At 42.4% G+C, this 54,934-nt stretch carries 53 protein-coding genes, 1 tRNA gene, 1 pseudogene and 1 riboswitch; of the genes and pseudogenes, 16 read left to right on the top strand and 39 right to left on the bottom strand.

Features of this window, described 5'->3' with window-relative positions:
- On the top strand, window positions 1–201 hold a 201-nt coding region (locus tag EV212_RS13590; protein WP_207669117.1), incomplete at its 5' end, for a hypothetical protein.
- Window positions 202–267: 66 nt separating this feature from the next.
- Entirely contained in the window at window positions 268–1,650 is a 1,383-nt protein-coding gene (locus EV212_RS13585; RefSeq protein WP_132093859.1) for a restriction endonuclease subunit S, read from the top strand.
- Between the two features lie 35 nt (window positions 1,651–1,685).
- Here EV212_RS13585 and EV212_RS12185 read toward each other — a convergent pair whose 3' ends face one another.
- Complete coding sequence (locus EV212_RS12185) at window positions 1,686–2,495, bottom strand: tyrosine-type recombinase/integrase (protein ID WP_132093856.1); 810 nt, start codon at window positions 2,493–2,495, stop codon at window positions 1,686–1,688.
- 206 nt (window positions 2,496–2,701) lie between these two features.
- Here EV212_RS12185 and EV212_RS12180 point away from each other — a divergent pair, with 206 nt between their 5' ends.
- A complete protein-coding gene (locus tag EV212_RS12180) occupies window positions 2,702–3,130 on the top strand; it encodes a restriction endonuclease subunit S (protein WP_207669116.1) in 429 nt (142 codons plus the stop codon).
- 14 nt (window positions 3,131–3,144) lie between these two features.
- On the opposite strand, the gene EV212_RS12175 is transcribed toward EV212_RS12180, so the two are convergent.
- The 4 genes from EV212_RS12175 to EV212_RS12160 form a co-directional block, all read right to left on the bottom strand.
- A complete protein-coding gene (locus EV212_RS12175) occupies window positions 3,145–4,623 on the bottom strand; it encodes a restriction endonuclease subunit S (RefSeq protein WP_207669115.1) in 1,479 nt (492 codons plus the stop codon).
- A complete protein-coding gene (locus EV212_RS12170) occupies window positions 4,620–6,047 on the bottom strand; it encodes a type I restriction-modification system subunit M (RefSeq protein WP_132093850.1) in 1,428 nt (475 codons plus the stop codon). The genes EV212_RS12175 and EV212_RS12170 overlap by 4 nt, the downstream gene beginning before the upstream one ends.
- 4 nt (window positions 6,048–6,051) lie before the next feature.
- Window positions 6,052–8,814, bottom strand: a complete 2,763-nt coding sequence (locus EV212_RS12165; protein ID WP_132093847.1) for a type I restriction endonuclease subunit R — start codon at window positions 8,812–8,814, stop codon at window positions 6,052–6,054.
- A gap of 67 nt (window positions 8,815–8,881) precedes the next feature.
- Complete coding sequence (locus EV212_RS12160) at window positions 8,882–9,082, bottom strand: helix-turn-helix domain-containing protein (RefSeq protein WP_132093844.1); 201 nt, start codon at window positions 9,080–9,082, stop codon at window positions 8,882–8,884.
- 444 nt (window positions 9,083–9,526) lie between these two features.
- Between EV212_RS12160 and EV212_RS12155 the strand changes: the two genes are divergently transcribed.
- The 4 genes and pseudogenes from EV212_RS12155 (at window position 9,527) to EV212_RS12145 (ending at window position 11,351) form a co-directional block, all read left to right on the top strand.
- On the top strand, window positions 9,527–9,859 hold the full coding sequence (locus EV212_RS12155; protein ID WP_132093841.1) for a transposase: 333 nt from the start codon (window positions 9,527–9,529) through the stop codon (window positions 9,857–9,859).
- Window positions 9,856–10,764 carry an IS3 family transposase gene (locus EV212_RS12150; protein ID WP_132093838.1) on the top strand — a complete coding sequence of 303 codons (909 nt, stop codon included), beginning with the start codon at window positions 9,856–9,858 and terminating at the stop codon, window positions 10,762–10,764. The genes EV212_RS12155 and EV212_RS12150 overlap by 4 nt, the downstream gene beginning before the upstream one ends.
- 21 nt (window positions 10,765–10,785) lie before the next feature.
- Window positions 10,786–10,947, top strand: a pseudogene (locus EV212_RS14075) (hypothetical protein); the annotation flags it as partial.
- A 59-nt stretch (window positions 10,948–11,006) separates the two neighbouring features.
- On the top strand, window positions 11,007–11,351 hold the full coding sequence (locus EV212_RS12145; RefSeq protein ID WP_132093835.1) for a DUF4368 domain-containing protein: 345 nt from the start codon (window positions 11,007–11,009) through the stop codon (window positions 11,349–11,351).
- A 106-nt stretch (window positions 11,352–11,457) separates the two neighbouring features.
- Here the strand turns inward: EV212_RS12145 and yajC are convergent, their stop codons facing one another.
- The 3 genes from yajC to EV212_RS12130 form a co-directional block, all read right to left on the bottom strand.
- Window positions 11,458–11,748, bottom strand: coding sequence for a preprotein translocase subunit YajC (gene yajC, locus EV212_RS12140; protein ID WP_132093832.1), 291 nt, complete (start codon window positions 11,746–11,748; stop codon window positions 11,458–11,460).
- 18 nt (window positions 11,749–11,766) lie between these two features.
- Window positions 11,767–12,903, bottom strand: coding sequence for a tRNA guanosine(34) transglycosylase Tgt (gene tgt, locus EV212_RS12135; RefSeq protein WP_132093829.1), 1,137 nt, complete (start codon window positions 12,901–12,903; stop codon window positions 11,767–11,769).
- Between the two features lie 262 nt (window positions 12,904–13,165).
- A complete protein-coding gene (locus EV212_RS12130) occupies window positions 13,166–13,387 on the bottom strand; it encodes an HPr family phosphocarrier protein (protein ID WP_132093826.1) in 222 nt (73 codons plus the stop codon).
- Window positions 13,388–13,676: 289 nt separating this feature from the next.
- Between EV212_RS12130 and aroC the strand changes: the two genes are divergently transcribed.
- Window positions 13,677–14,780, top strand: coding sequence for a chorismate synthase (aroC, locus tag EV212_RS12125; RefSeq protein ID WP_132093823.1), 1,104 nt, complete (start codon window positions 13,677–13,679; stop codon window positions 14,778–14,780).
- A 47-nt stretch (window positions 14,781–14,827) separates the two neighbouring features.
- Here aroC and EV212_RS12120 read toward each other — a convergent pair whose 3' ends face one another.
- From EV212_RS12120 to EV212_RS12080, 9 genes are all read right to left on the bottom strand, one after another.
- The gene (locus tag EV212_RS12120) at window positions 14,828–15,568 is read right to left on the bottom strand and encodes a M15 family metallopeptidase (RefSeq protein ID WP_207669114.1); all 741 of its coding nucleotides are present in this window, start codon (window positions 15,566–15,568) and stop codon (window positions 14,828–14,830) included.
- A gap of 86 nt (window positions 15,569–15,654) precedes the next feature.
- Window positions 15,655–16,314, bottom strand: a complete 660-nt coding sequence (locus tag EV212_RS12115) for a hypothetical protein (RefSeq protein ID WP_132093820.1) — start codon at window positions 16,312–16,314, stop codon at window positions 15,655–15,657.
- Window positions 16,295–17,755 (bottom strand): sensor histidine kinase, encoded by a 1,461-nt coding sequence (locus tag EV212_RS12110; RefSeq protein WP_132093817.1) that lies wholly within the window; start codon window positions 17,753–17,755, stop codon window positions 16,295–16,297. Before EV212_RS12110 ends, EV212_RS12115 begins: the two co-directional genes overlap by 20 nt.
- Window positions 17,752–18,411 carry a response regulator transcription factor gene (locus tag EV212_RS12105; protein WP_132093814.1) on the bottom strand — a complete coding sequence of 220 codons (660 nt, stop codon included), beginning with the start codon at window positions 18,409–18,411 and terminating at the stop codon, window positions 17,752–17,754. The genes EV212_RS12110 and EV212_RS12105 overlap by 4 nt, the downstream gene beginning before the upstream one ends.
- Window positions 18,412–18,561: 150 nt before the next feature.
- The gene (locus tag EV212_RS12100; RefSeq protein ID WP_132093811.1) at window positions 18,562–19,605 is read right to left on the bottom strand and encodes a lactonase family protein; all 1,044 of its coding nucleotides are present in this window, start codon (window positions 19,603–19,605) and stop codon (window positions 18,562–18,564) included.
- Window positions 19,606–19,618: 13 nt separating this feature from the next.
- Entirely contained in the window at window positions 19,619–20,326 is a 708-nt protein-coding gene (locus EV212_RS12095; protein WP_132093808.1) for a hypothetical protein, read from the bottom strand.
- A complete protein-coding gene (locus EV212_RS12090; RefSeq protein ID WP_132093805.1) occupies window positions 20,323–21,441 on the bottom strand; it encodes a MurT ligase domain-containing protein in 1,119 nt (372 codons plus the stop codon). Before EV212_RS12090 ends, EV212_RS12095 begins: the two co-directional genes overlap by 4 nt.
- A 33-nt stretch (window positions 21,442–21,474) precedes the next feature.
- On the bottom strand, window positions 21,475–22,182 hold the full coding sequence (locus EV212_RS12085; protein ID WP_243115556.1) for a hypothetical protein: 708 nt from the start codon (window positions 22,180–22,182) through the stop codon (window positions 21,475–21,477).
- Entirely contained in the window at window positions 22,182–23,570 is a 1,389-nt protein-coding gene (locus tag EV212_RS12080; RefSeq protein WP_132093799.1) for a MurT ligase domain-containing protein, read from the bottom strand. The genes EV212_RS12085 and EV212_RS12080 overlap by 1 nt, the downstream gene beginning before the upstream one ends.
- Window positions 23,571–23,708: 138 nt before the next feature.
- On the opposite strand from EV212_RS12080, the gene EV212_RS12075 reads away from it, so the two are divergent.
- Window positions 23,709–24,188, top strand: coding sequence for an S-ribosylhomocysteine lyase (locus tag EV212_RS12075; RefSeq protein WP_132093796.1), 480 nt, complete (start codon window positions 23,709–23,711; stop codon window positions 24,186–24,188).
- 53 nt (window positions 24,189–24,241) lie between these two features.
- Window positions 24,242–24,424 (top strand): hypothetical protein, encoded by a 183-nt coding sequence (locus EV212_RS12070; protein WP_132093793.1) that lies wholly within the window; start codon window positions 24,242–24,244, stop codon window positions 24,422–24,424.
- A gap of 56 nt (window positions 24,425–24,480) precedes the next feature.
- On the opposite strand, the gene EV212_RS12065 is transcribed toward EV212_RS12070, so the two are convergent.
- The 3 genes from EV212_RS12065 to EV212_RS12055 all read right to left on the bottom strand — a co-directional run bounded on the left by EV212_RS12065 (window position 24,481) and on the right by EV212_RS12055 (window position 29,587).
- Window positions 24,481–26,313, bottom strand: coding sequence for an alpha-amylase family glycosyl hydrolase (locus EV212_RS12065; RefSeq protein WP_165873372.1), 1,833 nt, complete (start codon window positions 26,311–26,313; stop codon window positions 24,481–24,483).
- Between the two features lie 62 nt (window positions 26,314–26,375).
- Window positions 26,376–28,184, bottom strand: coding sequence for an ABC-F family ATP-binding cassette domain-containing protein (locus EV212_RS12060; protein ID WP_132093787.1), 1,809 nt, complete (start codon window positions 28,182–28,184; stop codon window positions 26,376–26,378).
- Window positions 28,185–28,204: 20 nt separating this feature from the next.
- Window positions 28,205–29,587, bottom strand: a complete 1,383-nt coding sequence (locus EV212_RS12055; RefSeq protein WP_132093784.1) for an NCS2 family permease — start codon at window positions 29,585–29,587, stop codon at window positions 28,205–28,207.
- 295 nt (window positions 29,588–29,882) lie between these two features.
- On the opposite strand from EV212_RS12055, the gene EV212_RS12050 reads away from it, so the two are divergent.
- Both EV212_RS12050 and EV212_RS12045 read left to right on the top strand, forming a co-directional pair.
- Window positions 29,883–30,716 (top strand): 4Fe-4S binding protein, encoded by an 834-nt coding sequence (locus EV212_RS12050; RefSeq protein WP_132093868.1) that lies wholly within the window; start codon window positions 29,883–29,885, stop codon window positions 30,714–30,716.
- Between the two features lie 94 nt (window positions 30,717–30,810).
- On the top strand, window positions 30,811–32,451 hold the full coding sequence (locus tag EV212_RS12045; RefSeq protein WP_132093781.1) for an ABC-F family ATP-binding cassette domain-containing protein: 1,641 nt from the start codon (window positions 30,811–30,813) through the stop codon (window positions 32,449–32,451).
- A gap of 75 nt (window positions 32,452–32,526) precedes the next feature.
- On the opposite strand, the gene EV212_RS12040 is transcribed toward EV212_RS12045, so the two are convergent.
- The 3 genes from EV212_RS12040 to EV212_RS12030 are packed head-to-tail and all read right to left on the bottom strand — an operon-like array spanning window position 32,527 to window position 34,401.
- Window positions 32,527–33,165, bottom strand: coding sequence for an ABC-2 transporter permease (locus EV212_RS12040; RefSeq protein ID WP_132093778.1), 639 nt, complete (start codon window positions 33,163–33,165; stop codon window positions 32,527–32,529).
- A 1-nt stretch (window position 33,166) separates the two neighbouring features.
- Complete coding sequence (locus tag EV212_RS12035; protein WP_132093775.1) at window positions 33,167–34,024, bottom strand: ABC transporter ATP-binding protein; 858 nt, start codon at window positions 34,022–34,024, stop codon at window positions 33,167–33,169.
- Window positions 34,025–34,026: 2 nt separating this feature from the next.
- Window positions 34,027–34,401 carry a GntR family transcriptional regulator gene (locus EV212_RS12030; protein WP_132093773.1) on the bottom strand — a complete coding sequence of 125 codons (375 nt, stop codon included), beginning with the start codon at window positions 34,399–34,401 and terminating at the stop codon, window positions 34,027–34,029.
- A 186-nt stretch (window positions 34,402–34,587) separates the two neighbouring features.
- Between EV212_RS12030 and EV212_RS12025 the strand changes: the two genes are divergently transcribed.
- Entirely contained in the window at window positions 34,588–35,412 is an 825-nt protein-coding gene (locus EV212_RS12025; RefSeq protein WP_132093771.1) for a YhfC family intramembrane metalloprotease, read from the top strand.
- A gap of 72 nt (window positions 35,413–35,484) precedes the next feature.
- Here the strand turns inward: EV212_RS12025 and EV212_RS12020 are convergent, their stop codons facing one another.
- From EV212_RS12020 to EV212_RS12005, 4 genes are all read right to left on the bottom strand, one after another.
- Window positions 35,485–36,174, bottom strand: coding sequence for a radical SAM protein (locus tag EV212_RS12020; protein WP_132093769.1), 690 nt, complete (start codon window positions 36,172–36,174; stop codon window positions 35,485–35,487).
- Window positions 36,161–36,742 (bottom strand): ECF transporter S component, encoded by a 582-nt coding sequence (locus EV212_RS12015; RefSeq protein ID WP_132093767.1) that lies wholly within the window; start codon window positions 36,740–36,742, stop codon window positions 36,161–36,163. The genes EV212_RS12020 and EV212_RS12015 overlap by 14 nt, the downstream gene beginning before the upstream one ends.
- Window positions 36,739–37,758: a nucleoside hydrolase gene (locus EV212_RS12010; protein WP_330570510.1), complete on the bottom strand. Its 1,020-nt coding sequence runs from the start codon at window positions 37,756–37,758 to the stop codon at window positions 36,739–36,741. Before EV212_RS12010 ends, EV212_RS12015 begins: the two co-directional genes overlap by 4 nt.
- A 20-nt stretch (window positions 37,759–37,778) precedes the next feature.
- Window positions 37,779–37,823, bottom strand: a riboswitch (PreQ1 riboswitch).
- An 82-nt stretch (window positions 37,824–37,905) separates the two neighbouring features.
- Window positions 37,906–38,676, bottom strand: coding sequence for an EFR1 family ferrodoxin (locus tag EV212_RS12005; RefSeq protein ID WP_132093756.1), 771 nt, complete (start codon window positions 38,674–38,676; stop codon window positions 37,906–37,908).
- 139 nt (window positions 38,677–38,815) lie between these two features.
- Here EV212_RS12005 and EV212_RS12000 point away from each other — a divergent pair, with 139 nt between their 5' ends.
- Window positions 38,816–39,466, top strand: a complete 651-nt coding sequence (locus EV212_RS12000) for a TIGR01906 family membrane protein (RefSeq protein ID WP_243115555.1) — start codon at window positions 38,816–38,818, stop codon at window positions 39,464–39,466.
- Here EV212_RS12000 and EV212_RS11995 read toward each other — a convergent pair.
- The 9 genes from EV212_RS11995 to EV212_RS11955 form a co-directional block, all read right to left on the bottom strand.
- Window positions 39,460–41,352: a hypothetical protein gene (locus EV212_RS11995; RefSeq protein WP_132093753.1), complete on the bottom strand. Its 1,893-nt coding sequence runs from the start codon at window positions 41,350–41,352 to the stop codon at window positions 39,460–39,462. The two genes, EV212_RS12000 and EV212_RS11995, sit on opposite strands and share 7 nt — an antisense overlap.
- 11 nt (window positions 41,353–41,363) lie before the next feature.
- Complete coding sequence (locus EV212_RS11990; RefSeq protein ID WP_132093750.1) at window positions 41,364–42,617, bottom strand: competence/damage-inducible protein A; 1,254 nt, start codon at window positions 42,615–42,617, stop codon at window positions 41,364–41,366.
- On the bottom strand, window positions 42,617–43,159 hold the full coding sequence (gene pgsA / locus EV212_RS11985) for a CDP-diacylglycerol--glycerol-3-phosphate 3-phosphatidyltransferase (protein WP_132093747.1): 543 nt from the start codon (window positions 43,157–43,159) through the stop codon (window positions 42,617–42,619). The genes EV212_RS11990 and pgsA overlap by 1 nt, the downstream gene beginning before the upstream one ends.
- The gene (gene rimO / locus EV212_RS11980) at window positions 43,143–44,480 is read right to left on the bottom strand and encodes a 30S ribosomal protein S12 methylthiotransferase RimO (protein ID WP_132093744.1); all 1,338 of its coding nucleotides are present in this window, start codon (window positions 44,478–44,480) and stop codon (window positions 43,143–43,145) included. Before rimO ends, pgsA begins: the two co-directional genes overlap by 17 nt.
- A gap of 2 nt (window positions 44,481–44,482) precedes the next feature.
- Complete coding sequence (folD, locus tag EV212_RS11975) at window positions 44,483–45,328, bottom strand: bifunctional methylenetetrahydrofolate dehydrogenase/methenyltetrahydrofolate cyclohydrolase FolD (protein WP_132093741.1); 846 nt, start codon at window positions 45,326–45,328, stop codon at window positions 44,483–44,485.
- A gap of 20 nt (window positions 45,329–45,348) precedes the next feature.
- The gene (locus EV212_RS11970) at window positions 45,349–47,019 is read right to left on the bottom strand and encodes a formate--tetrahydrofolate ligase (protein WP_132093738.1); all 1,671 of its coding nucleotides are present in this window, start codon (window positions 47,017–47,019) and stop codon (window positions 45,349–45,351) included.
- A gap of 16 nt (window positions 47,020–47,035) precedes the next feature.
- Window positions 47,036–49,771 carry an FtsK/SpoIIIE family DNA translocase gene (locus EV212_RS11965; RefSeq protein WP_207669113.1) on the bottom strand — a complete coding sequence of 912 codons (2,736 nt, stop codon included), beginning with the start codon at window positions 49,769–49,771 and terminating at the stop codon, window positions 47,036–47,038.
- Window positions 49,772–49,876: 105 nt separating this feature from the next.
- Window positions 49,877–50,758 carry an undecaprenyl-diphosphate phosphatase gene (locus EV212_RS11960; RefSeq protein WP_132093735.1) on the bottom strand — a complete coding sequence of 294 codons (882 nt, stop codon included), beginning with the start codon at window positions 50,756–50,758 and terminating at the stop codon, window positions 49,877–49,879.
- 137 nt (window positions 50,759–50,895) lie between these two features.
- The gene (locus EV212_RS11955; protein ID WP_132093732.1) at window positions 50,896–51,558 is read right to left on the bottom strand and encodes a ClpP family protease; all 663 of its coding nucleotides are present in this window, start codon (window positions 51,556–51,558) and stop codon (window positions 50,896–50,898) included.
- 139 nt (window positions 51,559–51,697) lie between these two features.
- On the opposite strand from EV212_RS11955, the gene EV212_RS11950 reads away from it, so the two are divergent.
- Window positions 51,698–52,678 (top strand): MBL fold metallo-hydrolase, encoded by a 981-nt coding sequence (locus tag EV212_RS11950; protein WP_132093729.1) that lies wholly within the window; start codon window positions 51,698–51,700, stop codon window positions 52,676–52,678.
- A 202-nt stretch (window positions 52,679–52,880) separates the two neighbouring features.
- Here EV212_RS11950 and EV212_RS11945 read toward each other — a convergent pair whose 3' ends face one another.
- Entirely contained in the window at window positions 52,881–53,672 is a 792-nt protein-coding gene (locus EV212_RS11945) for a GNAT family N-acetyltransferase (RefSeq protein ID WP_132093726.1), read from the bottom strand.
- Window positions 53,673–53,994: 322 nt separating this feature from the next.
- Here EV212_RS11945 and EV212_RS13505 point away from each other — a divergent pair, with 322 nt between their 5' ends.
- Window positions 53,995–54,171, top strand: a complete 177-nt coding sequence (locus EV212_RS13505; protein WP_165873371.1) for a hypothetical protein — start codon at window positions 53,995–53,997, stop codon at window positions 54,169–54,171.
- A gap of 81 nt (window positions 54,172–54,252) precedes the next feature.
- On the opposite strand, the gene EV212_RS11940 is transcribed toward EV212_RS13505, so the two are convergent.
- Both EV212_RS11940 and EV212_RS13500 read right to left on the bottom strand, forming a co-directional pair.
- Window positions 54,253–54,546, bottom strand: a complete 294-nt coding sequence (locus EV212_RS11940; protein WP_132093723.1) for a phage holin family protein — start codon at window positions 54,544–54,546, stop codon at window positions 54,253–54,255.
- Between the two features lie 187 nt (window positions 54,547–54,733).
- Window positions 54,734–54,804, bottom strand: a tRNA-Trp gene (locus tag EV212_RS13500).
- Between the last annotated feature and the right edge of the window lie 130 nt (window positions 54,805–54,934).

Genomic DNA, 54,934 nt, shown 5'->3' with positions numbered 1-54,934 from the left:
TCCGCCCGCATAGCAGGCGGTTTATTGTTTCACCGCTTTTCATTTTTCTTCCCAGAAAAACTCAAACCGGTTCAACAGGCTAAAGCCCATAAAAATAAAACGAACCGGAGAAAGTATTGCTACCTTCTCCGGCTTTTCTGTATCATCTTAGCGAGCAGACTGTTTGTACTCCCACAGTCGCAAAACAGTATTTCTCGTTAGGGTGCTGCCCTAAGACCAGTTATTGCTTGTTGTAATTTGCATTATGAGCAGTTTCAGGATGGAACAGTGAAATGCATTGAAGATGAGATACCGTTTGAAGTGCCAGAAGGGTGGGCGTGGTGTAGATTTTCAAGTGGATTCATAATAAATCCTCGTAATTCTATACAAGACAACATTGAGGTTTCATTTATTCCAATGCCGTTAATACAAGAGGGTTACACCAATAATCACAAATCAGAAATTAGGTTATGGAAAAAAGTAAAAACGGGATACACTCATTTTGCTGAGAACGATATTGCTATTGCTAAAATAACACCTTGTTTTGAAAATAAAAAATCTGTAGTTTTTCGCAAACTTTCAAATGGCTATGGGGCAGGAACAACCGAATTGCACATTATCCGAACTTTAGAAAACACTGTGCTACCCGAATATGTTTTGTGGTATATTAAGCGAGACGATTTTATTTCAGATGGGATTAATGCATTTTCAGGCGCAGTAGGACAAAAAAGGATTGGTAGAGAATTTATAGAACAATACTTAATTCCATTGCCTCCTGTTTCAGAGCAAGAAAAAATTCTTGAAGCTATACACACAGCATTTATGAGTATCGATAGCATTGAATGTTCTGATACAAAACTCAACGTTTTAATAACTATTGCAAAATCCAAAATTCTTGATCTGGCCATTCGTGGCAAGCTTGTACCGCAAGACCCGAATGATGAGCCGGCTTCGGTTCTGCTTGAACGCATTCGGGCTGAAAAAGAAGAACTCATCAAGCAAGGCAAAATTAAGCGGGACAAGAAGGAATCCGTCATTTTCAAAGGTGAGGATAACTCTTATTATCGAATTGTTGGAAAATCATCAGAAGAATGTGAAGATTTACCGTTTGATTTACCTCAAGGTTGGCAATGGACAAACTTAGGACAATACAGCGAAAAGGTGACCGACCAAGTAGCAAGTGGAAGTTTTGCTTCCTTAAGAGCCAATGTTGTATCACTCAAAGAACCAGATTACGCTATAATGATTAAAACGGCAGATTTTTCAAACAAATTCACAAAAAATCTTACTTATACCGATAAACACGGCTATGAGTTTCTTGAAAATTCAAATTTGTTTGGCGGTGAACTCATTTTAAGCAATATAGGTTCTATTGGAAAGGTGTTCATAGTTCCCGACTTAAAAACAAAAATGACTTTAGCGCCTAACTCGGTGATGGTGCGATTGACAAATGATGAATATAGAGACTATCTGTATTATTTTTTGCAATCACCAACAGGTTACGAAGAACTCAAGGCAATTTCTACAGGCGTAGCGATGCTGAAATTTAACAAAACTGATTTAAAAACCATTTGTCTCCCAGTACCACCACTTGCCGAACAAAAAAGAATTGTAGAAACGATAGAAACAATCTTCACACAACTGGATGAAATAACCAACTCCATAGCATAAAATCAGCCGTCCTCGAATTGAGGGCGGCTGTGTTTTTACCAAGTTACAATTTTGTCCACTAACGCTTGCTGCTCACTGGCGGTACGACGCAGATATATACGGGTAGTTTCAATACTTTCGTGCCCCATTAAGTCGGCAAGCAAAGCGATATCGTTATATTTTTCAAGAAAATTCTTAGCATATCTGTGCCGGAAAGAATGTGGATAGACTACTTTTTTATCCAGCCCATATTTATCGGCATAATTCTTTAATTGTTGGGATATTCCACGGGTTGTGATTCTTTCGCCATATCTGTTGAGAAACAAATAGCCGGAGGAACGCTGTGTTTCCTCCAGCCATTCAAGAGTTTCTGTTCTTAATTTTTTCGGTATGTATAATCGTCGTAATTTACCGCCTTTAGTATATAGATCAAAATATCCTATTTCAACATGTTCGATCTTAATCTGTATCAGTTCGCTTACTCTGGCACCAGTGGCAGCTAAATACCAAACAACAAAATACCATTCCATGTTTCTGTCTTTTTTTAGCTGCTTTTTCAGAAATTTATAATCAGCATTGCTGATAACATTCTCCAAAAAATTCTTTTGTTGGACTTTGACTGCTTTGAGTTGTAATCGCTCTTTGTGAAGATATTCAAGATATTTGTTAATCCCCTGAATCCGAAGATTAACTGTTTTCGGTTTAAAAAATTCCATTAGATACCCTTTATAAGCCAAAAGGTTTTCTTTGTTTACTTCATCGTAGTGGGCGTTATAGAAATCGACAGTCCACAGATACGAAGTAATGGTGTTTTCTGAAAGATTTCCCTTTCTCAAGTATTCTTCAAATGTGTTTTGCATCTTCATAATAAGACACCTCCGTAAAATTATTCTGCGGTTTTCCGCAGGTATATTATAACGGAGATGGTGTGAAGTTCTCTTATTATGAGAAGATTGGAAATTCGGTATGTTGTATTGATGATAACCTACCATTTAAAATACCCAGTAATTGGTGTTGGGCGAGATTAAGTTCTATTACTATCAACTATGACAACTATAGAAAACCGGTAAACTTGACAGAAAGAAAAAAGCGAATTGCGGACAAGGAGAAGGATAAATTGTATCCGTATTTTGGAGCCACCGGACAAGTAGGTTTTATTGATGATTACCTATTTGATGGAAAATATATATTATTGGGGGAAGATGCGGCTCCATTCTCAGATAAAACAGCTCAAAAAGCTTATATTGTGTCAGGGAAAATATGGGTTAATAATCATGCTCATATTTTAGAATCGTTGATATTATCAGAATATCTATTGCATAGTTTAAATTCAGTTGATTATCTAAATTATGTATATGGAACAACAAGGTTAAAACTCACTCAAGAGAACATGAATAAAATTTTGCTTCCGATTCCTCCAATAAAAGAACAAATCAAATTGTGTCAGGTCATTTTGAATGCAAATTCATTTATTAAAAGCATTGAAGCGAGCCTTAATTAAGCTCGCTTCATTAATCACTGTATTTGATCTAATAAAGTGAAGTAATACTCTAACTTTGCTAATATTCTTTTCTGTTCGTTTAGCGGTGGTAAAGCAACCCTTTCCTGACTGTATGTGGAGATCCAATATCTTTGATGATTCTCGTGATCAATTTCTGTCGTCTGCATCAGATAAAATGCGTATAGAGGAAAAACTAAATCTGTGTTGATATGCAAGATTTTCATTGCAGACGATTTAACCTTAAATGGGAAATTTACAAATTTGCTCTCTGTTGTGAAGTCATCAAAAATAATTACCGGTGAATCGTCGAATACATTGTCTGTTTCATTTGTATAACCGAGTATAAAAGATTTTCCGGCAGTCAAAACGGGTGTTTTGTATGAAGATTTATAATTTGTATCGCTTACAATATATTTTGTCGGCTGTTCATATTCTAAGAAAGTTCCAAAGTTAGTTACAACCCAGCCAGCAGGTAATTTTTCGCCAAACTTCTCATAATAAGAGTTATCCTCACCTTTAAAAATGACGGATTCCTTCTTGTCCCGCTTAATTTTGCCTTGCTTGATGAGTTCTTCTTTTTCAGACCGAATGCGTTCAAGCAGAACCGAAGCCGGCTCATCATTCGGGTCTTGCGGTACAAGCTTGCCTCGGATTGCAAGATCGAGAATTTTTGACTTTACATTAGTAGCCATTGTTTGTAAGTCTAATTTTTCTTGTTCAATTATATTTATGACTTTTATAGACTCTGATATTTTCTCGCCAATCCGTTTTTGCTCTGATTTGCTCGGAATAGCAATTAAGAAATGACCTAATTTTGTTGCATTAATATTTGACTGATTTACGGCATCAGTTCTTACAGATGTACAATACTCTCTGGCATAGCTGCTGTTCATAACCGCATTGAGATATTCATAATTTAACGATGATCGAATCCGAATCAAGTATCCTGCATAAATAGCAGGAATGTCTCCACGGTAGACCGATGTTTTCCCCACTAACTCAATACTATTTGTTCTATTGAATAGAAGATCTCCTCTAATCAAATAATATTTTTTAATATCTTCTTCATCAGACGAATATACTAAGTCACTATAATCTATTTCGCCATTTTGCAGATTTCCCATCCTTAATACGGCTATTTTTCCGTTAGTACTTGACTTTTTAGAGGTTCCATATGGTAAATCATAAGATACAGAGCATAGCCTTGTCCACGCCCACCCTTCTGGCACTTCAAACGGTATCTCATCTTCAATGCATTTCACTGTTCCATCCTGAAACTGCTCATAATGCAAATTATCCTCACCTTTGAAGATAATTGTATCATTTTTAATATCCTTTGCTTTCAGTTTCCCTTCTTTTACCATCTGCTGCTTTTGAGCACGGATGCGCTCTAAAAGAACTGAAGTCGGCTCGTCATTTGAGTCTTGCGGGACAAGTTTGCCACGGATAGCAAGGTCAAGGATTTTCTCTCTTAACGCTTTTGTATCGATCATAAGTCAATTCCTCCAAGCATCTCTTGAAGCTTTGAAACTGCTTCGCTGATAGAAGATGCTTTCTCTTGCATTTCGGAAAGGATTTCAGTAATAGAACGGTCGTCTTTTTCGGTTAAGTCGATCCACTTGAAATCAAGCTTTAATTGGTCACGAGAATAAACTTCGTCAGCAGTGAACTTACGCCATCTGCCGTTTGGATTTTCTTCAGAATAAGTCTGCGCCCTATCTTCCATATGGCCGGAACAATAGCAATTCACAAAGTCATCGAGATGTTCTCTTGTCATTGGCTTAGTGGCCATAGTGTGCTTTATACCTGTTCTGTAATCATAGACCCAAATATCCTTTGTTTCTGAACCTTTTTCAAAGAAAAGAACATTCGTTTTAACGCCGCCTGCGTAAAAAATACCAGTTGGCAGTCTGAGAATCGTATGTAGATTAAAATCTTTTAAGAGCTTTTCACGCACCTTTGCAGTCGCGTTACCATCAGTCAGCACATTATCAGGCAAAACAACCGCCACTCTGCCGCCTGTTTTCACAATGGATATAATGTGCTGCAAAAAATTGACCTGATTATCTGATGTTTTAATAAACTCCGGTCTGTTTGCCGCAACTTCAATGCTTCCCTGTGGTCTTGTCCCAAAAGGAGGATTTGCGAGGATGACATCATACATTTTATCCGAATTATCCAGCAACGAATCCTGACAAACGATAGGGCTTTTTTCGGTGCCGATATCGTGTAAATAAAGATTCATGGAAGCAAGCGTAACAACAAGCGGCGTGTTGTCTGCACCGAATAAAGCATTGTTTTTTAAAAAGTTCTGCTTGGCAATCTCTTTGCTCTGCAATTTCATATGTTCATAAGCGGCAAGAAGGAACCCGCCTGTTCCGCACGCCGGATCAGCAACGGTTTCTCCAATTTTAGGATCGATTACATCTACCATTGCCTTAATCAAAGCACGCGGAGTAAAGTATTGGCCGGCGCCGCTCTTTTTATCCTGCCCGTTCTTTTCAAGGATGGATTCATAAATAGCTCCCTTGAAATCTCCCTCCATCATATACCAGTTTTCACTTGCCACCATTTGGATAACTTTTGCGAGATGAACAGGACTGTCAATTTTGTTGGAAGCTTTAGTAAATATTGTGCCGATCAAACCTGTATCATCTGCAAGCTCTTTGAGGATTTCTTCATATTTTTCAACCAAATCAAAACCATTCAGTTCAACAAGTTCTTTCCATTTACACCCTTCGGGCAAAGAGCTACCTAGACCGAGTTCTTCTTTTTCGTCATCCATTTTAAGAAAGAGAATATAGGTAAGCTGAGTAATATAATCAGTAAATCCTACGCCCGCTGCTGCAAGTACATTCGCAATATCCCATACCTTTTTAAGTAAGGTTGCTTCGCTTTTTGTTTGTATATTTGCCATAATATTAAGCCGCCTTTAAAATGAATTTTGATAGTTCGATCATCTCGGACGTCAAAGCCGGAGCACCGAAACTTGTAATCGCTTTTCGCCAAAGGTCTGTATCAACGGCGTTGAGTTCCACTGCGTCAATATAACCGTCGTTTATGATATAATCTGCAATCTGCCTCATAATTTCCTGTTGATCGGGAGTAAGGCTGCGCTGGTTTTGTCCGCAGTAGAGAGTAAATCTTTGGGAATAGCCTTTGAGCAAACTCCTGAGATTGTTGCTTTTCTTGTAAGCAAAGCGAATAAGCTGAATCAGATGGGTAAGCGCATTCATATTTTGCTTCTTATCCAGTTCTTCCACATTTCCGTTAACATCCAGCAATTTATAATTGCTCCATATAGTATACGGTTTAAACAAGCGATTTTCTGAAAGCAGCTTATCCTGCAATTCTACAAGCATGGAATGTGTAATAACGGTATCTTCTGAATTGTATATGATGCGCAAAGCTTCGATTTTATCAGCGTTTTCGCTCAAATATTTTTCGAAAGATTCTATGAAAGTTCTTGCTGTTTCTTTTGAAAATCCTTTGTATATGATTTTATCTTTATCCGGTGCAACTGCAAAATATCCCCTGTGCATTTCAAGAAGCTTTTTTCTTGCCTCAACATTTGAAATCAGGCAATGAATCAAACTTTTCCTTTCTGCATTGGGTGCAGAAATGCTAATGTATTCGGGGAGACTTCCGCTTGACAGCGCTTTGTTTATAGCGTTCGCCAATGTCTTCGGCGCAAAGCCAAAATTCGAAATGAAGATGTTTAAATGCCTGTCGAACAAAGGATTATCCTCATACCGATTGTTAATTGTTGCACAGTAATCTCTTAGCAATGCAAGATTATCATCATTTACTTCTCCGTGTGCAAGATGCTCGAGCAGCTGATCAAGCTTAAGAATTTTATTTCCACCGTTGCCATTTGATGTACCGGTAGGTTTTGGTATAGTTTTGTCGTGCTCAGTGACTCCGACGGCATCTATGATATAAAAACACTCCTTCGTCGTAGCGTTAGGCGTAACTTCTTTTAATTTATCATCATTGATAACACGGCAGCCTCTGCCTTTCATCTGCGTATACAGCACCTCTGATTGTACGTCATTCATAAAGAACACAACTTCCAAAGGCTTTACATCGGTTCCGGTTGCTACAAGGGTAACCGTTACCGCAATGCGAAAATCCTTTTCGGTTCTTAAACCACGAATAAGAGCGTTCGAGTCACCGGCAGAATAGGTGATTTTCTGCACAAATTTTTCGGGCACTTTGCCGTCTTCGAAATTTTCCTTAAACACTTCTTTAACCACATTTACGATTTGTGTTGCATGGTTATCGTCTTTTGCAAAAATAAGCGTTTTGGGAATATATTTCCAGTTTTCTTCTCTGTCAGGATACAAGTCGGTATATATAGAGTTCATATATGCAGCGACAACTTCTTTAATTTGACTTGGATTGATAACAGAACGGTTTAACTGTTTTGTGCTGTAATCCATTCTTTCTTCAGCCACATAAGACGGCAGTTCAACACCGCCTTTCGATATATCTCTGACAATATCCCCGGCATGAATAGTACCGCCGTGTTCCGTGACATTAGTTTTTATTCTGTAAACCCTTGCAGGAACATTGACGCCGTCAACAACAGAGTCGTCATAAGTATATTCTTCAATTCTATTTTTGTTAAAGAACGCCTCCGCTTCGGGTGTCGGTGTAGCGGTTAATCCTAAAATTTTCGCATCTTTAAAGTAGTTAAGCACAGACTGCCACTTGCCATAAATTGAACGATGGCACTCATCAATAATAATAAATTGAAAATGATCAGGCGGTAGCTTTAAATCATTGCCTAATTCAATTTCAGGTTCCTTTTTATCATCATCGGAAAAACTGAACAGTTTTTCATCTTCTTTATCTTCGTTTTCTTCCGAAATAGATTGCCCTGTTAAAACTGTAAAGAGTTTTTGAATGGTAGAAATAACAATATCCCCATTAATATCATCAACTTTTTTCAAGCGATTGATTTGATACAGTGAACTCATGGGCCGTTGCTTTTCAGTACGGTCAAAAAGACTAAATTCTGTTTCAGTCTGCCTTGCGAGATTGTTTCGGTCAACGAGAAATAATACCCGCTTTGTAGAGGTATAGTTTAGCAGGCGATAAGTCGCAAGGCAAGCCAAATATGTTTTGCCGGAACCAGTCGCAAGAACAGCAAGCGCTTTTTTCTGGCCAGCTTTAAGCATCTTTTCAAGTGCAACCTCTGCATCATACTGGCAATCACGCAATCCTCGTTTTTCAATTCTTGGCAACGCACCATATTCAGACTTTTTACCGATAATTTGCAACATTTTTTTAGGAGAATGCATTTCGGTTAACTCAACATAATCTCCATCAGGATCAGCAAGCATATTTTTAAAATATATTTTGTTTCCATTCGCAAGATAAACCAGAGGAATTTGTCCGTCAAACCATAAAGGATACCAGTTTTGTGGATTTTTAGAATAAGCTTCTGCCTGTGCTGCAACGATATCGCCCAGACTGTTTTCTTCTTTTTTTGCTTCAACAACAGCAATGGCTCTATCATCTACAAAAAGCAGATAGTCGCTTTCTTTGTTTCCCTGCATTAAAGCTTCTTTAACTGCCAATGCGTTTGATGGAATATACTCATCACGAGAAACAATATCCCATCCGGCGTTTCTCAATTGCTTATCTATTTTAACTCTTGCCTTTTCTTCGGGTGTCATAAATTGACCTCCAATACAATTTTGTTTCCGATAATAAAAAATTATCGGAAGTTAAGCGGTAAAAAATTTATTTTGTAAATTCAAGAATATCATCCACTCCGCAATTCAAAGCAACGCAAAGGCGTTCAATGCTTTCCAAAGAGATATACTGATCCCGTTTCAAACGAGTAATAATATTTGCACTGACTCCAGCTTTTTGTGCAAGCTGTGCATTCGTAATTTTCCGATCAATCAATAAGTGAAAGAGCTTATCATATTTAACAGCCACCAACTTCACCTCCGACAATAATCCAAAAATATCATATCACAAAATCGTGAATATTTCAACAAGGATTGCTGATTCTTTATGCTTGTGAATGTCCGCCAAAACCGGCGGGCAATTTTTTTGCCTTTTTTCAAAATTACCGTCCCCAAACACTTTCTCCCAGTGTGAACAGGTAGGGGAATGTTTTTAATACAAACGGTCTTTTCAAAAATTTTTCTGCTTTTTCTGAAAAACAAGTTGCGTTTTAGCACTCCAATTTCAAATAAGTGAAAGGACTTTTCAGGCAAGGAAAATAAGCCGTTCCACAACCGAACAAAAAATATTTTTCAAATTTTTGTGAAAACAGGGTGCATTTTGGCTTTCTAATTCTGGTGTGGTATAAAAAAAGTTGACAGCTTATTCTCAAGGATTTCATAATAAAACCAAGAGAATAAGGAGGTATTCAAAATGGCACGTAAATATGACCATGAATACAAAGTACAGGCAGTAAAACTTGCCAAAGAAATCGGCGGCGCTAAGGTTGCTAAAGAATTAGGAATTCCTGAAGGAACCATCCATACATGGCTGAAAGCCGTAAGAGCCGGTAAGCTAGATATTGGGGAAGGTTCCCATACCCCTGCCAATGCAATGAGCCTGTCAGAAGAGATTACCATGCTGCGTAAGCGGGTTAAGGAGCAGGATAAAGAAATCCGTCGCCTGAAGGAAGAAAACGAATTTCTGGAGGAAGCCAGCGCTTTTTTCGCCGCCAGCCGTCGGAAGTCAGCAAAAACCAGAGAGTGATATTTCTGGCTTTGAAAACAGAGGACGGCAGGATTACCGGAAAAATTTCCTTTTATTGCCGGATGCTTGATATCAGCCGGCGAGGCTTCTATAAATATCTCGCGAACAAAGACTGTCCTGTGAAGTACCAGGATCTGGCAGATGCCATGAAAGAAATCATCAGCGAGGATGAATGTAACGATACTTATGGACGGATCCGGATGTATCAGGCGCTGTTGCTGAAGCAGCCGGAGGGAGTACATATACCCAGTGAGAGGACCGTATACCGGGTTATGGATCAGATCGGCCTGAGCCATCGGCCAAAGAGAAAGCCGAATGAGCTCACAAAGGCGGACCGGGAAGCCATGAAATCGGATGATCTGTTGAAGCGGGATTTCCATTCAGATGCCCCATTAGAAAAATGTATTACAGATATCACAGAGATTCCGGCGTCCAATGAGAAACTGTATGTATCTGCAATTTTTGACTGCTTTGATCTTAACGTCCTCGGTCTGGCAATGGGAACAAATATGAAAGCAGATCTGTGTATCCAAACATTGGAAAACGCCCTGACAGCTTATCCCGCACTGGAAGATGCTGTAATCCACAGTGACCGTAGAACACAGTATACCAGTGAGTCCTACCGACAGACCATCCGGAAGCACCACATCCATCAAAGTATGAACAGTGCCGGAGGACGCTGCCATGATAATGCACGCTGTGAGAGTATGTGGGCCAGAATGAAGACGGAACTTCTCTACGACCGCTATGACACAAAGCAGATGACTGTAGAGGAATTAAAGGTACTCATTTGGAGATACTTCCTCAGCTACTGGAATAACCGAAGGATCTGCTCTGCCAATGGTGGACTTTCCCCTATGCCAAAACGCAGGCAGTATTATGAGGCTTTGGAACTGGCGGCATAGTCAGTGATATCCTTGAGGAAAATGTGTCAACTAATATTGACAATATCAGGAGCTTCGAAAGAACAAGCGCAGGCCGACGAAAACGAATCGGAAAAGTTTTTTTCCGGACCGGTATTTTGTGCTGACTGCAAATCAAAGCTGCATTTCTGCGCAGCCAAGTCGCTGAAGCGTAATCAGGAGTTTTTCCGCTGCGCCAACTACAAGGACGGCAGAGGAAGCTGTCGGATAAACGCTATTCGAGAATGGCGGCGGAGTATGAATTCGAGCAGAAGGAACTGCTGGAAAAGGTCAAAGAGGAAGAAAAGCAGTTATCCGAAATGGAGCAGAAATCGGTGGATATGCGTCTACTTTTACAGGGACTTCGGGCATTTACCGATATGAGGGAACTCACGCCGACGATCATCAACAAGCTGATCCGGCGCATTGATATACACAATCCTGAGAAGAAGCACGCACACAAGTCGGTAAAGGTCGACATCTATTCCACGGCGGTAGGGTTAGTCAGCCTGCCTGATGAGCAGGAAATCCGGAAGATGATGGAACAGATACGAAGCGCCTCGCAGCCACCAAAACAGCTCACCGCATAATAAAGAAAACGGTGTAACCCGCCACATAGCGGGTTACACCATATTCTCTACATTTTACTGCCTTATCAGCACCGGGCATTTCCCGGACAGGGTTTCTGAAAATTCTTTATTCTTCCGTGCTGTTAGCTTTTTCAATACTTACAACAGCCGTCTTTCGCATGGGAATCCGGCAGTGTCTGTCTCCGCCAAATTCTACGATCAGAATATCGCCGCTGACGTCAATGACAACGCCGAACAGGCCGCCGCTTGTCTCAATACTGTCGCCAACCTCCAGTGCATCCAGCATAGCCTGCATTTTCTTTTCCTGTTTTTTCTGTGGCCGAATGGATAAAAAGTATAATACAACTCCATAAATTACTAATAAGCCAACCACCCAAATCCAGTAGCTTCCTTGCATAAAACGTTTCCTCCTAATTTAATTTTCTTCTTTCATTTCGAAGCCTTCCAGCTTCGTTTTTTTATAAGAAGCATATCGATGTTCCTCGATCGCCTCCCGAATCTCTTCCATCATTGTATTATAAAAATACAAATTGTGCAAGACACAAAGACGCATTCCAAGCATTTCTTTCGCCTTTAAAAGATGGCGGATATACGCCCTGCTGTAATTTTTACAGGCCGGACAGCCGCATCCCTCTTCAATCGGACGCTCATCCAGTTCAAATTTTGCATTAAATAAATTCAATTTTCCATGATTCGTATAGACATGTCCATGCCTGCCATTTCTTGACGGGTATACACAGTCAAAGAAATCCACCCCTCTGTCGACAGCCTCCAGAATATTCGCCGGTGTACCAACGCCCATCAGATAGGTCGGTTTATTCTGAGGCAGATAAGGCACCGTCTCTTCAATGATATGATACATCTCCTCATGGGTTTCACCGACAGCCAGACCACCCAGTGCATAGCCATCCAGATCCAGCTCAGAAATTGCTTTCGCATGTTCAATACGAATATCCGCAAAGGTTCCGCCCTGATTGATGCCAAAGAGCATCTGGTTCGGATTGATCGTATCCGGCAGGCTGTTTAGGCGCTGCATCTCGGCTTTGCAGCGATGCAGCCATCGTGTCGTCCGGTCCACAGAATTCTGTATATAGTCTCTGGTAGCCAGGGATGACGGGCACTCGTCAAAGGCCATGGCGATCGTCGATGCCAGATTCGACTGAATCTGCATACTCTCTTCCGGTCCCATAAAAATCTTATGTCCGTCGATATGGGAATTAAAATAGACGCCCTCTTCTTTAATCTTCCTCAGACTTGTCAGAGAAAATACCTGAAAACCACCGGAATCCGTCAGGATCGGTTTGTCCCAGTTCATGAATTTGTGAAGACCGCCCAGTTTTTTTACAATCTTATCCCCCGGACGCAGATGCAGATGATAGGTGTTTGACAGCTCCACCTGGGTCTTGATCTGCTGCAGATCCGTCGTCGCCACCGCCCCTTTGATGGCCGCAGCCGTCCCAACGTTCATAAACACCGGTGTCTGAATCGTACCATGGACTGTCGTAAATTGGCCCCGCTTTGCGCTTCCATCCGTTGTCAATAATTTATACATAAAGTCCCCCTTGTCTGCTGAACACCCAAATTTTAGGATAACACTACTAGTATACCTTTATCCGGATTTTTTCGCAACTGTCAATTTTCGATTTTTTTCAATAACACGGAAAAAGAGCCGCCCTGCCGTTAACTATCCGGCAAAACAGCTCCATTTCCTCATAAATATACTGTTTAGTCTCATATATAAGTCCGCTTCGCAAGTCCGCTCTGTAAGTCTATATTTCAAGTCCGCTTCGCAAGTCAGGTATATCTAAATAATTTTAGATAGCATACTTTTCAAGCACTTCATTTAAGCCAGCATTTTCACCGTCAAAATCAACGGTAATTGGATGTCTCGGATCCAGACTGAGAATTCCTAAAACCGATTTTGCATCCAATGCGATTCGATTATAGTATACATCAATGTCAAAATCACACTTCACAGCGGCACGAACGAATTCTTTTGCTCCGTCGATGTCCTGTAATTTAATCTGGGTCTTCATAAATTACACCTCCAAACGAAATAACTCATATGGCATCGCCGAGTTACGTTTTAACTGTTTTACCACGAAATACAGAATTTGTCAAAGAGAGCTTTTTCTGGACAAATAATCCATTTTTTAGGCATAAAGTTGAAATCCCATCGTTCACACAGGCAATGTTTTTAGATGAATAATCATACACGTTGTTCTTTTTTTTATAACATCCCACAAATATCACAATATTTATTTGCATACTGCCAGTAAATTCGTTATAATGATACATAAAATAAATTCAGAGGTGAAAATCATTATGTTTGGTTCCAGTATTGGAAATATATTTAAAGTAACAACCTGGGGAGAATCTCACGGAAAAGCTGTTGGTGTCGTTGTGGACGGCTGTCCGGCCGGCCTCCCGCTGACAGAAGAAGACATTCAGATTTTTCTGAATCGACGCAAACCAGGACAATCCCCTTATTCCACCCCCCGCAGCGAAGCCGATCAGGTTGAAATATTATCCGGTGTTTTTGAAAAAAAAACGACAGGCACCCCCATCTCCATGCTGGTTTGGAATAAAACGGCCCGTTCTTCCGATTACTCGGAAATCGCCGGTTATTATCGTCCAGGACATGCCGATTACACTTTTGACGAAAAATTTGGTTTCAGAGACTACCGGGGCGGTGGACGTTCTTCAGGTCGTGAAACCATCGGCCGTGTGGCTGCAGGCGCCATTGCTTCTAAATTTTTAGACAGTCTGGGAATAAAACTTCAGGCTTATACCCACAGTATTGGCCCGATCATGATCGATGAAACAAATAAAGATTTATCAGAAATTTATAATAATCCATTAAATATGCCGGATGCGTCTGCCGCCCTCAAGGCAGAAGCTCTTCTCAGGGAAATGATGACAGCCAAAGATTCCATCGGCGGCATTGTAGACTGTGAAGTCACCGGTCTTCCTGTCGGCATCGGCGACCCAGTATTTGAAAAACTGGATGCCAACCTTGCAAAAGCCATGATGTCCATCGGCGCTGTCAAAGGTGTTGAAATCGGTGACGGCTTTCAGGCTGCCTTTGCCTATGGATCAGAAAATAATGATGCCTTTTATATGGAAAACGATTGCGTCTCAAAAAAGACAAACCACGCCGGAGGCACCCTCGGCGGTATGAGCGACGGTTCACCGCTCCGCATCCGAGTCGCCATTAAACCAACCCCTTCCATTTTCCAATCCCAGGAAACCGTTAATAAACAGGGAGAAAACATCCAGATTCAGATTAAAGGCCGCCATGACCCGGTCATTGTTCCACGTGCTGTCGTTGTTGTCGAATCCATGGCCGCTATGACAATTATGGATGGACTGCTGGCAAACATGACGTCCCGAATGGATCGGATTTTAAAATTTTACGAAACCCTCTAACTTAAAAGGCGCGTTCATCAACGGATGAACGCGCAAAACAGAATTCATTATCTGTGTGCCACATATTCTTCAAGGCATACGCCGGATTCATGGATAGCCCGGGCATGGTCCTGCCCCACATAACGGTAGTGCCATGGTTCGTAGCCGATTCCCGTAATATCCTCCTTATCCTTTGGATAACGTAGTATAAAACCATATTCATAACAATGCTCCATCAACCACTGCTGTGTCGGTGTGTTCTCCTGTGACTCTTCCAGCCTTTGATTTTCCACAGATACGATATCCAATGCAAGTCCGAGTTCATGCTCGCTGGTTCCCGGTACTGCGACCCACTGGGCCGCCTGAACTTCCGCTTCCCTTTCAGAATACCCCTGCTTCTTATAACTTTGAATTTCTTCTTCAAAAAGCCGCACCTGAGTTTCATGACTGCGCCAGGATGAGCATATATAAGGATCATACCCTTCTGCTCTGGCGGTATCCATCATTTGCTGTAAATCTTCATAGGCTCTACTGTCAATATTCTGACCGTTATTTAACTGGACCAACTCGCACTGCCATTCCGAAGGCATCGGATGTTCTGCATTGACCAGTGTCAGCAGTTCGTCCGAATCCACCCCAATATTTTCGGATATCCCACTACCCTTTTCGTCTTTCGGCCGTTTGCCTGAAACAAACACAGTTCCGCCGATCACTACCAGTATGGCTGCTCCCGCCAACACCATTCCGCTGACAAAATATCGCAGAGAATTTCTTCTCCGTCTCTTTTTATATATCCTATGTGCTCTCATTTTCTCACCATCTTTCCTTTGATGATGACAGTGTAAAATAAGAAGCCGTAAAAGCTGCCGCGAAACGCCATCAAAGTTGCATCATTCTACATCGGATATAACGCTATATATTCGGGCATTCCCGAACAATCATAAAAATATTCAAACTCTTCCTGTGATAATCCGGTATAGTCCCTAAAATTTTCAATCATCTGATCCAGTCCCGCCATATCCATATCATCTGTCATACTGTAGGAATTCCAGTAAAGATTATATTCGTAAATCTGAGACGTCTCCACATCCATCGTAACATCCATATCCACAGATGAAAAACTCAAATGCACCCACATCAAAGAAACTGACTGACTCATGTCGTTTAAATCCACATAATTCATCGGACTCCCACCTTCAAAAAAAACATCTGATACATCAAAAGGCAAAATGGCATCTTTGCTCAAAAGTTTCTCTACTTCGCGACATGCCCGCTCACCTATAATATGATCATTTTCTATCCCTGAAATTCCACCGCTCACTGTCACAACATCGGAATCGCCATTCCTTCCCCTGACAATCAGTTCCAGTTTTTCACTAACGGTTAAATCTTCAGCTGTATGATCCACCAGAACATTTTCGGGAATTTTTTCGATAACGACCTGATTTAATAAGTTTTTTTCTTTAATCTCTGCAAAGAAGAAGGGCATGACCACCAGCAGACACAAAATAAAGATTGCCATAAAAACCGGACCTTTACCTCTGATCTGTATCATCTCTGTTCACCTCCACCAAATCTACCCGTACACAGGTACCCACATCCTGTACGCTCTCGAAACTTATTTTTCCCCTGTGAACCTCCATTATCGCCGTACAGACCGCAAGCCCAAGTCCTGCACCACCCCGTCCCCGGGAGCGTGCCTTATCTACCATGTAAAATGCCTCTGTAATTTTTGAAAGTTCCCCTTCGGGAATGCCGCATCCATTATCACTTACTGAAATCTCATAACCACCTTTGATACTTTTTCCGGATAAAATAACCTGGCCGTTTTTTCCATCAATAGCTTTTCTGGCGTTGTCCAGCAGATTGATACAAACTGTCTTCATTAAATCCGGCTCAATATTGAGCTTTCCATCTTGAATCTCGCCAATAAATCGTATACCGTCGGCCTGCATCGCCGGAAAGACCGTATCATAAACCGAAGTCAGAAAATATTTCGCCGAAACTCTCCGCAGTTTAAAATCCCGTCTCTTTAACACAGTAAGCTGCATTAATTTTTCAGACATGACCTGCAACCGTTTTCCTTCCTGAACAATCTGGTTCGCCAAAAGAACCGTCTGTTCCTCCGTCATCCGCTTCGAACGAAGCATGTCCGCATAACCGATAATAGAAGTCAACGGCGTTTTCAGCTCATGGTCAAAATTCCCCACAAACATCTCCTGACGTCTTGCATAATCTTTCAGCGCTTCCATGTTTTCTGACAATCGGCCAGCCATTCGGTTAAAATCCTCCGCCAGCTGACCAATCTCGTCCCGACTATTCACCTGAACCGGTTTCATATCATCTCCCTCTGCCAGACGTCTGGTAGCCTGGGACAAAAGGTGAATCGGTCGTACCAACCAATAAGAAATGATAAAAATAACCACGCCGCCCACCAGGAACAGCAGCCCCATAATCATAGAAAAAGTCTGGATATATCCCTCCTGATTATCGAAAACCTCCGTGATATCCCTGTAATTTTCTATAAAATACTCCTGATTTAAAAGCTTCACATAACGGGCACAATGAATCAGGTAATCGTCATCGATTTTTCGAATTTCATATCCCCGCTCCTGGTTTCCTAATTTTTTGACCAGTGCTGCATCAAATCCTTTCTTTCTGCTCCCACAGATTACTTGCCCTTCTGCATCACTGAAAGAAACAGTAATAGCACTATCCGTTGTCTGAATACTCATTGCCTCTGTCAATATTTCCTCATAATTTTCCGTGCCCTCTTCCGGAATGCCCCACATAAGCGTTATATTGGACATTTCAACCGACCAGGTAATTCTCTGATTCAACGAAAAATAAAGCATATCATTTTCCTGATAAGCCGTCTCAATCTCCCGTTCTATGGCATTTTTAAAACTGGAATAAATCAACACATATCCGCTGATTCCCACAAAAAATTCTGTCACGAGAATGATGCTGAAAAATAATTTCCAAAAAAATTTCACTCATCCACCTCCAGGCGGTATCCTATCTTATAAACCGGAACGATTTTTGACTCCAGGCCAAGTTTTTTCCGCATCCGCTGAACATGCAGATCTACCGTCCGGCTTTCTCCCATATACATCTCTCCCCAGACACTTTCGTAAATTCTATCACGAAACAAAGCAATATTTTTATTTCTCAAAAACAACAGCAATATATCATATTCCTTCGCCGTCAGGCTGACCGGCTTTCCGGCCTTTTTGACCACACGTGAGAAAGTATCCACGGTCACATCATAAACCGACAACTCACGAGCCGTTTTATTGTAACGCCGCAGCACCGTTTCAATCCGCGCCAGCAGCTCGATGATCTCAAAAGGTTTTATAATATAATCTTCAGCGCCCAGTTTCAGCCCCCGAACCCGATCCATCACTTCCGATTTGGCCGTAAGAAAAATCACAGGAATATTCATCGGCCGTATGTATTCCATCAGTTCATAACCATTGATCTTTGGCAGCATGATATCCAATAATATTAAGTCAAAGATTTCACTTTCCAGTATATCTGCCGCCTGAGCACCGTCTTCTGCACATACACAGGCATAACCGGCGTCTGTAAGATTCATTCGAATCAGTTCCAAAATAGGTTTTTCATCTTCAACAACCAAAATTCGATTCACAGTTTTCGCCCCCTTCCCGACGATTTTACATCTTTTTTGCATCATACTTGCATATCCCTTGGATAGACAATCAAAAAAAGGACGCCTCAAAATAAGATATCCTCATTCTTCAGCATCCTCTAATATCCGCTCAAACCTGCGGATATACGGTTATTTCAGCTTTTTTACCGCAATACACGTCGGACAAGGCACATGAATCGGTTTGCCTTTCATATAAATATAGCCTTTTTCGTAATTAACACCAAAAATCGTGATAGAATCCGATTCCTGATTGATTGAAACAAAATGCTTGTTATCCGGAAAAAGATAAATATCCCTTGGATAAATCCCGCTAACCGGAAGAACACAGAGTTTTTCCATTTTCTTTTCCTGGTCAATCTCATAAATTGCCACACTATTGTCTCCCGAATTGGTGACAAAAAGATATTTGTCATCATCTGTAATTTTTAATGTTACCGCACAATTATCCTCTGTAAATTTCGGAGGAAGGGTAGACTGTTGATCCAATTTTTCAAATGCAGGACCTTTTCTGCCCATGAAATAAGCATATTCCGTCACCATATTGGCATTTTCATGGGTCAGATAGATATATTTTTTATCATTGGAAAATATAATATGCTTCGGTCCCGAATCAATCTCGCACCGAATAATGTCTTTTAAGGCGATCTTTCCCTGCGTCCGGTCAAATTCATATACTTTAATCTGATCCATTCCCAGGTCCACTGCAAGGATATGTTTTTCATCCGGTGTAAACAGAGCGCAGTTCACATGGCAACGATTATTTCTTGAAATGATACTCCCGGGACTTTTCATAAAGACCTCATCCGTCACCTCGCCTACGGTGCCGTCGGGATTAATCCGGGAAATCGTCAGCTTTCCGTCATAATATCCCGCACTTACCAGATATTCGTTGGCCGAATCCACCTGCAGATAACATGGGCGCAGACCCTGAACCGAGTGTCGGTTCAAATATTCGAGTCGGCCATCTGCCAAAATTTTAAAAGACGCCACGCCTTCGTCACAATTTGAGTATAAATATTCTCCATCAGCGGATAGGGTCAGAAAGGATGGATTTGTAATTTCCTCAACACCCTGCTCTTTGAAGACCGGCTCATCTCCATTAAAATCATACATATAGATGCCTTTGCTCTCCCCACGGGTATATGACCCCACGTAAGCTCTGTATTTGTCCATGCTATTCCTCCTATTACTCCATAACCGTCCTTTTATTTTCAAACTCCGTCAATCTCTGGTGATAAGCCTCTTTTATAGCGACATCATAGGCCAGCTTTGGCTTTTCCACTCCCATATGATACATCAGATACTGGGTAAAATAAGGATTCATGACCAATAATGGGCCCACCAGATAGGTACCGATAAAATTCTGACGCCGGACACCTTCATAGCCTGAGGAACGGTTGATTCCTGTCCCACGAATACCTTTGGCAAAATAACAATGTTCATTTGCTCCATAGGCCATCGATGACTGAATCTTGCACCCAACAACCTTTCTCTGATTAAATTCGCCATAATAATTCCCGGTATAATAATTATCCGATACCCGGACTGCAGAAAAATCAAAAATATTTAACCCCTCGATTCTCCGTTCTCCATCAATGATCTCCCGGAAAAACACCTCCATTGCATTGCCAGTAAAAAGAAAGCACTTCTTTTTGCGGATTAATTCTTCAATCCGGTCTTTATATGGCAAAAGCTTTTGAATCACAGCTTCCTGGTTTTTTCCGGTCATCGGTCCCATATAAATAAGATTGACGTCTTCCGTAACAAAAGCCGGCTCACTGTCTATGGACGTCTCAATAAACTCCTCATCCGGCAGACATGCCTTTAAATACATCATATTTCCGAGATCACCAAAGAGATTCCCATATTCGGGAAATAAAATTTCTATTTTCATTTTATTCCCTCCTCTTTCTTTATACGCTGCAATAAGTGTTCCTTGATCTCCTCTGCCTTTGCCCGTGTTTCCCGGGTAAATATCATATAAATGTTCTCCACTTCATCAATATCTGCCAATTTCACCACGTCCTCCGGCCGAAGTGCACAGGTCACTCGTTCCTCATGAATTCCAGCCAAAAGAAGACGCAGCCAGTAATCATAACATCGATTTCCGGCCGTCAATACCTGCCGGACACCTGTCCGATTTAATGGCGTATAATCCACTTCATAAAGCCACGCTGTATTTTCTGATGCACGCACCTGTTCTTTCTGCTTATAATCCATAAGAACAACCGCACAATCATCACTCTGTCTTCCAATCCATTCAAGTACATGGGCGCAGACAGCCGGACTCTGCTCTTCTCCACGACACATAAATACTTTTTTACTGCCGACGGTATCCACATGACGGCAGATTGTAAAAGGTTCTGCAGAGTCAAGGGCTGCAGCAATCTCCTCGTAAGTCAATCCGAGCTGATACAGCAGTTCGATCGCCAGTACCTCGTTATCTAAATCTGCCTTTGTACATCCGAGAAGCCGATAAATTTCCATTTTTTCTGCCATTTGCAGAACCAGCGTCATCTTCGCCGTATCTACCGACACAATTTTATCCTTGCCTTCATTTGATATCATCTTTATATTTTCAAAAGCAGACATATCCACGCCTTTTTCAACACCCTCCAGACTTCCCTTCTGGTCCCAGTAATTGCTGTAGGCGTTGGTATATACCAGAAGATCCGGCGCTATCTTTGAACAGATGTGTCGAATCTCTCTCTCATCCACTTCCATCAATGCGAGTCCGCATCCCGACTGGCCGGAAATACTTTTTCCAGCACGCAGAACTGACACCGGACTCTCTGTCTCATCCTCTCCGGTTATATTCCACATAAAATCCCGGCCGCTTTCTCTGAGAACATGTCCGACAAGTTTTAAGACCGTCGTTTTACCTTTGGTTCCGGTGATAAATACCAGCTTCTCCGGCCTTTGAATATGTTCAAAGGCTTCCTCTGCGGTTTTCCCGCCTTTTATCCATTTCAATATAGAATCTTTAAATCCTGATGTGTTTTTTTTCATGCCGCAGGCTCCATTCTTATCTTTACGAATTTTCTAAAATTTTACTTTCGGGTCCATAAATTCCTTCATGCGCCGCTCATAAGCTTCCATGATCACAGGCTCAAAAGCCAGCTTCGGATTCTCAACACCCATCACCTTCATGAGATGCTTCGTAAATAACGGATTGAGTACAAGAAACGGACCGACAAGATAGGTGCCGTAAAACTGATGCACATGAATACCTTCCACTTCCACTGACGGATTCATACCAGCTCCTTTGTCTACCTGAATAAAGCTGTACTTAAAATGATCACTGTAAGCCATCGAAAACTGAGTTTTAAACCCGAGAATCGGAATATCGCCAAAATGTCCGCGCACCAGTCCGTTAAAACGGTTCATCATATTCCGTTTCGCATAAAAATCAAAAATGCCCAGAGCTTTCACTTTTGTACCATCTTCATTTTCAATCCATCGTCCAAATATTTCCAATGCATTGCTTGTAATGAGAAATGGCGTATCTTTTTTTATCAATTCCACGATGCGCTCTCTGTAAGGCATTAATTTTTTTATGACCATCGCCTGAACCCGTTCGGTCATTGCCCCCATGTAAATCAAGTCAACGGATTCTCTGGCAAAAGCCGGTTCGGACATATAGTCCGTGTAGATAAACTCAGCCTCCGGCAGACACTGTTTCAAATACTTCATGTTTGAAGAGTCCGCAAACAGATTACAATATTCCGGAAAAAGAACTTCGATCTTCATTATGCTTCCTCTCCCCTTTCTTCTAATCTATTTTTCAGATCCTGATATACTTTTTTTGCATTCTCATACTGTACCGAATAAATATCATGTAAAATATATATTTTATCCACAGCAGCATAATCCACATAGGATGCCGCATCTTCCTCTTTATCACAGAGAACGATCTTTTCCTCCGGTATTCCCGCCATCAGAAGCCGCAGATGATAGTCGGCATTTCGAACGCCGGTAAGCACGATCTGTTTCACAGACGCATCATTTAAAAACTCAAAATCGATGTCAAAAATCCAGGCAATATTCTCACTGGACTCCTTTGCATCGTAACAGTCATCCATCATGCAGACGACGGCCTTCGTACCGGTTTCATGGCGGATAAAATCACAGATTCGCGAGCAGGCAATCGGATTCTGCCCCTTTGCCAGACTGATGACCAGTTCTTTTCCATGAACATTTTCGGAATAATATCTGGATTCCACAACTTTAATTATTTCAAAAGATTTCTGAATCTGTGAAACTTCCAGACCAAGCTCCGACAACAGGGCAATGGCTGCGAGCATGTTATAAATATCCGTAACATTACTGCCAATCAGTTTAAATTCACAGGTGCCGCCCGGCATCTTTATAAGGCATCTCTGGTTTTCGTAATCAATCTTTTCCACCGAATAATCCAGCTCCGGCGACCCAAAATCGCAATTCGGACAATGGGCCCGTCCGATATGATTGTATCGGATATAATCATATTTCAACAAAGCTCCACAATTGGGACAAGCCACAATATCTTTAATAATATTGTCAGAGCTACTGTGTCCGTCGGGACAATTAATTCCGAAATAACGGCGTTCATTCTCCATCGCCAGATGATTACTGATCAGATCCTCACCATTCAAAATGAGTTTGGTATGTTTTGGAATCTGGCTGTTCAGTACACCGGAAATAAACTCCGTATGAGCATTCCGTTTATAAGAATCTCTGAAAAGATTTGTACAGAGCAAATAGTCCGGCGGCATATATGGGTAGATTAACGGAGAATAACGTTCATCCACTTCCAGCACCGCCAGTTTACATCTGGATTTTCCAAAAAAACTGCTCTTTGAAAGCAGAGCGGAAACAACTCCCTCGCTGACATTGCTGCCCGAAGCATTGTTGATATAATCATATCCGTTATCTTTCAATACCTCTGCCGTCAGATTCGACACAGTGGTCTTACCATTCGTTCCAGTAATATATACAAGACGCTCCGGCTTTTCCAGATGACCAAGAAAATCCGGACAAAGCTTGTTCGCCATCCATCCCGGCAGATGGGTTGCATTTCTGCCCAAAAGCTTTAATATCTTTGTTGCAATTTTTACAATTGTAATCGTTACGTAAAAACGTACCGTATTCTTTTTCATATGCAGACTCCACTCCTTATCATTTCATCACGTTCCATTTTACACTTATGCCCTTTAAAATTCAACAATAATTGCGTTTTCTTTCTTTCTCTTATATAATATCCCTATATATTTAAGAAATAATAAAGGAGAACGTTTATGGAAAAAATAACCAGCTTTACAATTGACCATTTAAGATTACTTCCAGGTATCTATGTGTCCCGAAAAGACATGGTCGGCACAGAAACCGTGACGACCTTTGATATCCGCATGACTCGTCCCAATTATGAACCCGTCATGAATACGGCAGAAATGCACACGATCGAACATCTTGCCGCAACTTTTTTAAGAAATCATCCTCAATATGGACCGAAGACTCTTTATTTCGGACCAATGGGCTGCCGGACCGGATTCTATTTGCTTTTAAGCGGTGATTATGAATCCAAAGACATTATTCCCCTTATGAACGAAATGTTTACATTTATAAAAGATTTTAATGATGATGTGCCTGGAGCCTGCGCCAGAGACTGTGGAAACTTCCGGGATATGAATCTCCCTATGGCCAATTATCTGGCCGATAAATTTTTAAAAGAAGTTCTTGATAATATTGGCACAGACCGACTCATATACCCGGAATAAAATTCATGCCTTTGCTTCAAAATATAAATATACCGAAGCAAAGGAGGCAGCTTATGACTTTTTATGACGGCAGGAAAAAAATCCGCCACTGGTTTCCGCGGGTCAATCACATGACTGAAGATTATACCGATTATGACGACACTCCGGACACCATGATTGTCAATGATACCCATGATTTACCTTATATTGGGGATTTTCCGCCGAAGGACGACTATTCGGAACATCATTTCTATTAAAAACAGGGGGGGCAGAGACTTTTTGAAATCTCTGCCCCGATTCATGCATCTGGCCATTATTTTCGCAAATATTCTCCGCAAAGTAAAACAATACTATGACCGTCCAAAATTATCTGGCCGTCTTCTATCATTTCACCTTCCGCATTCAATTCCGACGTATCCGAAAACACCTTCCATATTCCTTTGCCCGGTAGTCGCGGCAATGAAAATATTTCCTTCGTACAATTCATATTATAAGCAAAATACCAGGCCTCACCATCACCGGCATACATACAGCCGATGCAGCGATTCCAGCCGGATTCATATATAAACCACGGAACCTTTCCATGAAAGGAAACATCCGGAAGTCCATTGGCCGATGTGTCGGTCCGGGCGAAGGGCTTTTCAGGATGAAGAATCTTTACGGTTTTACGAAGCTCCATCATTTTTACAGCAAATTCCCACAGCCATCTGTTTTTTTTCTTTAAATTCCAATTCAGCCATGAAACATCATTATCCTGACACCAGGCATTATTATTGCCCTTCTGACTGTTTCCAAACTCATCTCCGGCATAAATTAATGGTGTTCCCTGCTGGAAAATATTCAAAATCCAGGCATTCTTTAGCTGCTGCCGTCTGAGACGAACAACATCCTTTTTCCGACTGACTCCTTCCGCGCCACAATTCCAGCTGAAATTCCATGCCGACCCATCCAGATTGTTCTCACCATTATCCTCATTATGGCGGTTGTCATAGCTGACCAGGTCCATCATCGTAAATCCGTTATTATTGGTGATATACTGGATATTTCCCTGTTCTGTGGAACGATTTAAGACCTGATTCATAAACTCTGACGCCGATCCTTCATCTCCCCGGAGGAAACGCCGCATGCTGTCCTGAAAACCATTGTGATACACGGCCCGCCGCCGGCCGGCTCCATTTCTGTCAGAGGAACCATTAAAATTTTCACTCAAAATTTTTGTTTCTGCGAGTACCGAATCCGATAAAACTTCCCGAAGCTGTGTTGTGGTCTGGTTCAAATGAAAGCCATCGATATGATAATCCACAATCCACCGACGCAGACAGGCCATCTGAAAATCAGCGGTTTCCTTTCCGGTAAAAAACAGTTCCATATAGACTTCCATGCCTTCCCGATGCAAAGCCCTGACCAGCTCTTTCAAACTGTCTCCGGCCTTTTCCGGTTCGGCAGCATACTCCGGCTTCACAGCCATAAAATGTGCCGGACCATATCCCCAGTAATTCTTCCTTCCATTTTTTACAGTATCCTTCGGATTTTCCACCTCAAAATCATATACCGGCATCAGTTCCACCGCATTAATACCCAGCGTTTTCAGGTAAGGGATCTTCTCTCTCACGCCTTCGAAGGTCCCCCGATGCTTCACACCGGAAGATGTATGCTTCGTAAATCCCCGAACATGTAACTTGTATAAAATGACCTCATCAAAATCCAGTCCCGGAGAAATATCCTCTCCCCATTCAAACATCCTTTCCTTAAACAAGTAAATCTTTTCCCCGTCTACCCATCGTACAGCTTTCGCATAGGGCATGGTTACTACCTTATCATTCCATATCAGTTGATAGCCATAATTCTCTATTTCAATATTATCTATCTCTGATTCAGATACAAAAAAAATCAATGCAACGGCATATGCCTGACCAAAATGCCAACTTTTGTCTATCGGCAGTTCCGATGAAGTATGCTTCACCAGATCATACACTCTCAAAACAATATGATCTTGCCCCGGAGGGACTTTTCCCGGATTTCCCCGGTTCTGTCTCCTTTCCGGCAGTTCAAAGGCCAAATTCACCTTTATTTGGCCACTTTCTGATCCTTCCCATACAGTAACACCATATGGCCAGGGCTGTCCCTGACTCATCTGCCACTCCATCCTTCTCGCCTCCTTTGCAACTGTCTCCATTATACCATAAAAACAGACAAAACATTCCATATTTATTTCTGTGCTTCTATCTTCTCTGCCAGATCATTCAGATAGACCCACCGATCCATTTTTTCTTCCAGCTCCGCTTCGGTCCGGGTCTTTTCCTTCATCAGATCGTTGAGCTTCCCCGAGTTTGTCGCATTGGCCAGCATATCCCCATCCAGTTCGGCAATTTTTTCTTCCAGAGCTGCGATATCATCGTCAATCGTCTCATATTCCTTCTGCTCTTTGTAGGTAAATTTTAATTTGACCGGTCGGTGCTGCTTCCAGTCCTTTGCAGACTTTTTGCCTGCTTCCGTCTCTCCGGCATTTTTTCCGCCTTTGGCAGCATCTCTGCCGCTATCCGCCCTGCGCCGCTGTTTTGCTTCCAGATAATCGGTATAACCGCCCTCATACTGCTGAAGATGTCCCTGTCTGTCAAACTCAAAAATCCGGTCCACCACGTTATCAAGAAAATAACGGTCATGGGACACGGTGATCACAATGCCAGAAAAGGAATTTATGTAATCTTCCAATATAGTCAATGTGGGAATATCCACATTGTTGGAAGGTTCATCGAGAATCAGTACATTCGCTCCAAGCATTAGAACTGACAGCAGATAAAGCCGCCGTTTTTCACCACCGGAAAGCTTTGAAATCGGTGTATACTGCATGTCCGGTGTAAAAAGAAACCGTTCCAGCATCTGAGAAGCCGTAATTCGTCCTTCCTTTGTCTGAACATACTCTCCAATATCTTTAATATAATCAATCACCCGCTGATTCGAGTCCATCTCCGTTTCTTCCTGAGCCAGATATCCCATCTTAATAGTTTCACCAATCTCGATACTGCCCGAATCCGGCTTTTCCAGACCGGCGATCATTTTAATCAGGGTCGACTTGCCGCAGCCATTCGGTCCGATGATCCCAAGCCGCTGATTCCGCAGGACAATATATTCAAAATCCTGAATGAGCGGCTGACCGTCATAGCTTTTGCTGATATGATGCAGCTCGATGGTCTTCTTTCCCATCCGGGTCTCCACCGAATCCATCGCCACCGTACCGTCCTGAACCGGCGCCTTTCCATTTTTCAGAGCTTCCAGCCGCTCAAGCCGGGCCCTCTGTTTCGTCGTCCGCGCCCGACAGCCCCGTTTGGCCCACTCCAGTTCCATGCGGAGAATACTCTGACGTTTTCGTTCCGTCGCCAGCTCCATCTCCTCTCTCTCCGCTTTCAATTCCAGAAACCGGGAATAATTTGCCTCATAGCTGTACATCTTTCCATGGCTGATCTCCAAAATCCGATTGGATACCTTATCAAGAAAATACCGGTCATGGGTCACCATGACGACCGTTCCTTTATAATTTTTCAAATAATCCTCAAGCCAGGAAATCATTTCCTCATCCAGATGGTTTGTCGGCTCGTCCAGCAAGAGCACATCAAAATCTCCGGTCAACACCTTTGCCATGGCGACCCGGCGCCGCTGTCCTCCGGACAACTGATCCAGCCGGGCGTCATATTCCATAATTCCAAGCTTTGTCAGATTGCTCTGAACCTGCCAGTCCGTTTCCGAATTTCCATCCAGAGCAAAGGAAGCCACTGTGGCCTCTTCCGGGAATTCCGGATTCTGAGGCATATAGGCAATACGTAAACCGTTCTGCCGGACAATCTGTCCCAAATCCGGTTCCTCCACGTCAGCAAGCATCTTCAAAAGGGTAGATTTGCCCGTACCATTGATGCCGATAATTCCAATCTTGTCCCCTTCCTGAATACCGCAGGACACGTCGTCAAATATCACTTTATCTCCATATATTTTATGAATATGTTCAATATTCAAGATGTTCATCGAAAAAATTCCTCCTTTGATCATAGGAAAATATATTTTAAAATAAACAGTATAGCCAGCGCGTACATCAATGCGCCGATTTTTTTCTCTTTATATTTTCCTGTCAATAGATTGATAACCACATAGGAAATCACGCCCATGGCGATGCCTTCAGAAATGCTGTAGAAAAACGGCATAGCCGCAATACAGATATAACATGGAATGGCTTCGCTGTAATCTGTAAAATCAATATTTACAACATTGGTCAGCATATAGAACCCGACAATGATCAGTGCCGGAGCCGTTGCAAAGGACGGAATAGCCAGAAAAATCGGAGACAGAAAGAGAGACAGGCCGAAAAGAATGGCTGTCGTCAGAGCTGTCAGACCAGTACGGCCACCCTCCGAAACACCGGAAGCACTTTCCACAAAGGTTGTTGTTGTCGATGTCCCGAGGACAGCACCAAAGGTTGTGCCAATCGCATCCGCCATCAAAGCTCCTTTGATTCTCGGAAGCTTACCTTCCTCATCCAGCATCCCGGCCTTTGTAGACACGCCGATCAATGTTCCAAGGGTATCAAAAATATCCACAAATAAAAATGCAAAAACGACCACAAAAAAATTCAATGAAAATACATTTGAAAAATCCAGTTTAAAAAATACCGGCGCCAGACTCGGAATGGAAATACCATTGCTGAAATCCGGAAGCAGATGATAGAACCCCAGGTCCGGATTCGGAATATAAAGGCCGGCAAACTGACAGATAATACCGAGAATCCATGTAATCAAAATGCCCCAAAGAATATTTCCTTTGATATCTTTGATGACCAGAATTGCTGTGATGATCACACCAATGATTGCCAGAAGCACAGTAATTCCCGCATCATTAAAGGTTGCTTCCACTCCATTGACCAGATTATAATTTTCAACAGAGAATAACTGTAACAACGTAGAACCACCGATAACAATTTTTGCATTTTGAAGTCCGATAAAGGCGATGAACAATCCAATACCAACACTGACAGCCGATTTAAGATTCATTGGGATCGCATTAAAAATGGCTTCACGGACATTTGTTACCGAAAGGACGATAAAAACAAGTCCTTCCACAAATACGGCGGTCAGCGCTGTCTGCCAGGAATATCCCATGCCAAGGACCACTGTATAAGCAAAATAGGCATTCAGTCCCATTCCCGGTGCCAATGCAAAAGGATAATTTGCAAACAGTGCCATACATACAGTGCCGATCATACCGGCAACGGCTGTTGCTGTAAACACAGCGCCCTGATCCATTCCCGCCGCTGCAAGGATACCGGGATTTACCGCCAGAATATAGGCCATTGTCATAAAAGTCGTAATACCAGCCAGCACTTCTGTCTTTACGGTCGTATGATTTTCTTTGAGTCTAAAAAACTTTTCCAACATTTTTCTTCCCCCACAATTTGATGTTCTCAGTTTCTTTGCATTAGTCTATGATAAAAGATTCATTCATCTGCGTCAACCAAAATTCTGCAAATTCTGCTCCTATAATATCTTTCGCTTTTATGACCTTTATGATAGAAGTCTCCAAAAGCCGCCGTTCTTATGTATATTTTTGCCTTTGAATTTATTTTTACAAAATCTTCCTCCCTTTAAATGGTAGTATATCATGCAAAATTAAGTGACGGTACTTTATTTTAATGATAAAATAGAACTATCAAGAATGAAAGAAGGAAATCCTATGAACACCCTGAAAAAATATGTCCCTGCGCTCATCTTTTTAGCTATTTTCGAAACGATTGCCATCACTTTATGGCAGACTCTGGACAATATCTTTTATTTATTTAATTTTACATATATCGGCGGCTTTCTTTTCATAGGTCTCTGCCTGTATATCAACAAATTTAAACATGCCCGTCTGGTCGTTCAGCTCGGCGTGGGATTGTATATGCTTGTTTATCTCGGTTTTATTTCCAATGAAAATATGCAGATTGAAGGCTTTTGGTATTATCTGTTTCTGGGAGTTTTTGAAGCAGCAACCATCCATTATGCCGTCGCAAAAATCTTTGGTCCTCTGTTTTTTGGCCGGGGCTGGTGCGGCTATGCCTGCTGGACCGCCATGATTCTGGACCTTCTGCCTTTTAAGCATCCGAATACTCCGAGAAAGAACATTGGTTTTATCCGATATATTACCTTTGTTTCAGCCTTCCTTTTCGTTGGCGCCCTCTTCGTTTTCCATGTGCCCAATATCGAACGGGTAATGTTTTACAGCTTTATCATTGGTAATGTGCTCTATTATATAACAGGAATCTGTCTGGCTTTTGCTTTCAGGGATAATCGGGCTTTTTGCAAATATATCTGCCCGATCACCATATTTTTAAAACCGATGAGCTATTTCGCCCGAATCCGCATTACGGTGGATAAAGAAAAATGTATTTCCTGCGGAAAATGCAAACAGCTCTGTCCAATGAACGTGGACATGCTTGACAATGCCAGAAGCCGCGAAAATGGCACCGAATGTATTCTCTGCATGAACTGTGTAGACAATTGTCCGAAAAAAGCACTCCACAGTTGAGAATTCTGTTGGAAAGTTCTTGCAAATTCAGGGATTTCCGATAAAATAGAATACGTGTGATTTAACAGGAACAACAACAGAAAGGTATTGAAACATGATTAGTGCAAACAATGTGACTCTGCGTTTGGGAAAACGTGCGTTATTTGAAGATGTAAATATTAAATTTACCGAAGGTAACTGTTATGGTTTGATCGGTGCCAACGGCGCCGGAAAATCCACTTTCTTAAAAATTCTTTCCGGAAAACTGGAACCAAGTAAAGGCGATATTACCATGAATCAGGGAGAACGCCTCTCCGTACTTGAACAGGACCACTATAAATATGATGATTTTCAGGTCCTGGATACGGTGATCATGGGGAATGCCCGCCTTTATGAAATTATGAAAGAAAAAGACGCTATTTATATGAAGGAAGACTTCACCGAGGAAGACGGTATCCGTGCCAGTGAACTGGAAGGCGAATTTGCCGAATTAAACGGTTGGGAAGCCGAAAGTGATGCGGCCATCCTCTTAAATGGTCTGGGCATCGAACCGGATCTCCACTATTCCATGATGCGTGACCTGGACGGCGGACAAAAAGTCAAAGTTCTCCTCGCCAAAGCCCTCTTCGGTAATCCGGACGTCCTTCTTCTGGACGAGCCGACCAACCACCTGGATCTGGACGCTATTGCCTGGCTGGAAGAATTCCTCATTAACTTTGAGAATACGGTCATCGTCGTATCCCATGACCGATACTTCTTAAATAAAGTCTGTACCCATATTGCAGATATCGACTATGGCAAGATTCAGCTCTATGCCGGAAACTATGATTTCTGGTATGAATCCAGCCAGTTGATGATCAAACAGATGAAGGAAGCCAATAAGAAAAAAGAAGAAAAGATCAAAGAACTTCAGGAATTTATCCAGCGGTTCAGCGCCAACGCTTCCAAATCCAAACAGGCAACCTCCCGTAAACGGGCCCTTGAAAAAATTGAACTGGATGACATCCGTCCTTCCAGCCGTAAATATCCATATATTGATTTCAAACCAAACCGTGACATCGGCAATGAAGTTCTCATGGTGGACGGTATTTCCAAGACCATCGACGGTGTAAAGATGTTGGACAATATCTCCTTTACCCTGGGTCATGATGATAAGGTGGCCTTTGTCGGACCAAATGTCAATGCCACGACCACCCTTTTTAAAATCCTGGCCGGTGAAATGGAACCGGACGAAGGAACCTATAAATGGGGTGTGACCACCTCCCAAGCCTATTTTCCGAAGGACAATACAAAGGAGTTCGCCAGTGACGACACCATCGTTGACTGGATGATGCCATGGTCTCCGGAAAAGGATGTCACCTATGTCCGCGGCTTCTTAGGCCGTATGCTCTTCTCCGGTGACGACGGTCTGAAGCGGGTGAACGTTCTCTCCGGCGGCGAGCGGGTACGCTGTATGCTCTCCCGCATGATGATGTCCGGCGCCAACACGATGATTCTCGATGAGCCGACCAACCATCTGGACATGGAATCCATCACCGCCCTGAATAACGGCCTGATCAAATACCCGGGCGTCCTGCTCTTCACGTCCCAGGACCACCAGTTTGTTCAGACAACGGCCAACCGCATTATGGAGATTACTCCAGGCGGTCTGATTGATAAACAGTGTACTTACGACGAATATCTGGAAAATGACGAACTGGCCAGAAAACGTCAGATCATGAATATGGATGAACAGATTGAAGACGAAGAAGAATAATAATTGACTGTAAACAACTTGACCCTTTACCCGCCGAAATACCGGCGGATAAAGGGTCTGTTTTATCGGTTGAATTCAAAATTCTTTTTTGCTGAAAATACCCACGCTGATAAAATAGGAAATAATATAAATTAAGATGGACATGACAACTCCGACCACTCCGAATATTGTACGATGCTGTTCTATAAAATCCAAAGCTGTTTTAGGAAGATAGTCGGCCACACCCAATATTATAAAGATAGGTATCATAATGATCGCTATCATCAAAATCCGGGTTTTTTCAACTCCCAATTTAAAAATCATAGGAAGCAAAATGGAATAAATAATAAAAATGAGACAACATAACGTCGCCGCCATAGTGAGCATCATCATCAGGCTGCTGTTTCCTATCGGATGAATACTGTTAACGATGACGGAAAATATGATGCTTATGATAAGTGCGCTTGCTGCGTAAATCACACAGCTCACATATTTCGATAAAACAACCTCTTTTCGGCTCACAGGCATGGTCATAACAAATTTATCCCATCCGGCCATCGCATCATAACTCATACCGGTAAAAATCAACATACTCATGCTCATGGTGACCATCGCCTGAAAATAAATCAGAGACTCCATATAAATACTGATCACGCCAAAAAAGATATATAAAAGTATGTATTGTTTGAAATAACGACGCAAAGTGTAATATTCCTTAACCAACAATCCACTCATATTACTTATCTCCTTTCACCTTAAATAAAAGAACATCTTCCAGTTTGATTCGATTGATCATCATGTCCGGATACTGCTGTTTTACTCTTTCTCTCTGATTCACAAGAACATCACAACTGTAAGCCCCTCTGCTGACACCGACAATCATATCCGGTGCAATGGAAGCCAAATCTTCCGGACGGCACCGGACGATACCATACTCTTCCATGATCCGGTCTTTTTCCTCCGATAAGAAAATCTCACCTTTATGAATAAAAGTAATATAATCGGCCACCTTTTCCAAATCACTGGTTATATGGGATGAAATCAAAACACTGTGTGCTTCATCCTGGATAAACTCCTGAAACATATCGAGGATCTCATCTCTGACTACCGGATCCAGACCGCTGGTCGCCTCATCAAGAATCAACAGCTTCGGATGATGGGCCATGGCCGCCACGATCATAAGTTTCATCCGCATACCTGTTGAAAACTCCTTGATCGGTTTATTTCCGGGAACCGTAAAGGTTTTTAAAAGTCTCTGATAATATTTTTCATCCCAGTTCCGATAAATCTTTCCCATAAATTTACCAATTTCCTTTGCTCTCAAAATCTCATGAAAACTGGCACCATCAAGAACAACGCCGATATCCTCCCGAATCTCTTTACCTTTTTTTCGAATATCCTTTCCAAGCACCCGAATGTTGCCACTATCCGTATGGATCAGATCAACAATTGCCTTGATCGTCGTCGATTTTCCGGCGCCGTTCTCGCCTACCAGACCCATAATACATCCACCCGGGACTTTAAAATTAACATTTTTCAAAGAAAATCCAGGATAGGTTTTATTTAAATTTTCCACTTCAATTAAATATTCCATCTTCAATCCTCCTCATAGACCATCTGTATAATCTCCTGTAGTTCTTCACAGCTGATACCGCTGCTTTTGGCCAATCGGACGCCTTCCGTCAGTATTCCCTCAATCTTCCTGTACTGCTCTTCTTTCATCATCTCCATGTTGGCATCGGCTATAAAACTTCCCCGTCCGACCATCGTATGAATAAAACCGTCCCGTTCTAATTCTTCATAAGCCCGCTTTGTGGTGATCACGCTGATATGTAAATCTTTCGCAAGAGCACGCATAGAAGGCAAGGCATCTCCGCCTTTAAGCTCTCCCCGCATGATCATATCTTTAATCTGACTTGTAATCTGTTCATAAATCGGTACATCTCCCGAATTACTAATAAATATATTCACATTGTTACCTCCAATCTGCTGACACGTCTGCCCGCAAAGCTTTTCACAGTGTAATTATTTTTCTTATTGTATATACCTTATATATACAATATAGCACTGTATATATACATTGTCAACAGATAATTTCCATGGTTGTTTTTTCCTTCTAAAAAAGGTATACTATATTTTATTAGGAGGATTTTAATTATGACAACAATCGCACCCCTTATTCCGCAGACATCGCTTCTTGCCATGGGATTCACCGGTGTTTTGTGCATTGCGGTTCCCATTGTTCTGCTGATCGTATTTAAAAATCGCTTTCAGGTGAAAGCGGCGCCATTCTTCTTTGGCGCGATTACTTTTGTTATTTTTGCCCTTGTCCTGGAAAGCTTTGCTCACGAATATTTTCTTTCAGGAACAACGGCTCTTAGCCAGGCTATTTTGAACAACCCGTTTCTTTATGCGATCTATGGCGGTCTGGCTGCTGGTATCTTTGAAGAATTTGGCCGTTTCCTTTGCATGATGACAGTCATGAAACGTTTTATATACCGACGGGAAAATTCTATTATTTATGGCATCGGCCATGGAGGTATTGAAGCCGTCATTCTTGGTTCTTTTTCCATGCTCCAAAACCTTATGATTGCCATTGCTCTGAACGATTACGGCAGTGTCGAAGCCTACGCCGGACAGGCCAGCAGTCCGGAAGCCGCCGCCAGCGTTACATCCCTGCTGAATACATTAATTGACACACCGACTTCATCCTATATCCTGTCCGGTGTTGAGCGGATGGCAGCCCTTGTTTTACAGATTGCTTTATCCGTTCTTGTTTATAAAGCTGTTGTACGCAAAAAATACGCTTATATTCTTGTTCCGATAGCTCTTCATGCACTGATCGATGTCATCGCCGTCTTCTACCAGACCGGCCTTGTCACCAACCTGCTGCTGCTCGAAGCAATTGTCGTCATCTATACCATTGCGGTATCCATATTTGCTTACCGACAATACCAGTCGCTTCGCTATGAAGAATATTAAGACGCTCTGCTATAACAAAAAAGGTGCTTTACCTGAACTTTCTCAGGTAAAACACCTTTTTTATTTTCTTCATCAATCGCCGACTCCAAAATCTGTATTTTCAAAAAGAACTTCAACCGCCGGATCCTCCACAAGCCACCCGTACTCTTTGGCAAACCACTGAATTAGTTCCGGATCTTTTTTCACATCTGTTGTGTTATCTGTATACACATTGATGGTCCCCAATTTAAAATTATTTTTTAAGATTTTAATGTCTCTGGCAATCATTTCCCGCGTCTGACCTTTGATTCCGACCATCAGACATGGGGAATCAAAATAAGCTGCGACCTCTTCCGGTTCTTTAAAATCCGCATGCTTATTCAAATAATTTTCTCTAAAATCATTATCAAAGGTTTCGACACCAATCTTATACACGATAGGGATTCCAAAATACTCCCTCATTTCATCCAACCGACGTCGGTACATCCAGTGACTTTCAAAAAACAGTTTTTTTATCCCGCACTTTTGAATCACTTTTTTTATATCCCAAAGAGTCTCCTCCGGCAATTCAAAACAACTGGCCGAATCAATAACTTCAAGCACACCAAACTCCCCGGTGACATTTGAAAGGACTTCCCGGTTCAATCGGATCATCTCCGGAATATTTTCCGAATTATCATCGATATAATCGCAGAAGCGGCACTTCCCCCAGGCACAGGGTTTTGCCTTCAGCAAAACAATTTCCCTTTGATTTTTATTTGTAATCCGGCTATAACGCTCCATTTCTGCCTCCCCGAATTTTCATCTTCATCTCCGGTGTCAACACCTTTAACACCGCTGCCACCAACAAAACTGCAATCAATTTGTCCGCATAATCCGTCAATACCTGAACAAGAAAACAACTCAGTGTCAGATTCATCCCAAGCTTGCTCATTAAAACAACCAGATACGAAGAGCCAGACGATGTAATGCCTCCAAAAAGAAATGCCGTAATTGCTGCACTGGCAATGGAAGTCGGCAGGGATAGAGCCAAACCTCCGATTGGAAGCCGGTAACCCCGGAGCCACTTTGTCCGAAACATCCATCCGGCCATCAATCCGGTCAAAATTTGTACCGGAGCATAGTATAAGGAGTAAACATCGAAAGTGATGCCACTGATAAAACTTCCGAGCACCCCTGTCGCCACACCGTAAACCGGGCCTAAAAGTGCGCCGGACAGCACGGTTCCGATTGAATCTAAATAAACGGGCAGTCTCAGGTTCAGAGCAATAAAAGCTCCCACAATATTTAAAACGATTCCAAGTGCGACCATACACTGTTTCAATGTTGTAAAATTTCTTCCATCACTCATTGAAGGACTCCCTTCCCTCTGCTGCCAAACAAAGCTGTCATAAAACGGCGCATAAAACGTTGGGAATCCACTCGTGTCAAAACATGACTATTGGGTTCTTTTTTCCAAAACCCTTTTTCATCCACAATGCTCTGGCCCACAGATAAGCCTTCTGTTTCCACCGTCGTATAGGCATCAATGCCAGAACATAATTTTTTATCTAAAAAGTATCCCACGGCCAGCGGATCATTAATGACACAGCCGTCAATACCTTCCTGTTTCTTATGAAAATCCACATAAAATCGGGTGATCTTTACAATAAAATCTGCTTTCGCATCATCCAGACCCTCAAGCCCCCGAATCATCTCCGTCGTCAGCACGATTCGCCGAGTCACATCCAGACCGACCATTTCTACCGGACATTTTAAATGTTCAAAAACATATCTGGCTGCTTCCGGGTCAACCCAGTAATTAAACTCGGCCACCGGAGAACAGTTCCCAAAGCTCTTAAAATTACCGCCCATAGATACAAACCGTTCCATATGCTCAAAGAGCTCCGGCTTATAATCCAGTGCCATAGCGATATTTGTAAGGGGGCCAATAGCAATCACTGAAAGCGGGCCTTCTGACAGAGACTTCAAAATAAAGCCTGCCCCTTCCGGCAGATTGGCCATTTTTTGATGTCCGGCTGCCCCAGGCTGTTCATCTTGTCCGAAATTAATCAAACGGTCATAAGGCCATTCACTTTCCGGGACCTCAGGTATACCCGTCTCACCCAGGCCATCCATACCATGCGTATCCTGGGCTGTCACCAGAGGACGTTTCAAAGGCACCGACGCTCCGGCATACACCGGGATATCTGTCCGTCCCATCAGGCGACATACCTTTCTGGCATTTTCAACGCCTATATCTGTCGGCACATTGCCGCAGACAACAGTGATACCGATCACATCCAACGCCTCCTCAGACAACGCATACATCAGAGCAAGGCTGTCATCAATACCCGGGTCACAATCAATAATCACCCTTTTTTTCATATTCATTCTCCTATCTTTATAGATTCTTGGTTTTTTATCCTGGGAAGTTCACGAACCAGTCCAGAGAAAATTCCCTGATTTTATGAATAGCTGAATCAGTATAACACATTTAAGTAAAATTGTATATCTGATTTTTAAGGGACAAATCTACCCTATATAAAGCTCATTATTTTTTCTTTCTGAACAGGCTTTTTTTATTGCCGTTGCAACCACTGAAACTATGGCACTATTTACTTTCCGGGCTGACTGAGGGCACTGGCCGACACATCGCATACAGGAAATACATTTTGTACCATCTGTATTCCTGATATCTTCCTTACTTATGGCCTGTGCCGGACAGATTTCGGCACACAAACCGCAATTTGTGCATTTATCATTTGCTTTTGGAACCAGACTGACTGCACCGGCTTTCTTATATGGACGGTTTCCGGGTATATGAATCATTTCGAGACAATCTGTATTATTATGAAGTTTTTCTAAGATTTTTTTTGAAATATTATGTAACTCCTCTTTATCTTGTCTGTCCGGTCTTCCTGAAGCATATTGATGCATGATCGAATGTTCCGCAATCGCCGAAACTGCTGCGCTTATCTTAAATCCACTGCGCTCGGCAATATCATTCAACTCAATAAGCGTATCTTCAAAAGCCCGATTACCATAGACGCAAACAAGAACACAGTGTGCCTGGTTACCATGAATTTTTTCAAGTCTCTCTCCTGCGAGAGACGGAACACGACCACCATAAGAAGGTACAGCGATTACCGCTACATCATCTTTTTCTAAAGTAATGGCGTCAAAATCAATCATCGCATCCGTTAAATCAACCTTATCTGCCGGTTCTCCCCATTCTGCTACAAGCTCATCGACAACTCTCTGTGTACCACCAGTCGGACTAAAAACAATTGTTGTAAATTTCATTTATATCTCCCCTGTAATTTTAAAATCACATCGATCATACCAGTCTTTCAGTGTAATGTCAAATTTTACACCATTGCTTTTTTATGATATACTGTATCAAAATCATCAGAGACTATAACCAGATCGGAGGTACCACTCTATGAAAATAAAACAAATCTTTACGGCCATTGCCCTGACACTGTGCATTCTGTCAGCCGCCGTTGTCTTTACACTGAATTTCCGCCCTCTCTACTATATGGATATTCATTATTTTAATCTTCCGGAAAAGACCGGATACCCGGAAGAAGAAATCCGTGAAAATTATGATTCTCTCATCGATTACAATTCCGTTTTCTATCAAGGATCATTGGAATTTCCTACCCTTACCATGTCGGAAGAAGGCCGTATTCATTTTGTGGAAGTGAAACGAATCTTTGTATTTATCCAGGCTGTCCTGCTTCCATTAAGTCTGATCGGAAGTATCCTGGGTATTTTAAACCAGAAAAAACAGAAGCCCGTCTATCTCAGACTGACTTCCGTTTTAACACTGGCTCTCCCAGCTGTTCTCGGCGCGCTCATCGCCATGAACTGGGACCAGTTTTTTATTCTGTTTCACAAATTGTTTTTTAATAACGATTACTGGATTTTTGATGCAGACACAGACCCGATCATCCTGTTGCTGCCCGACGGTTTTTTCATGCATTGTGCACTGATGATACTGGCCCTGACCACCATTGCCAGTATTCTGTGTCTTGTTATTTATCGAAAACTGAGCCGTCGGCCTGAAATCTATTCAGACAGACATCAATAGACCCGAAAAATCAGCCGCAGACTTGTAAATACAAAAACGGTCAGTGACACGACACCTATTGTTAAAACAATTTGATTTTTGCCATGGAAAAGATCTGTCTTTAACAGATACTTTTCCCGGTAACGAATGTATCCTGCTATATGTTTTAAATTCAAGACCAATGTCACGAATGTCAAAATCAGACTGACCCACCATAAAAGCAATTGGGTAACTCCTGCCACATTGGTCGTCTCACCTCTGGACTGAACATTGATAACCGGATCCCGCGTTGTACAGGTCAGACGATTTCCTTCTGTGACCATATCCGCATGGCCACCTTCTTCAAAGGCCGCCACATATCCTTTCGGGTACTCCATACGATATACGATGCCATCGCTCACAACAGCACTTCCGAGAAACTTCTCCAGATTGATATGATCTTCATAGGTATAGGACCTGATTTTCAACTGTTTTTTACTGGATTTTCCCCCGGTAAGAATACTTGTCAGTTCTTCCTCATTAGCTGAACCATCCAGAAATTTCGTTGTTTTTAACGATAAATCCTCAGGACTGTCGGCCTGAATACGGACTGTGTAAACTTTCATACCGTCCGTCTCCCCTGATTCCAGTGTCATTCCTTCGTCCATCCGAGCCCGAAGTTTACTCTCAAAATTTTCTCCTGTCAATGCAGCCTGTTCCACATCAAAGAAGAAGCTCAATGTCCGTTCCAATGCTGTTTCGCTATTGACATTCGTTCCGATTTCTATTTTTTGTATATCAATGGCATATGTCAAACTGATCTGTACTTTATCCGACGGTCCGACATTCATATAAACGCTGGTATACTTATCGTCATTATCAAAGGAATAGTTCTTTAAAAATCCTGTCACAGACTGGCAGTCATTAAATGAATATTCCGAACTGGTTTTCAGCAAATATACCAGTTCCGTTCCTTCCTTGGCAAAATCCAAAAAATAGGAACCATCCAGATAAATCGTAATTTCTTTATGGGCTCGGAACGGGTCGGATTCATCTCCAGTCTCCGCCACCTCAAACTCACAGTTTTTTGTCTGTAGCACTGAATTCAACTGGGAAATCAATGTCTCCGTATTGTAGGCACTGAAACCGATGGTGTACACCCGCTGCTCATTGACATTATTCACATCATAGACACCGCCATCCGGCATCAGCTTCTTGATGGCCATATCCATATCGTCACCCATGTCATAATACGTATCCTGATTCACGATAAAATTCACAGCCACTTTATAGGAGCCATCATCATTCATGGTCATCTCAACAGAGAGACTGTCAAAGGCATGGGATTCCATCTTTTCCACATGAATCATCGCTTCCGTGTCAATGGTCTCCCCATCATAAATAACCTTTGTATCTCCATTCTGGAAAATATCTGATAACTCCATGTCCCCGAACTCGCTGTTTTTGTCCTTGAGTGCGTCCAAAAGCCACCCAAATAAGTCCTGGGAAGTGAAATTTTCCTGAAGCATATATCCGTCCTTAAATATGGAATTGGACGTATCATAATAAATTCCCGGCGTTTTTCCAAGAATTTGACCAATCTTATTCGTATAGTCCGAAAGACTGGCAAATTCCAGCGTCATCGTAATCTCTACGCCATTATTCAACTTTTCGGCGGAACAAAGAAGCGTCGACGGACATCTCTCCGTCACCATTCGCTGAAGTTCTTCTAAATCACTGTTAAATGCCTGGCGAAAAACACTTTCGGAGACCACAGCTGACATTTCCCTCTGTCCTTTAAACTTACGATTGACTTCGAGGGTTGTGTCGATGCTCATTTTATTGTTTCCCATGCAGCCGCAGAGCAGCCACATCATCAAACAAATCATCCCTGCCAGAAACCATTTCTTCTTGTCTTTCGCGCCCATATGATGCCTCCTTAATCTTGTTCCACGTGATTTAAGTGCCGCCGCAGCATATCCAATGCCTTTTTCACTGAAATTTCCCGAATCTTCTGGCGGTCACCGTTCATATGGTAAGATTCTACCCAGACTTTATCGTCAATACAACATCCGATATACACCAGCCCCACCGGCTTTTCTTCTGTACCGCCATCCGGTCCGGCAATCCCTGTCACAGAAATCGCTGCCCGGGCATCCGCCGCTTTCGCAGCTCCCTTTGCCATTTCCTCTGCACATGCCTCACTGACAGCTCCCTCGTTTTTCAATGTCTTTTTCTTCACACCAAGAATTTTCCGCTTGGCTTCATTGGAATAAGTAATATAACCTTCGTTAAACACATCTGAAGCTCCCGGTACATTGATGAGTGTCGATGCCACCATACCTCCCGTACAGGATTCTGCCGTAGCCACCGTCATCTTCTTCCGTTTCAACAGACCGACGACATGCTGCTCCAGCGTTTCACTCTCCCGTGTCGTATATACTTTATCCCCAAAACGACTTTTCAATTCTTTAACGATCGGTTTGATACTCTTACGGGCAGCTTTCGCATCGCTGCCGCTGGCTGTAATTCTCAGATGAACTTCGCCGCCCTTGGCATAGGTTGCAATCGTCGGGTTGGTCTGAGCTGCAATCAAATCGGAAACCACATCTGCCACCCGGCTCTCTCCCATACCACAGATTTTTACAGTCTTTGAACAAATCACCTGATGGTTTAAGCCGGCCAGAAAAGGTGCAATACTCTCCTCAAACATCATTTTTAATTCTTCCGGAGGTCCCGGCATGAGAATAATGTGTTTTGTATCGTCCACCGGAACGATCATCCCCGGTGCCGTCCCATTGTGGTTTTCCACAATCTGAGCCCCATCAATGACCATCGCCTGCCGCCAGTTGTTACTGGAAGGCTGCCTGGAACCCATACGCTCAAAGTAATCCTGAATCTGCTGATGAATTTCCGGCACTTCCTTCATCTCCCGTCCAAGAACTTTTGCTACCGTCTCACGGGTAATATCATCCTCCGTCGGTCCAAGTCCGCCGCTTAAAATGACAATGTCCGAACGGTCAAGTGCCGTACGGATAGCCGCTGAAAGGCGGCTTTCATTATCTCCTACTGTCACCTGATAGTAGTTTGTCAATCCTAATACAGCGCATTCCTCCGCCAGATACCGGGCATTTGTATTTGTAATATTCCCAAGAAGAATTTCCGTTCCTACAGATATAAATTCTATAACCATTACATTTCGCCTCCAAGTACCTCTTTGTTCTTCACAAGATAATCAATCAGAGAAACAATCGTCAGTATAAGTGATGCATAAATCAAAACCTGCTCCAATGGATATACCCAGGATGCGCCAAAGAAAATCCCTCCAAAATTCGGAATCATGAAAACAATCGTCACCATTGTCACTGCTGTTTTAATCTTTCCCCAGTAACCGGCTGCAATGACTTTACCGCTCTCGGCAGCTACCAATCTAAAACCGCTGATAATAAATTCCCGACTGATGATGATCAAAACAATCCATGCCGGAATTCGATCCACTTCTACAAAACAGATGAGGGCCGCCGCCACAAGTAGCTTATCAGCCAACGGGTCCATAAATTTACCAAAATTGGTCACAAGATTATATTTTCTTGCAATTTTTCCGTCCGCCATATCCGTCAGGCTGGCAAGAATGAAAATAATATCGGCAATATAGACCTTTCCTGTCAGGTAAAAAAATACAAAGAAAGGAATCATAATAACTCTGAGTACGGTCAATTTATTTGGTAAATTCATAAATTACATCTCCTGTCAAATCATATTCATCGGCGCCGGTCACTTCTGCAGTAACAAAATCTCCGGAAATCATTTCTTCCTGTGCATTTAGAAAGATATAGCCGTCCACTTCCGGAGCATCCCGATAAGTCCGTCCCACATAAACGCCTTCTTCCGGTATACGTCCTTCAACGAGAACTTCTACTGTCTTGCCGATCATAGCTGCCGTTTTTTTTGCCGACACCTGCTGCTGTAAAAGCATAAGTTCATCTCTCCGGCTCTCCTTCAGCTCTTCAGGCACCTGGCCTGCCATCTTTTCCGCCGTAGTTCCCTCCTCCGGTGAATACGTAAAGACACCCAGACGATCAAATTCCATCTTCCGAACAAAGGATTTTAAATCTTCGTGATCCTCCTCCGTCTCCCCTGGGAAACCTGTAATCAGGGTCGTTCTCAAGGTAATATCCGGAATGGCTTTACGAAGCTTTCCAATGACAGTTTCCAGTTCAATTCGGGATGTCCTCCGTCCCATACGTCTTAAAATAGCATCACTGCTGTGCTGGATTGGCATGTCCAGATAATGACATATTTTCGGCTCTGTACGGATAACATCAATCAGTTCGTCCGTAATCTCTTCCGGATAACAGTACAGCAAACGAATCCAATGAATCCCCTCCACTTTACACAGTTCCCTCAGCAGTTGATGCAGACGCTTTTCGCCGTAAATATCCTTTCCCCAGGTCGTTGTTTCCTGGGCAACAATATTTAATTCTTTCACACCGGCTGCCGCCAGTTTCCGGGCATCTTCCAGTACATAATCCATCGGAACACTTCGATAGTTTCCCCGCAGCATAGGAATAATGCAATAAGTACAATGTTTATCGCACCCTTCACCAATTTTGAGATAACTACTGTAACCGCCAGTCGTCAACACTCGTCGTGTCTCCACAAGCGGCAGTCTGTCCGTAGATTCAAAGGACCGAACCCGCTCACCCGCAAGGCTCTTGTCAATCACCTCACATATAGTGTCATACGCTGTCGTTCCCACTACCGCATCTACTTCCGGCAATTCCACAAGAACCTCATCCCGGTATTTTTCTGCCAGACAACCGGATACGATCAAAAGACGACAGGTACCATTTTTTTTCAATTCGGCCATCTCTAAAATCGTCTGGATGCTTTCTTCCCTGGCATCATGAATAAAGCTGCATGTATTGACCACAACGACTTCAGCCTGAGCTTCGTCATTTGTAATTTCATGCCCTTTATCCCGCAGCAGACCAAGCATGACTTCCGAATCCACCAGATTCTTATCACAGCCCAGTGAAACAAACAAAATTTTCATTTCTAAATCTCCATTTCAGCCGCCTGTACACAATTATACATGAGCATCGCTATCGTCATCGGTCCAACGCCGCCTGGAACAGGTGTGATCGCAGAAACATGAGGGAAAACATCATCATAGTCCACATCGCCGCACAGTTTATTATTTTCATTGCGGTGAATACCCACATCGATGACAACCGCACCTTCCTTAATATACTCATGGTTGAAAAACTTTGGTTTACCAATGGCCGCCACTAAAATGTCAGCCCGTTTACAAACTTCCTTTAAATTTTTTGTATGAGAATGACATACAGTTACCGTACCATTTTCTCTAAGAAGAAGCAGAGCCATCGGTTTCCCGACAATATTACTCCGTCCGACAATGACACATTCTTTGCCGTCAATGGTAATACCGCTGCGCTTTAAAAGCTGGATAATTCCTGCCGGTGTACATGAAACAAATCCCGGCTGACCGATACTTAAAGCACCGACACTCTGCGGATGGAAGCCATCCACATCCTTTGCCGGAGCAATGGCTTTGATGATTTTATCTTCATTGATCTGTTTCGGCAAAGGAAGCTGAACTAAAATTCCATGAACATCTCGGCTCTCATTGAGCTGATTCACCAATGAAAGCAACTCTTCCTCCGTCGTATCCTCCGGCAGTTCATAAGCCAGTGACCGAATACCGATATAAGCACAGGATTTCTTTTTATTGCCCACATAGACGGTTGATGCCGGGTCGTTACCCACCTGAATCACCGCCAATGTGATTTCTTTTCCCTCAGCCTTTAATGCCGATACCTTTTCCTTTAATTCATCTTTAATTTCAGCAGAAATCTTTTTTCCGTCAATTATCTGTGTCATTGTTTGCCTTTCCTCCTATATTAGAATAATCCAACAATATTTCCGTCGTCGTCCACATCAATGGCTTCAGCTGCAGGAACCTTCGGAAGTCCCGGCATCGTCATGATAGTGCCTGTAATAGCTACAACAAAACCGGCTCCGGCGCTGACATAAACCTCACGAATATTTACTGTAAATCCGGTCGGGCGTCCCAGTTTCTTTGGATCATCGGAGAGAGAATACTGATTCTTTGCCATACAGACAGGAAGATTGCCCATGCCCATGGCCTCAATACGTGCCAGTGCTTTCTCTGCTGCCGCCGAATAGGTAACACCGTCTGCGCCATAAATTTCTTTAGATATAGTTTCAATTTTCTGTTTCAATGTATATTCATCCGGATAAAGAACTTTGAAATTGCTCTCTTTATTTTCCAGAATATTCAACACTTTATTGGCCAGTTCAACACCGCCCTGACCACCGTGTTCCCATACTTCGGCCAAGGCAAATTCACAGCCTCTGGATTCGCAGAAGTCTTTGATGTATGTCAGTTCCTCTTCCGAATCGGTCACATATTTATTCAACGTAACGACAATCGGCACTCCATATTTCTGAAGATTTTCGATATGTTTTTCCAAATTGACGATACCTTTTTTAAGAGCTTCCATATTTTTCTCAGGAAGGTCTTTCTTTGCTACACCGCCATTGTATTTCATTGCCTTAACTGTGGATACAAGAACAACCGCCGACGGTGTGAGACCCGCTTTACGACATTTGATATCAAAGAACTTTTCAGCCCCCAGGTCAGCGCCGAAACCAGCTTCTGTAATAACGATATCCGCCATCTTCAGTGCCATCTTTGTGGCACGCACGCTGTTACATCCATGGGCAATGTTTGCAAACGGTCCGCCATGAACGATGGCAGGTGTGTGCTCCAGTGTCTGAATCATATTTGGTTTGATAGCATCCTTCAGAAGTGCAGCCATGGAACCTACCGCTTTTAAATCTTTTGCTGTGACCGGTTCACCATCATAGTTATAAGCAACGATAATCCGGCCGAGCATCTCTTTCAAATCATTCAAATCATTGGCAAGACAGAGAATTGCCATAATCTCAGAAGCCACAGAAATAACAAAGTGATCTTCACGAACCACACCATCCGCTTTTGCACCGAGGCCGACAACAATATTCCGAAGCGCACGGTCGTTCATATCCAAACAACGTTTCCACACAATTTGATTTGTATCGATTCTCAATGCATTTCCCTGATGGATATGATTATCCAGCATGGCTGCTAAAAGGTTATTTGCCGATGTAATGGCATGAAAGTCGCCTGTAAAATGAAGGTTCAGTTCTTCCATCGGAATCAACTGAGCATATCCGCCGCCGGCAGCGCCGCCTTTGATACCAAAACATGGTCCGAGGGATGGCTCACGCAGAGCCAAAACAGCTTTTTTATTCAAAACACCCATGGCTTCGCCAAGACCGACACTGATGGTTGTCTTACCTTCGCCGGCCGGTGTCGGATTGACCGCAGTGACAAGCACCAGCTTTCCATCTGGACGATCCTTAATCTTTTCCCAAAGTTCATCGGAAAATTTTGCTTTGTATTTGCCATAAAACTCCAGATCATCCTCCTGAATGTCCAGTCTGGCAGCTACATTTTTAATCAGTTCCATTTTTGTTTCCTGTGCAATCTGAATATCCGTTTTCATTCTCTCTTCCTCCCGCCTATAAAGACTCTTCAACATAGTTTTCAAATTCTTCCGGAGACATCAAGACCTTTCTCGGTTTTGTGCCTTCTTCAGGTCCGACCACACCGGCCTCATAAAGCTGATCCATGATTCTGGCCGCCCGGTTAAACCCAATTTTAAATACGCGCTGGAGCATCCCTATAGATGCTTTATCCTTTTCAATGATGAATTTACCTGCTTCAACAAAATAGACATCCCTCTCACTGGTTCCCGGTGTATCCGCAAGGCCTGCACTGGTAATCTTTGAGGTAATCTCATCGTTATAATTCACCTGGTCATTCTGACTTTCCCGAAGAAAAGCCACTACATCATTGACTTCTTTATCTGAAACAAAGGCTCCCTGCACGCGCAGTGGTTTCTGATATCCCGAAGGATAAAAGAGCATATCCCCTTTTCCAAGAAGCTTTTCTGCACCGCCCATATCAATAATGGTTCTGGAATCGACACTGGAAGATACAGAAAAAGCAATTCTCGAAGGAATATTCGCCTTAATCAGACCAGTAATAACATTTACTGAAGGCCGCTGTGTCGCAATCACAAGATGGATACCACAGGCCCTCGCAAGCTGTGCCAAACGACAGATGGCATCCTCCACTTCTCCCGGAGCCACCATCATCAAATCTGCAAGCTCATCAACAATAATGACAATCTGAGGCAATTTTGGATAATCCTGACTGGCAAACTCGGTCTGGGATACCTTTTCATTATATCCTTTCAAATCCCGGACATTCAGCTCTGCAAACTTCTTATAACGATCCGTCATCTCCATCACAGCCCAGTTCAGGGCGCCGGCTGCCTTTTTCGGATCGGTAACTACCGGAATCAGCAGATGAGGGATACCATTATAAACACTCAGCTCTACCACTTTTGGATCCACCATGATCATGCGGACATCCTCCGGTTTTGCTTTATAGATAATACTCATGATCAAAGTATTGATACATACGGATTTACCCGAACCGGTAGCTCCGGCAATCAATAAATGGGGCATCTTGGCAATATCGGCAAGAATAACCTTTCCCCCGATATCCCGCCCGGCGGCAAAAGCGATCCCCGATTTGCTGTTCTGGAACTCTCTGCTTTCCAGAAGGTCTCTGAGCATAACCGTGGTATTTTCTTTATTTGGAACTTCGATGCCAATGGCTGCCTTGCCAGGAATCGGTGCTTCGATTCGTATATCCGCTACCGCCAGATTCAACTTAATATCATCCGACAGGCTGACGATCTTGCTGACCTTCACGCCCTGCTCCGGTTGAAGTTCATAACGGGTAACGCTCGGACCACAGCTCACATTCGTGATCTGCACCTTCACACCAAAGCTTTCCAGAGTGGATTTCAATTTTGCCGCAGTCTGACGCAATTGTTCATCGGTATTACCGCCATTATTTTGTTTGCCTCTCACCAAAAGTGATAACGGCGGAAATACATATTCCGGCTTCTGCTCCAGAGCTGTTTCTATATCCTCGGCTGTTGCCTGCTTTTCCGCCGCACTCGGTGCGGAAGATTTTATTGTTTCTGCCTTTGCCGCCGCTTTAGCAACTGCCGACGCGGACGGTACATGCTTCGCCGCCGGTGAAGCATACCCTCTGGCTGAGGTGGATACGCCCTCATGAATATTCCTCGATGTCTCTCCGGATTTCTCGTCACTTTCCGGTTTCTTCATAACACCAAAATCATCTTCAATGTCTATGTCAATTGGATGCAAATCTCCTTCTGGCACGATAAAAGAATTTCTTTTTTCCGTATTCACTGACTCGATCGGCTCCATATGATTTACCGGAATACTGTTTTCATCCTGCCATGGCAGAATGATTTCCTCAGTAATATCCTCAACTGGCGGTTTATCCGCCTTGCTTTTTTTATTCGTCTTCGACTTTTTGACCGTCTCCTTCTCAGGGACTTCCTTCGCCGCACTCAAATCAAAATTAAAATCTTTATTTTCAAATTTCTCTTTAACATCCTCAAAGGTGACATTGCGGTTTCCGCCCGTTCCCCGTACCTCTTCAGCAGCCTCGGCCTCTTTCTGAGCTTCTTTTTCCTTTCTCCTAAGCTCTCTCTGCTCTTTATGACGTTCCGATGCCTTTGAGTAAGCTCTGCGGCCTTTTTTGCCCAATGGAATAAAAATAGACTTCTGCGTGATCAAAACAACAGAGATCAAAATCAACACAATAATCACCACATAACATCCTACTGTTCCAAGCAGAGGATGAAGGACTTTAACGACCGCCCCTCCTATAAGACCGCCGCCATTCTTCCCGGCTGAGCTGTTTCTGTAAGCATCTATTAATTTTGCCCCTGCATCGTAGGGTTCCGTTACCATATGTACCAGAATCGTCAGAAAAATATAGCAAAAAATCGAGGAGATCAATTTAATCCTTGCAATCCGGTTCGAACGGTTCGCCACAAAAAATGAAATTCCAAAAAAGACCACAAGCGGAAATACATAGGCCATAATGCCAAATAACCCAAATGTGACGCCGGATATGGCCTGTCCCATCTTTCCACATAGATTAAAATTACTCAATACCAGTAAAATACTCACCGCAAGAATAACAAGGACTACGACCTCATCCCGAATACCTGCCTGCTGCTGCGCCTCTTCTTGGCTCACTCCTGCCTTTTTTTCAGATACTTTCTTCCCTTTTGCTGTCGTTTTGCGTCCCGAGGACGCTTTTGTGGTTTTTCCGGTCGTCTTCTGCTGTCTTCCAGCCATCCAAAATTCCTCCTAATTCAAAATCCTAAAATACCTGAATAGAGTACGAAAGCGAAACGTCCAAAATGACATTTCGCAATAGCACTCTACATCTTTGAATACATATTATTTAATAATAAAGAAATGGAAAACTAAAGAAATCAGGCCAACGGCTGCACAATAATAGGCAAAATAGCTGAATTTCTTATGACTCACCACATACATCATTACCCGGATACAAATATATCCGACAACACCAGCCACAATCATACCGATGACATAATACAGAATATGATCTCCGCCGTTCATCGCATCCCCCAGATGACGTAATTCCAGCAGATTTGCTCCCAAAATTGCAGGCAATGACGCAATAAAAGAGTATTTCACTGCGAAACTACGATCAAATCCAAGAGCCAGACAGGCAGAAATCGTGGAACCGGAACGGGAAATTCCCGGAAACACCGCAATTCCCTGAGCCACACCAATAACCGCGGCATCTTTATAAGAAGATTTCTTCACTTTTTTCTTGCCGCCCTCCATAGAACCTACCACCAGTAATACAATGGCATTAATCACCAGACAGATGCCTGGAATCAGCAGGGAACTTGAAGCAGAAGCCACCACATTGTTTAAAACAACTCCTATGATTCCCGTTGGAATTGTTGTTACAAGGATCAACAGGACAAATTTACGATAGGCATTTGTCACGATTCGGCGATATACGCCATTGCCATGCTGAAATCGATTGACCACCCATGTCTTTAAATTCACACAGACATCCACCAGTAAACGAATTCCTTCAATAAATAACTTGCTGACATCTTTCCAGAAAACAATGCATACAGCTACCAGAGTTCCCAAATGAAGCATGACTTCAAAAAGCATCCCTGTATCTGTGTTCACTTTAAATATGTACTGGAATATGGCTAAATGCCCCGAACTGCTCACTGGTAAAAATTCGGTAATTCCCTGAAGCAGCCCCATTAAAATGGCTTGTAAAAGGCTCATATACTTTCCCTCCGTCAATTTCACTCAATTATTTTAATCATACTACATATTATGTCCTTTGTCAAAACGATAGTTTTTTTTCTGGTAAAGCCTGGGGGAACTCAGAAAAATATTTCTGAATCTCCCCTTTTTTTCTGCTATTTCCCGGATTTTATCATGGATTTGAGCTTTGTAAGCGCCTGTGAAATACCTCCGACTTCATTAATGAGACCAGCCGTCACTGCCTCTTTACCTACAAGGATCGTTCCCAAATCCTTGGTAAGCTCCGTATTATCCATCATCATATCTTCCAGAATCTCCTGAGTTGTGTCACTGTGCTCTGCGATAAATCCGGTAATCCGGTCCTGTACTCTCTTAAAATAGGCATAACTCTGAGGCGCTCCGATCACCGTACCGCCCATGCGTACCGGATGAATCAACAATGTCCCTGTTTCCACAATAAAAGAATAATCCGTTGCTACTGCCAGGGGCACACCAATGGAATGGGAACCGCCAAGCACCAGAGAAACCGTGGGCTTACTTAAGCTTGCAATCATTTCTGCGATGGCAAGGCCTGCATCCACGTCGCCACCCTGAGTATTTAAAAGTACCAGAAGCCCTTCCAATGTATCATCATCTTCAAAAGCAGCCAGTCTCGGCAATACATGATCATATTTGGTCGCCTTATTTTGATTTGGAGCCGCCTCATGCCCCTCAATTTCCCCAATAACAGACAAAAGCAAAATATGTCTCTCTTCTTTATTTTTCTCCAATACAATCTGCCCATTTTCCCGAAGCTTTTGATCCATTTCCTGATTCATTATTTCTCCGCCTTCCTATTTATGCTTTTGTGACATAGTATTTAGCTAAAACGGAGAAAAAATACATCCATCTATACGCTTCCTTCTATTTAAAAACCATGATATGATACATATATATATTATTATAGGAGGTCACACGATGTTTCGACAAATTCATAAAAATCCAGACATATATACCATACCGGTTGTTCTTCCCAATAATCCGCTGAAAAATCTAAACTGTTATATTATCAAAACACCTGAAGAAAATCTTGTCATTGACACCGGATTCAACCAACCGGAATGCCTGGAAGCCTTGAGCGAAGGTTTAAAAGAACTGAAAATTGATATGGATCGGACAACACTTTTCCTGACGCATTTACATTCAGATCATATCGGTCTGACCAATCATATCGCCACAAAAAAAACTCGGATTCTTATCAGCAGTGTGGATTATGACTATTTAAAAAACCAACATGGCGCAGATTTTTGGACATGGATGGAAGAAAAATTTTATAGAGAGGGGCTCTCCAGAGAACTGATCGAGCTGGCACGGTACGTTAATCCGGCCCGTGCTTATGCTCCGGAATATCTCTTTGATGCGGAAACTGTGTCAGATAATGATACTTTCCATATTGGTGATTACGCTTTCCGTTGCCTCTGGACACCAGGGCATACACCGGGACACACCTGTCTCTATATGGAAAAAGAAAAGATTTTATTCTGCGGCGATCACATTTTATTTGATATTACACCAAATATAACCATGTGGCGCGGCATCGAAGATTCTCTTGGAAATTATCTTGAAAGTCTAAAAAAAGTCAAGGAGCTGGATATCGGACTTGCACTTCCAGCTCACAGAAAAAATGATATGGACGTTTATGAACGAATTCGCCAGATTGAAGAACATCACGACCGACGCATCAATCAAACCCTTTCCATCATCCGGAAAGAACCGGGACTCAACGCCTGCCAGATCGGCGCCCGGATGACCTGGTCCATGCGCGGTAAAAACTGGGAGGAATTTCCAATTCAGCAAAAATGGTTTGCCATCGGCGAAACCATTTCCCATCTGGACTACTTGCTAAAACGCGGGCTGATCACACGACATGAAGAAAAAGAAATTATCTATTATTCCTGATTTTTATTAATGTCTGGTGAAGTAAGTAATATCGTATTTTTCTTTCACAATGGTGTACCCTCTTTTCTGAACTTACCCATGAAAAATTCGATAACGCATTCATCGACGATGTACTAAAATGCCTGACGCCATTTATTTTGGTTTTGTTTGGAAAAAGCAGCGAAGGAGACGATGCCTGACGGGCCGTCTCCTTTGTTTTGCTTTAATCAAATATTTTCTTTGATTCCGGCCAGGATTTCATCCGAAACCACTGGGTATATATTTTTCTTAATCCAAGCCTTTCATACATTAAAAAAGCTCCGGTGTTTCCCTGTCGCACCTGTAAATGGGCGTGTACCGCACCCATCTTCTTGCCTTTGGAAATAATCTGGCTGCATATCTTCAGTGCTAATCCGCGCCGCCGATAATCCGGATGCACATGAATAGCATATAATCCTATGTAATGCCGTTCCAGAACGCCAAGACCCGTACCAATTACTTTTCCATGATGACATACTTTCACGCACACCATCGGAAGGCAAATACGCCGAAAAATCTTCTTTTGAATCTTTTCCATCGATGGATAAGGAATACCGATCAGATGATTTACTCCTTCCAGCCATTCATCATCCATCTGACTCATCGTGATCATCTCATACTCGCTGTCCGGCCATTCTGCCTTTAACGGCTTCCAATCTTCCAAAGAGCGATAAAGTACATCCACATATTTAACTATTTCATAGCCCTTTGCTTCCAAAAGCTCGTCTAATACCTTTGGAACAGCCGACGTCATCTTATAAATTGCCGGTAAAAGCAATTCCCGATATTGATTTTCACAGTAAATAATCTTTTCCTTTAAATCATAACCGGAATAATAAAATGGATTAATACAATTGGCCCGGTAGGTATAACCACCAGAAAAATTCAATATCCATCCATCATAGATTTCCCTTTCTAACGCCGGAAAAGCATTTATTAAAATCTCTTCAATCTCTCCGATCCGACTCTGTTCCACAAAAGCTGCCTCCCTGATCAAGCAATTTTCATCGGACTAAAATATGCAATATAAAGCCAAATGGCCCAATGGATCAATGTCAGCACGACTGTAATTATGCGCCACTTTGGTGTTGCCGGATTCTTAAAAAATACTGTCAGAAAAATTCCAAAAGGGGGCATTAATACGCACATACATAAAATAAACCAAAGTCTGGTATAAAACTTACCTTCCAAAGAACTCGCCCCTTTCATATCAATTTAGTAAAATCTTGAATATTTATTATATCATCTTAATGAATATATGTAAAGCAATTCCACATACTATATTCGAGGTGATTAAAATGATAGAAAATAGTGAACTCCCGATCGGTTTTACAATGGAATTGGCCAGACACTCCGATATATTAAATCAATTTGCTCAATTATCAAAGACTGAACAAAATTCCGTGATTGAAGGAGCCAGGCAGGTAAAATCTCACGATGAAATGAGAAATTATGTTGAAACACTTTTTAAATAATGTTATAACGCTATACTTTTTAAATATACCGCCCCCAAAAAGTTAGACCAAAAAATCTAACGATTGGAGGCCGGTATTCTCCTATTCTTCCTTCGTCGTCTGTTTAATGACCTGATTCACATATGTACTCAAGCCAGCCACAAGAATGCCCTGAGTAATGGCTGTAAATGCCGCCATCGCAATGTCCCGCAGTGTACCACATGAACATGTCGCAAATACCCAAATAATACATAATACAATGCCAATAGCTCCGTTGATCAGCGGGATATACTTATCCTTCACCGCCCCGGCGTTTTTCAGTCCAAAACCTACAAAATACAATACCACCGTTAACATCAATAATTCCGGTTTCACATAATTCATAATCTGTTCCATAAAAAACATTTCTCCTTTTTTATATTAATATATTAAAAGAGCAAGAGAACTCATCTCCTGCTCTTATGTTATGCATCCTCATTTTCAATGTTATCCTGATTATTGCTCATTTGTAATATAAGTTTAAACATCAAAAAAAGCCCTTGAACACTGAATTTATCAGTATTCTAAGGACTATTGTAAAAAACAGGGGAAGAGGGATTCGAACCCCCATGAACGGTTTTGGAGACCGCAATACTGCCATTGTATGATTCCCCTAAAAGATAAAAAAGCGAGTACATATGTATTCGCTCCATATGCCTTCAAAACTACATACTGAAAATGTCTTCCATCGTCTCTTTCTCTCTCCTGACCCGCCTTCTGGTCATGCCCTCGACCGATTAGTGAC

The organism is Frisingicoccus caecimuris (assembly GCF_004340975.1).
Classification (GTDB): Bacteria; Bacillota; Clostridia; order Lachnospirales; family Lachnospiraceae; genus Frisingicoccus; species Frisingicoccus caecimuris.
This window is presented reverse-complemented; position numbering and strand designations above follow the sequence as displayed.

What these genes read in the sequence shown, in the direction of transcription:
- EV212_RS12185 (WP_132093856.1), bottom strand. Translation starts at nt 2,495, where the DNA reads ATGAAGATGCAAAACACATTTGAAGAATACTTGAGAAAGGGAAATCTT.
- EV212_RS12175 (WP_207669115.1), bottom strand. Translation starts at nt 4,623, where the DNA reads ATGATCGATACAAAAGCGTTAAGAGAGAAAATCCTTGACCTTGCTATC.
- EV212_RS12170 (WP_132093850.1), bottom strand. Translation starts at nt 6,047, where the DNA reads ATGGCAAATATACAAACAAAAAGCGAAGCAACCTTACTTAAAAAGGTA.
- EV212_RS12165 (WP_132093847.1), bottom strand. Translation starts at nt 8,814, where the DNA reads ATGACACCCGAAGAAAAGGCAAGAGTTAAAATAGATAAGCAATTGAGA.
- EV212_RS12155 (WP_132093841.1), top strand. Translation starts at nt 9,527, where the DNA reads ATGGCACGTAAATATGACCATGAATACAAAGTACAGGCAGTAAAACTT.
- EV212_RS12145 (WP_132093835.1), top strand. Translation starts at nt 11,007, where the DNA reads ATGGCGGCGGAGTATGAATTCGAGCAGAAGGAACTGCTGGAAAAGGTC.
- yajC (WP_132093832.1), bottom strand. Translation starts at nt 11,748, where the DNA reads ATGCAAGGAAGCTACTGGATTTGGGTGGTTGGCTTATTAGTAATTTAT.
- tgt (WP_132093829.1), bottom strand. Translation starts at nt 12,903, where the DNA reads ATGTATAAATTATTGACAACGGATGGAAGCGCAAAGCGGGGCCAATTT.
- EV212_RS12130 (WP_132093826.1), bottom strand. Translation starts at nt 13,387, where the DNA reads ATGAAGACCCAGATTAAATTACAGGACATCGACGGAGCAAAAGAATTC.
- aroC (WP_132093823.1), top strand. Translation starts at nt 13,677, where the DNA reads ATGTTTGGTTCCAGTATTGGAAATATATTTAAAGTAACAACCTGGGGA.
- EV212_RS12120 (WP_207669114.1), bottom strand. Translation starts at nt 15,568, where the DNA reads ATGAGAGCACATAGGATATATAAAAAGAGACGGAGAAGAAATTCTCTG.
- EV212_RS12115 (WP_132093820.1), bottom strand. Translation starts at nt 16,314, where the DNA reads ATGATACAGATCAGAGGTAAAGGTCCGGTTTTTATGGCAATCTTTATT.
- EV212_RS12100 (WP_132093811.1), bottom strand. Translation starts at nt 19,605, where the DNA reads ATGGACAAATACAGAGCTTACGTGGGGTCATATACCCGTGGGGAGAGC.
- EV212_RS12095 (WP_132093808.1), bottom strand. Translation starts at nt 20,326, where the DNA reads ATGAAAATAGAAATTTTATTTCCCGAATATGGGAATCTCTTTGGTGAT.
- EV212_RS12090 (WP_132093805.1), bottom strand. Translation starts at nt 21,441, where the DNA reads ATGAAAAAAAACACATCAGGATTTAAAGATTCTATATTGAAATGGATA.
- EV212_RS12085 (WP_243115556.1), bottom strand. Translation starts at nt 22,182, where the DNA reads ATGAAGATCGAAGTTCTTTTTCCGGAATATTGTAATCTGTTTGCGGAC.
- EV212_RS12080 (WP_132093799.1), bottom strand. Translation starts at nt 23,570, where the DNA reads ATGAAAAAGAATACGGTACGTTTTTACGTAACGATTACAATTGTAAAA.
- EV212_RS12075 (WP_132093796.1), top strand. Translation starts at nt 23,709, where the DNA reads ATGGAAAAAATAACCAGCTTTACAATTGACCATTTAAGATTACTTCCA.
- EV212_RS12070 (WP_132093793.1), top strand. Translation starts at nt 24,242, where the DNA reads ATGACTTTTTATGACGGCAGGAAAAAAATCCGCCACTGGTTTCCGCGG.
- EV212_RS12065 (WP_165873372.1), bottom strand. Translation starts at nt 26,313, where the DNA reads ATGGAGTGGCAGATGAGTCAGGGACAGCCCTGGCCATATGGTGTTACT.
- EV212_RS12060 (WP_132093787.1), bottom strand. Translation starts at nt 28,184, where the DNA reads ATGAACATCTTGAATATTGAACATATTCATAAAATATATGGAGATAAA.
- EV212_RS12055 (WP_132093784.1), bottom strand. Translation starts at nt 29,587, where the DNA reads ATGTTGGAAAAGTTTTTTAGACTCAAAGAAAATCATACGACCGTAAAG.
- EV212_RS12050 (WP_132093868.1), top strand. Translation starts at nt 29,883, where the DNA reads ATGAACACCCTGAAAAAATATGTCCCTGCGCTCATCTTTTTAGCTATT.
- EV212_RS12045 (WP_132093781.1), top strand. Translation starts at nt 30,811, where the DNA reads ATGATTAGTGCAAACAATGTGACTCTGCGTTTGGGAAAACGTGCGTTA.
- EV212_RS12040 (WP_132093778.1), bottom strand. Translation starts at nt 33,165, where the DNA reads ATGAGTGGATTGTTGGTTAAGGAATATTACACTTTGCGTCGTTATTTC.
- EV212_RS12035 (WP_132093775.1), bottom strand. Translation starts at nt 34,024, where the DNA reads ATGGAATATTTAATTGAAGTGGAAAATTTAAATAAAACCTATCCTGGA.
- EV212_RS12025 (WP_132093771.1), top strand. Translation starts at nt 34,588, where the DNA reads ATGACAACAATCGCACCCCTTATTCCGCAGACATCGCTTCTTGCCATG.
- EV212_RS12020 (WP_132093769.1), bottom strand. Translation starts at nt 36,174, where the DNA reads ATGGAGCGTTATAGCCGGATTACAAATAAAAATCAAAGGGAAATTGTT.
- EV212_RS12015 (WP_132093767.1), bottom strand. Translation starts at nt 36,742, where the DNA reads ATGAGTGATGGAAGAAATTTTACAACATTGAAACAGTGTATGGTCGCA.
- EV212_RS12010 (WP_330570510.1), bottom strand. Translation starts at nt 37,758, where the DNA reads ATGAAAAAAAGGGTGATTATTGATTGTGACCCGGGTATTGATGACAGC.
- EV212_RS12005 (WP_132093756.1), bottom strand. Translation starts at nt 38,676, where the DNA reads ATGAAATTTACAACAATTGTTTTTAGTCCGACTGGTGGTACACAGAGA.
- EV212_RS12000 (WP_243115555.1), top strand. Translation starts at nt 38,816, where the DNA reads ATGAAAATAAAACAAATCTTTACGGCCATTGCCCTGACACTGTGCATT.
- EV212_RS11995 (WP_132093753.1), bottom strand. Translation starts at nt 41,352, where the DNA reads ATGGGCGCGAAAGACAAGAAGAAATGGTTTCTGGCAGGGATGATTTGT.
- EV212_RS11990 (WP_132093750.1), bottom strand. Translation starts at nt 42,617, where the DNA reads ATGGTTATAGAATTTATATCTGTAGGAACGGAAATTCTTCTTGGGAAT.
- pgsA (WP_132093747.1), bottom strand. Translation starts at nt 43,159, where the DNA reads ATGAATTTACCAAATAAATTGACCGTACTCAGAGTTATTATGATTCCT.
- rimO (WP_132093744.1), bottom strand. Translation starts at nt 44,480, where the DNA reads ATGAAAATTTTGTTTGTTTCACTGGGCTGTGATAAGAATCTGGTGGAT.
- folD (WP_132093741.1), bottom strand. Translation starts at nt 45,328, where the DNA reads ATGACACAGATAATTGACGGAAAAAAGATTTCTGCTGAAATTAAAGAT.
- EV212_RS11970 (WP_132093738.1), bottom strand. Translation starts at nt 47,019, where the DNA reads ATGAAAACGGATATTCAGATTGCACAGGAAACAAAAATGGAACTGATT.
- EV212_RS11965 (WP_207669113.1), bottom strand. Translation starts at nt 49,771, where the DNA reads ATGGCTGGAAGACAGCAGAAGACGACCGGAAAAACCACAAAAGCGTCC.
- EV212_RS11960 (WP_132093735.1), bottom strand. Translation starts at nt 50,758, where the DNA reads ATGAGCCTTTTACAAGCCATTTTAATGGGGCTGCTTCAGGGAATTACC.
- EV212_RS11955 (WP_132093732.1), bottom strand. Translation starts at nt 51,558, where the DNA reads ATGAATCAGGAAATGGATCAAAAGCTTCGGGAAAATGGGCAGATTGTA.
- EV212_RS11950 (WP_132093729.1), top strand. Translation starts at nt 51,698, where the DNA reads ATGTTTCGACAAATTCATAAAAATCCAGACATATATACCATACCGGTT.
- EV212_RS13505 (WP_165873371.1), top strand. Translation starts at nt 53,995, where the DNA reads ATGATAGAAAATAGTGAACTCCCGATCGGTTTTACAATGGAATTGGCC.
- EV212_RS11940 (WP_132093723.1), bottom strand. Translation starts at nt 54,546, where the DNA reads ATGGAACAGATTATGAATTATGTGAAACCGGAATTATTGATGTTAACG.